This is a genomic window from Deinococcus fonticola (assembly GCF_004634215.1).
Lineage (GTDB): Bacteria > Deinococcota > Deinococci > Deinococcales > Deinococcaceae > Deinococcus > Deinococcus fonticola.
Genome location: NZ_SMMH01000024.1, coordinates 1 through 55354, shown reverse-complemented (window position 1 = coordinate 55354; position 55354 = coordinate 1). Strand labels below are relative to the sequence as shown.

General features: G+C 65.3%; 58 protein-coding genes (1 of these 58 cut by a window edge). 26 read left to right on the top strand and 32 right to left on the bottom strand.

The window, feature by feature from the left end; genetic code table 11:
- Positions 1 to 122, top strand: partial view of a phosphopyruvate hydratase gene (gene eno, locus E5Z01_RS13810; RefSeq protein WP_135229886.1) — the final stretch only. 1150 nt of this gene lie to the left of the window's left edge; the window shows 122 of its 1272 coding nt (coding positions 1151-1272); its start codon lies off the left edge, out of view; it ends in the stop codon at positions 120 to 122.
- Positions 123 to 229: 107 nt separating this feature from the next.
- Entirely contained in the window at positions 230 to 1678 is a 1449-nt protein-coding gene (pyk, locus tag E5Z01_RS13805) for a pyruvate kinase (RefSeq protein WP_119764251.1), read from the top strand.
- A gap of 402 nt (positions 1679 to 2080) precedes the next feature.
- Here pyk and tyrS read toward each other — a convergent pair whose 3' ends face one another.
- Positions 2081 to 3319 (bottom strand): tyrosine--tRNA ligase, encoded by a 1239-nt coding sequence (gene tyrS / locus E5Z01_RS13800; RefSeq protein WP_135229885.1) that lies wholly within the window; start codon positions 3317 to 3319, stop codon positions 2081 to 2083.
- Between the two features lie 260 nt (positions 3320 to 3579).
- Here tyrS and E5Z01_RS13795 point away from each other — a divergent pair, with 260 nt between their 5' ends.
- From E5Z01_RS13795 to E5Z01_RS13785, 3 genes are all read left to right on the top strand, one after another.
- Positions 3580 to 4143, top strand: a complete 564-nt coding sequence (locus tag E5Z01_RS13795; protein ID WP_205750492.1) for an MOSC domain-containing protein — start codon at positions 3580 to 3582, stop codon at positions 4141 to 4143.
- The gene (locus E5Z01_RS13790) at positions 4140 to 4811 is read left to right on the top strand and encodes a tRNA (adenine(22)-N(1))-methyltransferase TrmK (protein ID WP_135229895.1); all 672 of its coding nucleotides are present in this window, start codon (positions 4140 to 4142) and stop codon (positions 4809 to 4811) included. The genes E5Z01_RS13795 and E5Z01_RS13790 overlap by 4 nt, the downstream gene beginning before the upstream one ends.
- Positions 4812 to 5203: 392 nt before the next feature.
- Positions 5204 to 6142 carry a magnesium transporter CorA family protein gene (locus E5Z01_RS13785; RefSeq protein WP_135229884.1) on the top strand — a complete coding sequence of 313 codons (939 nt, stop codon included), beginning with the start codon at positions 5204 to 5206 and terminating at the stop codon, positions 6140 to 6142.
- Positions 6143 to 6154: 12 nt separating this feature from the next.
- Here E5Z01_RS13785 and E5Z01_RS13780 read toward each other — a convergent pair whose 3' ends face one another.
- The 3 genes from E5Z01_RS13780 to E5Z01_RS13770 form a co-directional block, all read right to left on the bottom strand.
- A complete protein-coding gene (locus tag E5Z01_RS13780) occupies positions 6155 to 6619 on the bottom strand; it encodes a DUF3105 domain-containing protein (protein ID WP_240738435.1) in 465 nt (154 codons plus the stop codon).
- Positions 6620 to 6855: 236 nt separating this feature from the next.
- Positions 6856 to 7566 (bottom strand): bacillithiol biosynthesis deacetylase BshB1, encoded by a 711-nt coding sequence (bshB1, locus tag E5Z01_RS13775; RefSeq protein WP_135229883.1) that lies wholly within the window; start codon positions 7564 to 7566, stop codon positions 6856 to 6858.
- Between the two features lie 123 nt (positions 7567 to 7689).
- A complete protein-coding gene (locus tag E5Z01_RS13770; RefSeq protein WP_119766486.1) occupies positions 7690 to 8145 on the bottom strand; it encodes a universal stress protein in 456 nt (151 codons plus the stop codon).
- Between the two features lie 106 nt (positions 8146 to 8251).
- On the opposite strand from E5Z01_RS13770, the gene E5Z01_RS13765 reads away from it, so the two are divergent.
- Positions 8252 to 9739 carry an MBL fold metallo-hydrolase gene (locus tag E5Z01_RS13765; protein ID WP_135229882.1) on the top strand — a complete coding sequence of 496 codons (1488 nt, stop codon included), beginning with the start codon at positions 8252 to 8254 and terminating at the stop codon, positions 9737 to 9739.
- A 212-nt stretch (positions 9740 to 9951) separates the two neighbouring features.
- Here the strand turns inward: E5Z01_RS13765 and E5Z01_RS13760 are convergent, their stop codons facing one another.
- From E5Z01_RS13760 to E5Z01_RS13750, 3 genes are all read right to left on the bottom strand, one after another.
- Positions 9952 to 10836, bottom strand: a complete 885-nt coding sequence (locus E5Z01_RS13760; RefSeq protein ID WP_420810850.1) for a TAXI family TRAP transporter solute-binding subunit — start codon at positions 10834 to 10836, stop codon at positions 9952 to 9954.
- A gap of 115 nt (positions 10837 to 10951) precedes the next feature.
- Positions 10952 to 11401 (bottom strand): hypothetical protein, encoded by a 450-nt coding sequence (locus E5Z01_RS13755; protein ID WP_135229881.1) that lies wholly within the window; start codon positions 11399 to 11401, stop codon positions 10952 to 10954.
- Positions 11402 to 11651: 250 nt separating this feature from the next.
- Positions 11652 to 13487, bottom strand: a complete 1836-nt coding sequence (locus E5Z01_RS13750; protein ID WP_135229880.1) for an acyl-CoA dehydrogenase C-terminal domain-containing protein — start codon at positions 13485 to 13487, stop codon at positions 11652 to 11654.
- Between the two features lie 181 nt (positions 13488 to 13668).
- On the opposite strand from E5Z01_RS13750, the gene E5Z01_RS13745 reads away from it, so the two are divergent.
- The 4 genes from E5Z01_RS13745 (at position 13669) to E5Z01_RS13735 (ending at position 15321) form a co-directional block, all read left to right on the top strand.
- Positions 13669 to 14364, top strand: a complete 696-nt coding sequence (locus E5Z01_RS13745) for a Crp/Fnr family transcriptional regulator (protein WP_119764239.1) — start codon at positions 13669 to 13671, stop codon at positions 14362 to 14364.
- 81 nt (positions 14365 to 14445) lie between these two features.
- Positions 14446 to 14673, top strand: coding sequence for a GNAT family N-acetyltransferase (locus tag E5Z01_RS20030; RefSeq protein ID WP_240738433.1), 228 nt, complete (start codon positions 14446 to 14448; stop codon positions 14671 to 14673).
- An 11-nt stretch (positions 14674 to 14684) separates the two neighbouring features.
- The gene (locus E5Z01_RS20025) at positions 14685 to 14984 is read left to right on the top strand and encodes a GNAT family N-acetyltransferase (RefSeq protein WP_240738432.1); all 300 of its coding nucleotides are present in this window, start codon (positions 14685 to 14687) and stop codon (positions 14982 to 14984) included.
- 7 nt (positions 14985 to 14991) lie between these two features.
- Entirely contained in the window at positions 14992 to 15321 is a 330-nt protein-coding gene (locus tag E5Z01_RS13735; RefSeq protein WP_135229879.1) for a DMT family transporter, read from the top strand.
- 10 nt (positions 15322 to 15331) lie between these two features.
- Here E5Z01_RS13735 and E5Z01_RS13730 read toward each other — a convergent pair whose 3' ends face one another.
- The 5 genes from E5Z01_RS13730 to E5Z01_RS13710 form a co-directional block, all read right to left on the bottom strand.
- Positions 15332 to 15685 (bottom strand): DUF2089 domain-containing protein, encoded by a 354-nt coding sequence (locus E5Z01_RS13730; RefSeq protein WP_135229878.1) that lies wholly within the window; start codon positions 15683 to 15685, stop codon positions 15332 to 15334.
- 60 nt (positions 15686 to 15745) lie between these two features.
- On the bottom strand, positions 15746 to 16783 hold the full coding sequence (locus tag E5Z01_RS13725) for a dipeptidase (protein WP_135229877.1): 1038 nt from the start codon (positions 16781 to 16783) through the stop codon (positions 15746 to 15748).
- Between the two features lie 110 nt (positions 16784 to 16893).
- Positions 16894 to 17619, bottom strand: a complete 726-nt coding sequence (locus E5Z01_RS13720; RefSeq protein WP_135229876.1) for an SHOCT-like domain-containing protein — start codon at positions 17617 to 17619, stop codon at positions 16894 to 16896.
- 32 nt (positions 17620 to 17651) lie between these two features.
- Positions 17652 to 18011 carry a hypothetical protein gene (locus tag E5Z01_RS13715; RefSeq protein WP_135229875.1) on the bottom strand — a complete coding sequence of 120 codons (360 nt, stop codon included), beginning with the start codon at positions 18009 to 18011 and terminating at the stop codon, positions 17652 to 17654.
- 34 nt (positions 18012 to 18045) lie between these two features.
- Positions 18046 to 18930: a DUF4097 family beta strand repeat-containing protein gene (locus E5Z01_RS13710; protein WP_135229874.1), complete on the bottom strand. Its 885-nt coding sequence runs from the start codon at positions 18928 to 18930 to the stop codon at positions 18046 to 18048.
- Between the two features lie 74 nt (positions 18931 to 19004).
- Here E5Z01_RS13710 and E5Z01_RS13705 point away from each other — a divergent pair, with 74 nt between their 5' ends.
- From E5Z01_RS13705 to E5Z01_RS13675, 7 genes are all read left to right on the top strand, one after another.
- Positions 19005 to 19277, top strand: coding sequence for a hypothetical protein (locus tag E5Z01_RS13705; protein ID WP_135229873.1), 273 nt, complete (start codon positions 19005 to 19007; stop codon positions 19275 to 19277).
- On the top strand, positions 19258 to 20664 hold the full coding sequence (locus E5Z01_RS13700; RefSeq protein ID WP_167757924.1) for an RNB domain-containing ribonuclease: 1407 nt from the start codon (positions 19258 to 19260) through the stop codon (positions 20662 to 20664). The genes E5Z01_RS13705 and E5Z01_RS13700 overlap by 20 nt, the downstream gene beginning before the upstream one ends.
- Before the next feature lie 122 nt (positions 20665 to 20786).
- Complete coding sequence (locus E5Z01_RS13695; RefSeq protein ID WP_119764225.1) at positions 20787 to 21065, top strand: hypothetical protein; 279 nt, start codon at positions 20787 to 20789, stop codon at positions 21063 to 21065.
- Positions 21066 to 21190: 125 nt separating this feature from the next.
- The gene (locus E5Z01_RS13690) at positions 21191 to 21538 is read left to right on the top strand and encodes a hypothetical protein (protein ID WP_233554585.1); all 348 of its coding nucleotides are present in this window, start codon (positions 21191 to 21193) and stop codon (positions 21536 to 21538) included.
- On the top strand, positions 21535 to 21882 hold the full coding sequence (locus E5Z01_RS13685) for a hypothetical protein (protein WP_119764223.1): 348 nt from the start codon (positions 21535 to 21537) through the stop codon (positions 21880 to 21882). Before E5Z01_RS13690 ends, E5Z01_RS13685 begins: the two co-directional genes overlap by 4 nt.
- Before the next feature lie 59 nt (positions 21883 to 21941).
- Positions 21942 to 22943: a YpdA family putative bacillithiol disulfide reductase gene (locus E5Z01_RS13680; RefSeq protein ID WP_135229872.1), complete on the top strand. Its 1002-nt coding sequence runs from the start codon at positions 21942 to 21944 to the stop codon at positions 22941 to 22943.
- 56 nt (positions 22944 to 22999) lie between these two features.
- Positions 23000 to 24286 carry a VanW family protein gene (locus tag E5Z01_RS13675; protein ID WP_135229871.1) on the top strand — a complete coding sequence of 429 codons (1287 nt, stop codon included), beginning with the start codon at positions 23000 to 23002 and terminating at the stop codon, positions 24284 to 24286.
- 58 nt (positions 24287 to 24344) lie between these two features.
- On the opposite strand, the gene ubiE is transcribed toward E5Z01_RS13675, so the two are convergent.
- Positions 24345 to 25073, bottom strand: coding sequence for a bifunctional demethylmenaquinone methyltransferase/2-methoxy-6-polyprenyl-1,4-benzoquinol methylase UbiE (gene ubiE / locus E5Z01_RS13670; RefSeq protein WP_276321254.1), 729 nt, complete (start codon positions 25071 to 25073; stop codon positions 24345 to 24347).
- A gap of 81 nt (positions 25074 to 25154) precedes the next feature.
- Here ubiE and E5Z01_RS13665 point away from each other — a divergent pair, with 81 nt between their 5' ends.
- Complete coding sequence (locus E5Z01_RS13665; RefSeq protein WP_135229869.1) at positions 25155 to 25616, top strand: hypothetical protein; 462 nt, start codon at positions 25155 to 25157, stop codon at positions 25614 to 25616.
- 82 nt (positions 25617 to 25698) lie between these two features.
- Here E5Z01_RS13665 and E5Z01_RS13660 read toward each other — a convergent pair whose 3' ends face one another.
- The 7 genes from E5Z01_RS13660 to E5Z01_RS13630 all read right to left on the bottom strand — a co-directional run bounded on the left by E5Z01_RS13660 (position 25699) and on the right by E5Z01_RS13630 (position 35041).
- The gene (locus E5Z01_RS13660) at positions 25699 to 26493 is read right to left on the bottom strand and encodes an SDR family NAD(P)-dependent oxidoreductase (protein WP_119764214.1); all 795 of its coding nucleotides are present in this window, start codon (positions 26491 to 26493) and stop codon (positions 25699 to 25701) included.
- Positions 26494 to 26524: 31 nt separating this feature from the next.
- A complete protein-coding gene (gene pta / locus E5Z01_RS13655) occupies positions 26525 to 28660 on the bottom strand; it encodes a phosphate acetyltransferase (protein WP_135229868.1) in 2136 nt (711 codons plus the stop codon).
- A gap of 83 nt (positions 28661 to 28743) precedes the next feature.
- A complete protein-coding gene (locus E5Z01_RS13650; RefSeq protein WP_135229867.1) occupies positions 28744 to 29931 on the bottom strand; it encodes an acetate kinase in 1188 nt (395 codons plus the stop codon).
- Between the two features lie 25 nt (positions 29932 to 29956).
- Positions 29957 to 30409 (bottom strand): tRNA (adenosine(37)-N6)-threonylcarbamoyltransferase complex ATPase subunit type 1 TsaE, encoded by a 453-nt coding sequence (gene tsaE, locus E5Z01_RS13645; RefSeq protein ID WP_135229866.1) that lies wholly within the window; start codon positions 30407 to 30409, stop codon positions 29957 to 29959.
- A gap of 168 nt (positions 30410 to 30577) precedes the next feature.
- Positions 30578 to 32566: a coiled-coil domain-containing protein gene (locus E5Z01_RS19570; RefSeq protein WP_167757923.1), complete on the bottom strand. Its 1989-nt coding sequence runs from the start codon at positions 32564 to 32566 to the stop codon at positions 30578 to 30580.
- A 49-nt stretch (positions 32567 to 32615) separates the two neighbouring features.
- A complete protein-coding gene (locus E5Z01_RS13635) occupies positions 32616 to 34277 on the bottom strand; it encodes a hypothetical protein (protein WP_240738431.1) in 1662 nt (553 codons plus the stop codon).
- Positions 34278 to 34312: 35 nt separating this feature from the next.
- Complete coding sequence (locus E5Z01_RS13630; protein WP_135229865.1) at positions 34313 to 35041, bottom strand: roadblock/LC7 domain-containing protein; 729 nt, start codon at positions 35039 to 35041, stop codon at positions 34313 to 34315.
- 203 nt (positions 35042 to 35244) lie between these two features.
- On the opposite strand from E5Z01_RS13630, the gene E5Z01_RS13625 reads away from it, so the two are divergent.
- A complete protein-coding gene (locus tag E5Z01_RS13625) occupies positions 35245 to 36429 on the top strand; it encodes a glycine C-acetyltransferase (RefSeq protein ID WP_135229864.1) in 1185 nt (394 codons plus the stop codon).
- Positions 36430 to 36436: 7 nt separating this feature from the next.
- Here E5Z01_RS13625 and E5Z01_RS13620 read toward each other — a convergent pair whose 3' ends face one another.
- Complete coding sequence (locus E5Z01_RS13620) at positions 36437 to 37150, bottom strand: GNAT family N-acetyltransferase (protein ID WP_135229863.1); 714 nt, start codon at positions 37148 to 37150, stop codon at positions 36437 to 36439.
- Positions 37151 to 37211: 61 nt separating this feature from the next.
- Positions 37212 to 38495 (bottom strand): 2-oxoglutarate dehydrogenase complex dihydrolipoyllysine-residue succinyltransferase, encoded by a 1284-nt coding sequence (gene odhB, locus E5Z01_RS13615; RefSeq protein WP_135229862.1) that lies wholly within the window; start codon positions 38493 to 38495, stop codon positions 37212 to 37214.
- Between the two features lie 202 nt (positions 38496 to 38697).
- Between odhB and E5Z01_RS13610 the strand changes: the two genes are divergently transcribed.
- Positions 38698 to 39999, top strand: a complete 1302-nt coding sequence (locus tag E5Z01_RS13610) for a hemolysin family protein (RefSeq protein WP_135229861.1) — start codon at positions 38698 to 38700, stop codon at positions 39997 to 39999.
- Positions 40000 to 40011: 12 nt separating this feature from the next.
- Here the strand turns inward: E5Z01_RS13610 and E5Z01_RS13605 are convergent, their stop codons facing one another.
- Together E5Z01_RS13605 and truA are read right to left on the bottom strand one after the other, a co-directional pair.
- The gene (locus E5Z01_RS13605) at positions 40012 to 41379 is read right to left on the bottom strand and encodes a 3' terminal RNA ribose 2'-O-methyltransferase Hen1 (RefSeq protein ID WP_135229860.1); all 1368 of its coding nucleotides are present in this window, start codon (positions 41377 to 41379) and stop codon (positions 40012 to 40014) included.
- A 147-nt stretch (positions 41380 to 41526) separates the two neighbouring features.
- Positions 41527 to 42360, bottom strand: coding sequence for a tRNA pseudouridine(38-40) synthase TruA (gene truA, locus E5Z01_RS13600; RefSeq protein WP_420810851.1), 834 nt, complete (start codon positions 42358 to 42360; stop codon positions 41527 to 41529).
- Positions 42361 to 42463: 103 nt separating this feature from the next.
- Between truA and E5Z01_RS13595 the strand changes: the two genes are divergently transcribed.
- From E5Z01_RS13595 to E5Z01_RS13585, 3 genes are read left to right on the top strand one after another with little or no spacing between them, the layout of a single operon-like run.
- Positions 42464 to 43324, top strand: a complete 861-nt coding sequence (locus tag E5Z01_RS13595; RefSeq protein ID WP_135229858.1) for a M23 family metallopeptidase — start codon at positions 42464 to 42466, stop codon at positions 43322 to 43324.
- A gap of 4 nt (positions 43325 to 43328) precedes the next feature.
- On the top strand, positions 43329 to 43586 hold the full coding sequence (locus E5Z01_RS13590) for a hypothetical protein (protein WP_240738430.1): 258 nt from the start codon (positions 43329 to 43331) through the stop codon (positions 43584 to 43586).
- A gap of 28 nt (positions 43587 to 43614) precedes the next feature.
- Entirely contained in the window at positions 43615 to 44481 is an 867-nt protein-coding gene (locus tag E5Z01_RS13585) for a sulfurtransferase (RefSeq protein WP_135229857.1), read from the top strand.
- Here E5Z01_RS13585 and E5Z01_RS13580 read toward each other — a convergent pair.
- From E5Z01_RS13580 to E5Z01_RS13545, 8 genes are all read right to left on the bottom strand, one after another.
- Entirely contained in the window at positions 44470 to 44988 is a 519-nt protein-coding gene (locus tag E5Z01_RS13580; RefSeq protein WP_135229856.1) for a macro domain-containing protein, read from the bottom strand. The two genes, E5Z01_RS13585 and E5Z01_RS13580, sit on opposite strands and share 12 nt — an antisense overlap.
- Before the next feature lie 2 nt (positions 44989 to 44990).
- Positions 44991 to 45701, bottom strand: coding sequence for a guanylate kinase (gene gmk, locus E5Z01_RS13575; protein WP_420810849.1), 711 nt, complete (start codon positions 45699 to 45701; stop codon positions 44991 to 44993).
- A 220-nt stretch (positions 45702 to 45921) separates the two neighbouring features.
- A complete protein-coding gene (locus E5Z01_RS13570) occupies positions 45922 to 46341 on the bottom strand; it encodes a hypothetical protein (RefSeq protein ID WP_135229854.1) in 420 nt (139 codons plus the stop codon).
- A gap of 419 nt (positions 46342 to 46760) precedes the next feature.
- Positions 46761 to 47057 carry an Lrp/AsnC family transcriptional regulator gene (locus E5Z01_RS13565; protein WP_119764174.1) on the bottom strand — a complete coding sequence of 99 codons (297 nt, stop codon included), beginning with the start codon at positions 47055 to 47057 and terminating at the stop codon, positions 46761 to 46763.
- 180 nt (positions 47058 to 47237) lie between these two features.
- On the bottom strand, positions 47238 to 49238 hold the full coding sequence (tkt, locus tag E5Z01_RS13560) for a transketolase (protein WP_135229853.1): 2001 nt from the start codon (positions 49236 to 49238) through the stop codon (positions 47238 to 47240).
- Between the two features lie 224 nt (positions 49239 to 49462).
- On the bottom strand, positions 49463 to 50584 hold the full coding sequence (locus E5Z01_RS13555) for a radical SAM protein (RefSeq protein ID WP_240738427.1): 1122 nt from the start codon (positions 50582 to 50584) through the stop codon (positions 49463 to 49465).
- A gap of 20 nt (positions 50585 to 50604) precedes the next feature.
- Complete coding sequence (locus tag E5Z01_RS13550; protein ID WP_240738426.1) at positions 50605 to 51666, bottom strand: CaiB/BaiF CoA transferase family protein; 1062 nt, start codon at positions 51664 to 51666, stop codon at positions 50605 to 50607.
- Positions 51663 to 52427, bottom strand: coding sequence for a TatD family hydrolase (locus E5Z01_RS13545; RefSeq protein ID WP_135229852.1), 765 nt, complete (start codon positions 52425 to 52427; stop codon positions 51663 to 51665). Before E5Z01_RS13545 ends, E5Z01_RS13550 begins: the two co-directional genes overlap by 4 nt.
- 92 nt (positions 52428 to 52519) lie before the next feature.
- On the opposite strand from E5Z01_RS13545, the gene E5Z01_RS13540 reads away from it, so the two are divergent.
- Genes E5Z01_RS13540 through E5Z01_RS13530 form a run of 3 tightly spaced genes read left to right on the top strand, consistent with a single transcriptional unit; the run spans position 52520 to position 55170 of the window.
- Entirely contained in the window at positions 52520 to 53122 is a 603-nt protein-coding gene (locus E5Z01_RS13540; RefSeq protein ID WP_135229851.1) for a hypothetical protein, read from the top strand.
- 16 nt (positions 53123 to 53138) lie between these two features.
- A complete protein-coding gene (locus tag E5Z01_RS13535; RefSeq protein WP_135229850.1) occupies positions 53139 to 54032 on the top strand; it encodes an LptA/OstA family protein in 894 nt (297 codons plus the stop codon).
- Positions 54033 to 54039: 7 nt separating this feature from the next.
- A complete protein-coding gene (locus E5Z01_RS13530) occupies positions 54040 to 55170 on the top strand; it encodes an LptA/OstA family protein (RefSeq protein ID WP_135229849.1) in 1131 nt (376 codons plus the stop codon).
- The last annotated feature ends 184 nt before the right edge of the window (positions 55171 to 55354 follow it).

Below are 55354 nucleotides of genomic sequence, written 5' to 3'. Positions count from 1 at the left end.
GGCAGATCAAGACGGGCAGCGCCAGCCGCAGTGACCGCATCGCCAAATACAACCAGCTGCTGCGCATCGAAGACCAGCTGGGTGACCGGGCGGTGTACCCAGGGCGCAAAGCACTGCGCTGAAAAGCGTTTAAGCTATGGGCCAGGGCGGGTGAGCCGCAGTAGCCCATAGCTCCCTTTTTGGGGGGATTTGGAAGTGTTTCCAAGTGGGGATTCCACACGGAGTTTGAATGAAGCATTTTGACCGTTCTACAAAGATTGTCGCCACGATTGGCCCGGCCAGCCGCGACCCGGAAACGCTTCGCCGCATGATCGACGCGGGCATGAACGTGGTTCGTATGAACTTCAGCCACGGCGACAAGGAAGACCACCGCCAGACCCTGCAGATGGTGCGCGAAATTGCCGCGCAAAAAGGCGTGACCATCGGTATTTTGCAGGACTTGCAAGGGCCGAAGATCCGCGTGGGCCGCTTCCCGGAAGGCAGCGTGACCCTCGCGCCCGGCGATAAGTTCACCATCACCATGGACGACGTGGAAGGCGACGCCACCCGCGTGTCCAGCACATACAAGGGCCTCGCGCAGGACGTGACGCCCGGCATGACCCTGCTGCTCGACGACGGGAACATGTCCCTGAAAGTCGACGGCGTGCGCGGCAACGACGTCATGACCACCGTCGTGATCGGCGGCTTGCTGAAGAACAACAAGGGCATCAACGTGCCCCAGGCCGATCTGAGCGTCCCTGCCCTGTCGGAAAAAGATGTTTCTGACATGGAATTCGGTGCAGAGATCGGTGTGGACTGGGTGGCCCTGTCGTTCGTGCGTTCCCGCGACGACCTGCTGCTCGCCCGGCATTACCTGGCGCGCTTCGGCAGCAAGGCGAAACTCATGGCCAAAATCGAGAAGCCGCAGGCGGTGGAACGCTTCGAGAACATCCTCAAGGAAGTCGACGGCATCATGGTCGCGCGGGGTGACCTGGGCGTGGAAATGCGCCCCGAACAGGTGCCGACCATCCAGAAAAGGATCATTGCCATGTGCCGGGACGCTGGCAAACCCGTCATTACCGCCACGCAGATGCTGGAGAGCATGATCAGCCTCCCGCGCCCCACGCGCGCCGAAGCCTCTGACGTGGCCAATGCCATCTACGACGGCACCGACGCGGTGATGCTCTCGGCCGAGTCGGCCAGTGGCCTGTACCCCGTGGAGTCCGTCGCCATGATGGACCGCATTGCCCGCGAAGCCGAGAGCAGCGAACTGTACCGGCAGATGCAGCAGAAACTGAAGATCGATACCGAACTGGCGCAGGACTCCATCGCCTTCGCCGCGCAGGAAATCGCCGCGAAACTCGGGACTCCGGCCATCGTGGCCTTCACTAGCACCGGCGGGGCCGCCACCCGCATCGCCAAGTACCGCCCGCCCGTCGCCATCCTGGCCCTGACCCCCAACGAGGTCACCCGCAACCAGCTGGCCCTGTCATGGGGCGTGGTGCCCATGCTCAGCGAAGACCCGCAGGACACCGACGACATGGTGCGCATTGCCAACGACGACCTGAAACGCAGCGGCCTGGCCGATACCGGCGACCGCTACGTCATCACCGCCGGTGTTCCCTTTGGCGTGCGCGGCACGACCAACATGCTCCGCGTCGAACGCCTGCGCGACGAAGGCATGAGCGACCGCTGGTAAAGGGCGAAGAGATCGGAGAAGGTGGAAAAGCACCTGAGCGGGATGGTGTTTTTCCACCTTCTGATTAGTTCATTTGCTCGACCTCTTGGGCCAGCTGCTCTGCGCTCTCAGTCATCCGCTTGCCTACATGTTTTCTGGTCAAGGCGGCGTCAGTCATGAACCTGCCCAGCGCGGAACTGTGATGGGCAGGTCATCTTTTTTATCCACAGGCTGGGGATAACTTTAGGCCGTGCCTGTGGATAAGTCGTCAGGACGAAATGAGGTTCTTGTTGTGTGATAGCTGGTTTCTAACCACTTTTGGCATCCCTGGCAGCCTGTGTATAACTTCCCGCTCCAGTCAGGGACGGCCCTGACATCCAGCGGCCCATGAAGACCCTATTAAATCTTGAACCGGGTCAAGAGTCAAGCCTCCAGCTTCAGGCGAACAAACTTGTCCTTGCCCTTCTGAATAACTACACCGGCCTGAAGTTCAGTGCGGCTCAGCTGCCCGTGAGGCTCCGTGTAGGTTTCCCCATTCAGTTTCAGGCCCCGGTTCTGAATGAGTTTGCGTGCCGCGCCGTTGCTGGGTTCCAGGCCCGAGAGCACCACCAGTTTCACCAGGCTGATCTGTTCGGTGTCGGCACTGTCGTCCAGTTCAGCCTTCGGGACGGTCACGCTGGGGATATTCTCCGGAATGCCGCCCTTCGCTACGCTCCTGAAGCGTTCCTCGGCGGCGTCCAGATCGGCGTCCGGGTGGAACCAGCGCACCACCTCGCGGGCCAGCTCACGGTGCGCGGCCACCGGATGCCCGGCCAGCAACTCGCTGATCTTTTCCTGCGGCAGATCCGTCAGGAGCGTGAGGTAGTTGTTCAGCAGCGGATCCGGCACTTTCATCAGCTTGGCGAACATGATGTGCGGCTCGTCGGTCAGACCGATGTAGTTGTCCAGACTCTTGGACATCTTCTCGGTGCCGTCCAGACCCACCAGCAAGGGCAGGGTCATGACCACCTGCGGTTCCTGGTCGTAATCCTTTTGCAAAGCGCGCCCGACCAGGTTGTTGAACAGCTGATCGGTGCCGCCCAGTTCCACGTCGGCCTTCAGCGCTACCGAGTCGTACCCCTGGGTGATCGGGTACAGCAGTTCGTGCAGGGAAATGGGCGTGCCATTGTTCAGACGCTTCGTGAAATCATCGCGTTCCAGAATGCGGGCCACGGTGTACTTGCTCGCCAGACGGATCACGTCCGCATACCCCATGGGTTCCAGCCACTCGCCGTTGAACCGCAACTCCAGCACTTCCGGCTCGTCGCGCAGGATCAACTTGCACTGCTCCAGGTAACTCTGGGCATTCGCGCGGGTTTCTTCCAGCGTCAACGGCGGTCGCGTTTTGCTTTTGCCGCTCGGGTCACCGATCATGGCCGTGAAATCCCCGATCAGCATGATCACCTGGTGACCCAGATCCTGAAACTGCCGCATTTTGCGCAGGATCACCGCGTGCCCCAGGTGCAGGTCCGGGCGGGTAGGGTCGGCCCCCAGTTTCACGCGCAGCGGCTGGCCATTGGCAATTTTGCGGCGCAAGTCCTCCTCGGACACCAGATCCACCACGCCACGCTTCAGGATCTGCAATTGCTCGTCGACCGGGACATTTCTACGAATTTCATTCATACGTCCTCCATAACAGAAGAAACGGCACACTCACGCTGGAATGTGCCGCTTCAGGGTTGGATTTCAGGCTGAATAGACCGTCTCCCACCTAGCGGCAGGACAGATATGCACGTCGGGTCAAACGCCTCATGCCATCAGTCTAGCAAGTCCCTGCGCTGGCAGGAAATGCGTCACCTGACCTATCCAGACGAATAGAGCGCCTTTTGCCCTTCCAGTCTCCCTGCGTGGCCGGTTCGTGCTGGAATCATTAGGATGTCCGGGTGAAAACCATGCATGACCTCCGCGCCCATCTGCCGCGCCCTGGCCAGGTCGAGTGGATCGGTGTTCGTTCCGGCCGGCGCGAACCCGTCCACAGCCGGGCCGAAGTCGAGATTCACCCGCTGGTGGGCGTGGTGGGCGATCACGGGAAAACCGCGCCGACCCGTCTCACGGCCCTAACCGGCGGGGAGGTTCACCCGGTGACGCCTTCTCCCGCTCAACCGAACGGGCGCGGCAAGAGGCAGGTGACGCTTCTTCAGGCCGAGCATCTGCCGGTGATCGCTGCCCTGGCGGGCCTGGACGAAGTCCCACCGGAACTGCTGCGCCGCAACATCCTGGTGAGTGGTCTTTCGTTGCTGGCCCTCAAAGACCGGCGTTTTCAGCTGGGCGAGGTCGTTCTGGAAGGCACCGGCGAGTGCCACCCCTGCTCACGCATGGAAGAGAACCTGGGAGACGGCGGGTACAACGCCGTGCGCGGCCACGGGGGCATTACCGCCCGCGTCATTCAGGGCGGGACGGTGCGTGTGGGCGACCGCGTGCAGGCACTGCCGAAGGACACGCCCTGATTCCCGTTCTGGACGCCCGTCTGGCCGCGGTGCTGAAGCTCATTCGCGCCGCGACCCATGCGGACATCGGTTCGGATCACGCACATCTGCCGATTCGGCTGGTTCAGACCGGACGCGTGGAGCGCTGCGTGGTGGTGGAGTTGAACCCCGGCCCGCTCGGGCACGCCCGGACAAATGTGGCGCTGGCTGGCCTGTCTGACCGCCTGGAGGTGCGCCAGGGCAACGGCCTGTCTCCCCTGCGGCCCGGCGAGGTAGAAAGCGCCAGCATGACGGGCATGGGCGCCAACACCATCCAGAGCATTCTGAAAGCGGGTGGCGAACGCCTGCCCCCGGCGCTGGTGGTGCAGCCGAACGATTCCCCACGAATCCTGCGCGAGTGGGCTGCCCGCAGCGGGTTTCACCTGGTGGCCGAGGCGCTCGCGGCCGGGTTCTGGAGTTATCCCGTGCTGCGTTTCGAGGCGCGTTCCGGGGCCGACCCCGTTTACGACGGGGTGCCACTCGACGCGGCTTTGCGGTACGGCCCGCATCTGCTGCGTTCCGGTGACCCGCTTATCCGGCGGCAGGTGCTGGACGACCTGGCTCGCCTCACGCCACTGGCCGCACCGGGCCGCGCCGCACAGGACGAGCTGAACACCGCAAAAACAGCCCTTGAATTTCTGGAGAAATAAAAAATCCGCCTTTCTCGGCGGTGATAATAAAAATATAGCGTGGTATTCACCCAATGTCAAATTTATGCTCGGCATTAAAAAACGTGTCTGGAACAGGGAAAACCTATCTATATCTTCGGCTCGTGCGAACATATACAGGACGGGCGGCAGCGTGTCTCACCGTCTTTTGGTAATCACTCTTGAACTCAGTCGCTTTCGCCCGGTAGCATGACGCGCTGCGCCTGCGTGCGCCCGGCAAGGAGGTGATGACGTGAACACAGAACAACTGGATGCTCAAGACCCGCCCAGTCTGCCTTTCACGCCATTCCTGACTCCGGAGGACGCCCCATGCGCCACGCCACAGACAAACCCGGCGGCCTGAACGAAGGCAGCTTGAAGAAAGGCGGCCCATCATGCTGACCTACTACCGCAGCATTGGTGGGAAACTCACCATTCTGGACGAATACATAGACGGTTGCTGGATCAACGCCGCTGCGCCCACGCCCGAGGAACTGGCCCGCGTCAGCGCCGAGACGGGCCTTGATCTGGATTACCTGTCTTACCCACTTGACCCGGACGAACGCTCCCGTTTCGAGCGAGACGAAGACCAGCTGCTGATCATCATGCAGACCAGTTACCGCCTGCCCGACACCAGCGATATTCCCTATGACACCGTGCCACTGGGCATTCTTCACAATGACCACTGCATCGTGACGGTGTGCGCCCTGCAGGAAAACCCCGTCATCAAGGACGTTTTGAGTGGCCTGGTGCGGCGCGTCAGCACCGTGAAGAAAAACCGCCTGACGCTGCAACTGTTCCTGCGCAACTCGCAGCGGTTTCTGATCGACGTGCGGCAGATCAACAAGCGCGTGGACACCATCGAGGACAAACTGGAGCACAGCCAGCAGAACAAGGAAATCCTCGACCTGCTGAAGCTGGAGAAAAGTCTCGTTTACTTCCTGACCGGCCTGAAAGCCAACGAATCCATGATGGAACGCGTCAAACGTGACCGCATCTTCGAGATGTATGAGGAAGACAGCGACCTGCTCGACGATGTGCTGATCGAGAACCTGCAGGCCATCGAAATGGCGACCATTGCCAGCAACATCCTGACCAGCATGGCCGGCGCGTTCGCCAGCGTCATTTCTAACAACGTCAACCAGGTGGTGAAGGTGCTGACCGTGACGACCATTCTGGTGGCCATTCCCACGCTGGTGAGCGGATTTTTCGGTATGAATGTCGAGGGCCTGCCCTTCCACGACAGCCCCCTGGGGTTCTGGCTGGTCGTGGGCGTCGCCATTGCCATTGCCAGCATCATCGGCTGGCTCTTCTACCGCTTGAAAATCTTCTGAACGGTGGGCCGCTCAGCGCGTGCCGGTAAAGCCGCCCGCGCAACCGGCCCCGGCCTCGGGAACCCTGTCACCTGCGCCGAAGCGCTCCACGAATAACTTCAGACGCTCGTCGTCCGCCGTTTGCGCGGTGATCTGGGCGTTCCACGCAGTCATGACGATGGGTGCGGGCAGGTTTTCACGCGGAGACACGAGGGTTTTCGCTTTGATCTCGCGCTCCTGCTCGCCCTGTTTCACCTTGATGGGGGTGACCAACACGGCCCTGAGCTTCTCGCGTTCCGTCGCCGCCAGCCCGGGCCGGTACGTGACCCAGATGGCCCCGCGAGCCAGCGAGTGAACCGCGTACTCGTCGTAAATAGGCGCGGTGTACGTTCCGCAGGTCTGCCACAGGGCGTTGTAAGGCCCGCCCGACGGGGGACTCTCCTGGTAGCCAATGGAACCACTGCGGACGTCGCCACCCAGGTAGGCAAAGACACGCAAATCATCAATTTCCCTCGGCTTCTGCGGCCCGCAGGCACACAACAGCACAAGGAGGGGCAAGACGCACAACTTCACAACGGTCAGGGTAGAGGGTAAAGCGCAGGGGGTAAAGGTGCCGGTGGCCCGACGCGGCGAGCCGTCGTTGGCTTCAGAAGTCGGGAAAAGCCTGGCCTGCCCATCTTTTTCTATGGTTTTCTACAGGCGAACAGCTTTTTCCTACCACCCACCGCTTTCCCTTACAAGCTGGCCGGGTCGATCAGCATGGGGTCTTCGGTTTCGAAGGCTTCGGCATACTTGACGCGCAGCAGGGTGCCCCAGTAGGTGAGGCGGCCTTTGCGGCGTTCGATGATCTCGGGGGTAACGGTTTCGGACACGTACCCGCCGGAGAACTGGCTGGTGTGGGCGCGGATGGCGGCTTCCCAGGTGGCCATGACTTCGCCGACATCGACGAGGATGCTGGCGCGAATGTCGGCGTTGCCCTGGTACAGCAGGACGCGCTCGACGCGGTGCGGGTCGCCCGGCACCCCGGCTTTTTTCAGCGCGGCGAGGTGAATGGCGCGTTTGGCAAGCTGATACGTGCCGAAGTGATCCGGGTGGCGGTCGAGGTGGTGCGGCACAACCAGCACGCGCGGTCTGACCGCTCTGAGCGCGCTGGCGAGGGCCTGCGCTTCGCCGGGCAGGTCAGCCAGCCCGCCGTCCGGCAGGCCCAGTTGTCCGCGCCAGCTCAGGCCCATGATTCTCGCGGCCTCGATGCATTCTGCCTGGCGTGCCTGTGGGGTGCCCTGCGTGCCCATTTCCCCGCGTGACAGTTCCAGGATGCCCACGCCCTTTCCGGCCCGGGCCAGGCGAATCAGCGTCCCGCCCGCGCCAATTTCGGCGTCGTCCGGGTGCGGGGCAAGGCACAGCCAGTCGAGGGGCTGCACGGTGCCGTAAACAGTGTCGAACATACTGGGAGTTTACGGACAGGGGAACGGGCCAGCGCGCTGCTCCTTCTTGAGCTCCTCGTTTTTGTGCTAGCTGGCGCACGGACTGCGCTTTGGCCTGCGCCCCTCTCCGACTGCGCGGGTGGGTTACCGCTGGCCAACGGGCGTGCGGATGGTGAGGACCGGAATGGGGCTGCGCTCCACGACCTTGGCGGCGGTGCTGCCCAGGAAAAAGCGTTCCAGGGCGCCGCGCGAGTGCGTGCCCACCACGATCAGCTCGGCGTTCCAGTTGCGCGCGGCGTCCAGAATGCCGGTCACCGGGTCGCCCACCAGCAACTCGGTTTCCTCGCCTTCCAGGGCCAGGGTGTTCAGGCGTTGTCCGTCGGCGGTTTCCAGCGTGTGCAGCAGTTCGGCGTCCGGGATGGCCGGGGTCACGCCACCCAGCAGGTCAGGTGTGGCGGTCACGCGGGCATCGGTGACGTGCGCCAGGCGCAGGGTCGCGCCGGGAAAACGCTGGCGCACCACGTCCAGCACCTGCTGGTTGCCGCCGGAGAAGTCCACGCCGACGAGGATGCGGTTGAAAGCGGTACGGGGGATCGTCATGCCTTCAAAGTACACCGCGCCCCGCTCAGCATGTCTCAAAGGATCATCAAGATTGGAGAACAGTGTGGGACAGGTCACGTTAGGGTGTGGGCGCTAGACTTCCCTCATGCAAATGCAGAGTTTCGGCGCGGCCCTGACCGTCACGGGCAGCATGCACCTCCTGACCCTGGGAAACAAGCGAATTCTGGTGGACTGCGGCATGTTCCAGGGCGGCGACGAAATGGAGAAACGCAACCACGAGCCGTTCCCCTTCGACCCGGCGGAACTGGACGCCGTGATCCTCACGCACGCGCACCTCGATCACGTGGGCCGCCTGCCGCTGCTGGTCAAGCGCGGCTACCGGGGGGCCATTCATTGCACCGCCCCCACCGCCGCCCTGGCCGAGACAGTCCTGATCGATTCGGCGCGGCTTCAGGTGGACGGCTACCGCCAGGATCTGCGCCACGCCCGCCGGCAAGGCCGCCCGGACGAGGAAACCCTGCCGCCCCTGTACGAGGAAGCGGACGTTCACCGCACCCTGGCCCTGCTGCGCCCCCACCTGGAATTTGGCCAGACCGAGAATATAGCCGGCATCAAGGTCACGCCTCAGCGGGCCGGGCACATCCTGGGAAGCGCCTACCTGGTGATCGAGTCGCCGGAGGGCCGCCTGCTGATGTCCGGCGACCTGGGCAACCGTGAGAGCGGCCTGCAAATGGATTTCACGCCGCCACCCGAAGTGGACGCTGTGGTCATCGAAACGACCTACGCCAACCGCACCCACCGCCGCTGGGACGAGACCCTGACCGAGTTCCGCGACGCTCTGCGCGAAAGTGTGCGGAACAATGGAAAAATCCTGATTCCCAGTTTTGCCATCGAACGCGCCCAGGTGATCTTGCACACCCTCAAGCAACTGATGGACGTCGGCGAGGTGCCGCGCATTCCGGTGTTTCTGGATTCGCCGATGGCGACCCGCGCCACCAACGAGTACTTCGAGTTCGGCGACGAACTGATTCCACCCGTGCGCGAGGCATTGCAAAACGGCGAAGACCCTTTCCGGCCCAGCACCCTGCACGTGGTGCCCACCAGCGCCGAGTCGCAGCGCCTGAACAGGTACGACGGCCCGGCCATCATCATGGCGGGGAACGGCATGATGACTGGCGGGCGCATTCAGCATCACCTCAAGCACCACCTCTGGAAACCCAGCACCAGCCTGATCATCGTGAGCTACCAGTCCCCCAGCAGCCTGGGCGGCAAGATCGTGACAGGGGCTGACACCGTGCGCATCATGGGTGAGGACATCGCCGTGCGTGCCCAGGTGCACACCATCGGTGGGTTCTCGGCACACGCCGACCAGGACGACCTGCTGGCCTTCCTGAGCACCGCCGGGGCCGGCAAGAGCCCGCACGTGTGGCTGGTTCACGGTGAAGTCGGCGTGATGGACGCCTTCATTCCGGTGCTGGCCCAGCAGGGCCTGAAAGGCGACATCGTGCCGGATCGCCAGCCCATCGATCTGCTCGGCCCCGGTTTCCCGGGTGGCCGCCCGCCCGGTCTGGTCATCAGCGAGACGCCGGCAACGGGCACCAGCGACGCTGCCCGGGCCGAAGGCGGCGAGTAAAGTCGGACGATAAAAGCAAAGAGAGGCGGGGGCCGTAAAGCCTCCGCCTTCCCGTCAACGTCCTATTTACGGGTCATATGCACTGCGTCCGATTCCATAGAACTCTCGGAAAAACACCCCAATCCTATTTCATCTCCCGCAGCGCGTATTTTTTGACTCTCACTCCATTCGGGTTATATCGCTCAACACCAGCGATATAACCGCAATAGGTATCACTTGTACTGCGGCCAGGGCCACGTGCTGAAACTGACCTCCTGCCATTTGGGGTGCATGCCCTCGTTTTCCTGCAGGTTCACGAGTTTGCTCAGGGCGCACTTCTGGTAATCCAGCAGGAGTTTCTTGCGTTCGGGGGTTTTGAAGTCGCGGGTCGCCAGAACACTCTGCACGGCCACGGTGGACACACTGCCCGCGCTCAGGTTGGCGTACATCAGTTTGGCGGGGGCATACACGCCCTGTACGTCCGGCGTGAAGGGAATGGGCACCAGGTTGATGTTCGCGCCGCTCAGATCCTTGACCCACGCGGCGGGCTGGCCCACCACCGCCAGCACCGCGTCCACCTGGCCGGCTTGCAGGGCCGCGAAGGCCGCGTCACGGTCTTTGACGCTGACCACCGTGAAGGGCACTTTCATCTTGGCGCTCAGCACCCTGGCGGTGATCAGGCTGCCGCCCCAAGCGGCCACGCGCTTTTTGTTCAGGTCCTTGAACTGGGCTACGCCGATGGTCGTGACTTTGCCCAGAATGCTTTTTTTCTGGATGGGCGGCCTGGCGAACAGGTGAACTTCCTCGTTGTGCAGCGGCAACAGGGCCTTGATGTTCTTCACGCGGGCGTCCTGATCGATCTGCTCCTTGGCTTTCAGGACGTCACTCTGTACGAAGGCCAGCGACACTTCGTTGCTCAGCAGCAGGTCGATGTTCTCCAGGCTGCCGCTGGTGCCGCGTTCCTTGAGATAGGCGCTCTGCGTGCAGACCTTACCGATGTTCTTGAACATGGCGCTGTACGTGCCGGTGGGGCTGCCGGTGGCGACATTCATGAACACCGGGTCGGCCGCCTGCGCCGTCGTGATCGAGAGGAAAAGCAGGGCGAGAATCTTTTTCAAGAGGAGCACTCCTTTCGAGTGGGAGAACCGGATGGGCGCAGGGGATGCGGGTGGTGGGGGTGCGGGTAGTGTACGCGGCCGGCCTGGGGCTGCGCTGAGGGTCAGGGTCTGAAGGTCACTTCAGATCCTGGTAACCGGACTGGTCGCTGCTGCTGGACTGATCGCTACTGGAGGTGTCCGGCGTGGTGGGGAGGATTTCGGGCGTGTCCGGTGTTGAGTTGTCCGTGGCGGGACTGTCTGGCGCGGTGTTGTCCGGGCTGGACGTGTCGGAGGCGGACGGGTCTGGTGCTTCCGGGAAGATCGGTTCGGCTGGCGGGGAGCCGTCCGATGGTGTGGAAGGGGCCGGTTTGGACGTGTCGGGCGGCGCGGGAATCTCCGGCGTGGCGGGCGGCAGATTGTAGGGATCGCCGCTGGACGGGTCTGCGGGGCCGCCGGCACTGTCGGTGCTGCTGCCCGTACTGGGGAAAGGTTCGTTGCCGAAGGCCCCCTGCTGATCCATCACGATGACCGCCGAGCAGGCCAGCAGGATCAGGCCCAGCAGCGTCCTGATGAGCTTCGGGCGCATTACGGGCGGCCCTCACTGGCCGGAAGTGGGGGCAGCGTGACCTTCATACCCTCACTTATACGCCGAAACCCTGGCGTTCGTTGCAAAAAGACCACACCGAGACTTCAGAAAAAGAAACTGGCCCTGCCTGTGGCCAAGTCGGACACGGCTGGGAAAAGTCAGGTCAGTTCCGGCCCACGCTTTCCCCGGTCGGGAAGCATGAAAAACGCCCCCACCCACAGGGGGCAGAGGCGTTTCAGATGACCTTCGTTCAGGCGTGCGCGGGTTCGTGTTCCCAGCCGAACACGGCCCGGTCGTCCACGGCCAGGCTCTCGTTGCCGGCCTTGATGGTGGCGGCCAGCGCCTTGGTTTCGGGGAACAGTTTGGCGAAGTAGAATTTCGCGGTCTGCACTTTGCCGAGGTAAAAGCCGTCCTTGTCGAACCCACCGTCGATCTTGTCCTGGGCCAGTTTGGCCATGCGGGCCCACAGGTAGCCGTACACGACGTGCCCGAAGAAGCGCAGGAAGTCCACGGCGGCGGCGTTCACTTCGTCCGCGCCCTCGGGGCCACTCATGGCCTTCTGGCCGATCACCATGGTCAGGCTGCCGAGTTGCTGCGCGGCCTTGCCGAGCTGGTTCACGTAGTCGCCAATCGCTTCGTCCCCCTCGTGTTCTTCCACGAAGGCCTGCAGGGTGCCGGCGAGGCTCTGCAGTTTCTTGCCGCCGTCCATCAGCACCTTGCGGCCCAGCAGATCGAGGGCCTGAATCCCGTTGGTGCCCTCGTAGATCTGGCCGATGCGGGCGTCGCGCACGAACTGTTCCATGCCCCACTCGGCGATGTAGCCGTGGCCGCCGAACACCTGCTGGCTAAGAACAGCCACATTGAAGCCGTTGTCAGTCATGAACGCCTTGGCGATGGGGGTCAGCAGGGCCACCAGGTCGCCCGCCTCCTGGCGCCCCGCCTCGTCGGGGTGGTGGTGCTCGGTGTCCAGGCTGAGGGCCAGCCACAGCGCCAGGGCGCGGCCCGCTTCGGTGTAGGCCTTGCCGGTCAGCAGCATGCGCCGCACGTCCGGATGCACGATGATGGGATCGGCCGCTTCACGGCTCACGCGCGGTTCGTGGCGCATCTGCAGGCGGTCTTTGGCATAGGCCAGGGCGTTCTGGTAGGCCACCTCGCCCAGGCCCAGGCCCTGAAGGCCGGTGCCGAGGCGGGCGGCGTTCATCATGATGAACATGTGGTTCATGCCCTTGTTGACCTCGCCGACCAACCAGCCCCTGGCCCCGTCGAAGTTCAGAACGGCGGTGGCGTTGCCGTGAATGCCCATCTTGTGTTCCAGGCTGCCGCACACCACACCGTTGCGCTCACCCAGCGAGCCGTCGGAGGCAGGGATGAACTTGGGCACCAGGAACAGGGAAATGCCTTTGGTCCCGGCGGGGCTGCCCTCCAGGCGGGCCAGCACCAGGTGGACGATGTTGTCGGTCAGGTCATGTTCGCCGGCACTGATAAAGATCTTGGTGCCGGTGATGCTGTAGCTGCCGTCGCCGTTATCGGACGCTTTCGTGCGGATTATGCCGAGATCCGTGCCAGCGTGCGGTTCGGTGAGGCACATGGTGCCGCTCCACTCGCCGCTCACGATTTTCGGCAGGTACAGCTGCTTCAGCTCGTCGGTGCCGACGGCGGCCAGGGCACTGTAGGCGCCGTGGCTGAGGCCGGGGTACATGCCCCAGGCAACGTTCGCGCCGGTAATCATCTCGTTCATGGCGATGCTGACCAGGTGCGGCATGCCCTGACCGCCCCACTGCGGGTCGGCGTCCAGGCCGGGCCAGCCGGCGTCACAGAACTTCCGGTAGGCGGCCTTGAACCCGCTGGGCGTGGTCACGTTGCCGTGCTCGTCGCGCACGCAGCCTTCGCGGTCGCCCACCTGGTTCAGGGGTTGCACTTCGGTTTCCACGAAGCGGGCGGCCTCGTCCAGCACCTGCCCCAGCAGGTCGGCGTCGGCGGTGTCGTTGTCTTTGTAGTAGGGCATGGCCGCCAGATGCTGGTCGGCTTCCAGCAGCTCGTTCATGATGAACTTCATGTCGCGCAGCGGTGCTTTGTAGGTGGGCATGATTTTCTCCTTGTACAAAGAGACTCCGCCGTTCTGGTGGAGTCCGCACAAAATTAATTAGACTCAGTATAAAACTTTAAGGGGCGAATGTCACGCCTGTCTGCCTGGTTCTTCCTTCATTAAGGGCCTGGTCTGCTCCGGCTGTTGCTACACGGCGGAACCGAGTATTCTTCTTAAGATCATGAACTACCCAAGCCTGGTCTGGCACCTGAAAAGAACGGAGCTGTTCGCCGACCTTGAGCTTGCCGAACTCGAACGTGTGGCCGCCGCCACCCCCTACCGCACGTATCAGCCCGGCGAGGTCATCTACCGCATGGATGACCCCGCCGACGCCCTGTACTTCGTGCGCAGCGGTCTCGTCAAAATCAGCAAACTGTTTCCCAACGGCAAGGAAGCCATCCTGGGCGTCATCGGGCAGCACGACACCTTTGGCGAACTGCTGCTGCAACCCGAGGAGCGCCGCCCCACCCAGGCCGAAGCACTGGAGCGCACCACCTTGATCGTGCTGCCGCGCCACGAACTCCAGAAACTGCTGAACACCAAGCACGACCTGGCCATGAAACTCATTCGCCTGATGGCCGCCCGCCTCTTCGAGGCCCAGAACTGGATGGCCACCGTCAGCGCCTACAGCGCCCCCGAGCGCGTCGCCAGCCTGCTGTACCGCCTGGCCCGCGAGTTCGGGCGGCCTCACCCCCAGGGCGTCGAACTGAACCTCAAACTGAATCAGGAAGATATCGCCCGCATGGTCGGCGCCACCCGCGAAACGGTCAGTCACTCGCTGGGCAAACTCAAGAAGGATGGGGCCATCGTCCGCGCCCGCACCCCGATCATCGTGCAGCTGGACGCGCTGAAAAGGTATATCGACGAGGGCGAGTAAGCCCTGAACATCAGCACAAGCGAATAAAGCAATGGGTCAAAAGGCGTGTGCAACCGCAGCCGTTCTTTTTTATGCTGACCTATGGACGCCAGCATCCGCCCCGCAAGCCCCGACGACGCCCCCGGCATTGCTCAGGTTTACACGCAAAGCTGGCGCGAAACGTCTCCGGGCCTGATGCCCGGCGACTTTCTGAGCAGGATGACCAGTGACGCGGCCCGGCAACGGAGTGAGGAAAGTTGGCTTACCCAGCGCCTCACCCCCGACCCGGGGCGGCCCGTGCTGGCCGCGGAACTGAACGCGCGGAACTGAACGGTTGGATCGTGGCTTTCGCCTCTGGCGGCCCCGCGCGACAATACCCCGGGTATGAAGCCGAACTGTACACGCTCTACAGCCTGAAGGAAGTGCAAGGGCACGGGATCGGGAAGGCCCTCCTACACGCCCTTGCCCGTGAACTTCAGACAGGCGGCGCGAAGAATATGGCGCTCTGGGTTCTGGACGTGAACCCCACCCGCCACTGGTACGCCCGGCAGGGCGCCAGCGCAGCAGGTGAAAAACAGGAAGGTGCACTCAGGGAACTCCGGATGGTGTGGGATGACCTGAGCAGACTCCTGGTACGATAACCACCGGATGAACCCCTGGATTTACCTGCTGATCGCCATTGTGGCCGAAGTCATTGGGACTTCTGCGCTGAAACTCTCGAAAGGTTTTACGGTGCTGGGGCCGTCACTGGTGGTGGTCGCCGGGTACGCCAGCGCGTTCTACTCGCTGAGTCTGGCCCTGGGCCGCGGTATGGCGCTGGGCACCGCCTACGCCGTGTGGTCAGGTGTGGGCACCGCCCTGATCGCGGTGATCGGCTGGCTGATCTTCAACGAGGGTTTGAACGCTAAAGCCGTGCTGGGCATTGCCTTGATCATTGCCGGGGTGATCCTGCTCAACCTGAACAGTTCGGCCCATTGACCAGCAGTCCTTAACGCCGCAGCTTGCGGGCGGCCTCGTCGGCGGTGATCTCGCCCTTTTCCAGCTTCTCCAACACCTCGTCCTGCGGGTCGGCCAGTTCCGGTTCGTACCCGATGGCGCGCAGCAGCGTGTCGAAGCGGGCGCGGACGGTGGGGTAACTGAGGCCCAGCACGCGCTCGACCTCCTTGAGGTTGCCGCGCACCTTGATGTACAGGCGCAGGAACTCCAGGTTCTCGGGCGTCAGCGTGGCGAATTCGTTCAACTCGAAGACGCCGCTGACTTTGGTGCCACTGGACGGGAACACCAGTTCCGTGACCAGCGGCGCTTCGGTTTCATCAGGGAAGGGAATGGGAAGTGGGCGCATAAACCTACTGTAGGGGGTGGTGAGCCGTGAAAAGATGATGGGTGAAGGGCGCAGCTTTCGTCAGAACTTCTCTCTCAGCCAGCGTTCCCAGTTGCCGTGGGCGACGTCTTCACGGTGCTCGGCGGGAATAGTCTCCAGGAAGCGCGGCACATCGCGGTAGGTTTCGATGGGGTCTGGCGAACCTTCCGCGCCGAAGCCGCCGTCCATGTCGGTGCCCAGGCCCAGGCGCTGCCAGCCGATGAGGCCAGCGTAATGCTGCGTGTGCGCGGCCAGGTCGCTCAGGGTCGGGCGCGGTTCGCCGCGCTTCCAGCCGCGCTTAATGAAGGAGTTGCAGAACACCAGGCCGATCATGCCGCCATGCTCGGCAATCGCCCTGACCATCTCGTCGGTCAGGTGGCGGTTGCCGTCGACCAGCGTGCGGGTGTTCGAGTGCGAGGCGATCATCTGCACGCCGATTTCGGCGGCGTCCCAGAAGGCGGCGTCGTCGAGGTGCGAGGCGTCCATGGTCAGCTGCAAGTCGTGCATGGCGCGAATCAGCTCCTGGCCCAGGTCGCTGAGAGGGCCGGGTGTTGCGGTGCCACCGGCAAAACGGGTTTTCTGCCAGGCCGGCCCGATCAGGCGCACGCCGCACTCCACCCAGAACGGCAGGTCGTCTGCGTCACGGATGGGGTCGGCGCCTTCCATCAGCAGCACGACGCCCAGTGGGGCCTGGGGCGTCCAGGTATCCAGGTGTTGCGCCACCGCCTGGCGCGTTTTCAGGATGCGGATCAAGCCCTGGTCTTCCCAGCGCTGGTACACCTCCAGATTCTGCAGGCCCTGCAGCCGCGCCCCGGCGTGGTCGGTGTAGCCGGGGAGGGTCGCGCCGGACATGCTGTTTTTGGCCTGCGGCATGCTAAAAATCGTGCCGAAGACCAGGCGTGCGCCGGCGGCCTGAAGTTCCCCGAAGGTCACGGTGGCCCGCTGTCCGGCCCCCTCAGCCACCTGGGCCAGCGGGTCGGCGGCCCGCAACTCGCTTAAGGTTAAACGCAGGTCACGGCCCTCCAGGGCGTTGTAAGCCAGGTCGAGGTGACCGTCTATCAGCCAGGGGCGCTGTTGCATGGGTTCATTCTCCACCTTTTGCGGCCCCCTTCTGCGGCGCGGGACTCGGAAAACTCAAAAAGTGGCCTCACGGGGACAGCTTCCCGTGGGGCCAGGGCGGGGGGCGCGGTTCACCGGATGCTGATGCTGACGCTGTTGCCGTCCTCGTCCTGCGCGTCGATGATTTTGCCGGTGGGCGGCTCAGCCTCGATGATCAGTTGCAGGGCCTCGATGGTCATGCCGGCTTTTTCCAGCGCCGCGCGCCCGTGTTCGGGAATGAGTTTGTGCAGGTGCGGCGCCAGGCTCATGGGCAGGTTGGCGTCGTAACTGTGGCCGTCTTCCGACTGCGCTTCGATGCGCAGAATGCGGTTGCTGGCGGCCTGTTTGTCGTAAGCGTACGAGTACGAGGGGGTTCCGATCACGGTGCGTTCCACTCCTTCCATGGCGCTGCCCACGGCGCGTTCTACGGTATCGGTAATGCGTTCCACCATGCCCTCGATGCCGCCCGCGCGGCGCCCACGCTGGGCGTGCCGTTCGGCGCGCGCAGCCTCGCGTTCGGCGTGGGCGGCGGCGCGTTCGGCCCAGGAAGCCTCGAAGGGAAAACCGGGTGGGCGGGGCGGACGCGGGGGTTGCGGCGGGGTGGGGGGCGTGTCTTTCAGGCCGCGCAGCAGCATCAGGTGCTCGGCGATCTGCGCGGTGTCGATGTCCTCGCGGTTCAGCAGCGAGTCCAGCAGTTCGCGGTCCGTGGTTTGCAGGGCCAGGCGGGTGTTCAGGGCGGCCAGCAGGGGCGCGGCGTCGTCCAGGGACAGTTTGCCGCTGCGGATCAGGTCGAGGATTCTCTTGATTTTCTCTTTCATGGTCGGGTGTCCTTGCGGGGTCAGAGGCGGGGTCAGGGAAGGTAGAGAGGCGTGGAGTACGGGCGGCCATAGGCGCCGGGCAGCGCGTACCTGCCGTACTCGGCGGCCAGGGCCTGTCTGGCCTGCCTGCGGGTGTACACCTGCTCGGCATCCGGAAACAGCAGCCACGTCTGGAGGCCCGTCCACCACCCAGGGTGCGGCCCGGTGAGTGCCTGCACCTGCTGCCCCCCAGATTGAACGGATGCCTGGACGGGTACCTGAACAGCTGTCAGGGCGCTGCGGACTCTGAGGCGGTACAGGTGGGCGCGGCGAATGATCCGGTAGCGTCCGGCAGGAACGGTGAGGCTCACGCTGATGCCGCGTTGCGTGGTGACGGCGCTGGTGACGTTCATCTCTTTCTCCTCAGGCTCAGGTCTCAGTGTTCAGTCAGGAGCTTGGTTCGGTCAGGAGCTTGATCTGACCGGCGGACACTTCGCAGCGCAGCAGGGCCTCGCCGCCGCCGAGTTGTCCGGTGTAGTGCGCTTCCATGAACCCGCCGCTTTTCTGCGTGGGAAACTCGGCCTTGAAGTTGCCCAGAGTCACTTCGGCGTCCACCCGCACGCTGCTGCCCGGCAGCAGGGTCAGGGTGGCGTTCCCGGCGTTGACCTCGGTGCGGTGGGTGCCGCCGCTCAGCAGGCCCGCCCAGCGCAGGTTGCCGCCGTTCACTTCGGCATCCAGCGTGGTGGCGTGCATCACCGTGATGTTGCCGCCGTTCACTTCCATTTTGGTGGGGCCGGCAATGTTCCCGGCGGTGAAGTTGCCGCCGTTCACTTCGGCGTTCAGGGTGCTGGCGGCACTCATGGTGACGTTGCCCCCGTTCACTTCCGCCCGCATTTCCCCGGCGATGTCGCCGAGGCTGAGGCTGCCGCCGTTGATCTCGACCTGCACGTGCTGCGGCTTGAAGGGCAGGGTCAGCACCGCCTTCAGGGAACTCCAGTCGCTGTGCCGAACGCGTTTCAGGCGCAGGCCGCTCGGCGTGGCCGTCAGGGCCAGTTCACCTTCGCGGTTGGCGCTCAGCGTGGGGGCATTCACGCTGCTGTCCTGCACCACGCTCAGGACATAGCCCTCGATTTCCAGATTCAGGTTCAGGCCAGGTGCCTCGCCGTCCTCTATGGCCTGCACGTACTGGGCAATGGTGTTGCTGGGCGGCGCAGGCGGGGTGTCGGTGCCTTCCAGCAGGTGGGCGGCCTCCTCGGCAGTGAGTTTGCCCTCGGTCACGAGACGCTGGACGTGTTCACGGAAGCTGCCTTGCGGGTGGGTGTCGTCAGTCATATCTTCCTCCTGAAAGAATTGAAACACGAGCTTGATAAATTGTCAAACACAGTTTTATATATGCTAAAGACGATTTGAAAAAGAGCGTGTGGGGCGTGTTTTTTGAAGGGCGGGTATCGAGTCTGAAATCAGATGTAAAGCTAGGCTTTCAAATCGTTGAAGTCTGGCTTGCAAAGGCTCCTCTTTTAGAAACCTGTGGCTCATCACTGCGGCAACAGGGTGAATCCGCTGGACAGGAGAGGACGCTGCTTTCCAGAACAGTCGCCTTTCCTGCTCTTCGGGACGCGCAGCGCTGCGCCGCAGGAAGCGAGGGGTATCCTCTTTGCCGTGACTTCTCCCTTGCCTGAACTGACGCCCGCACAGCGCACCGAAGTGGAGCTGCTGGCGCGTGGCAAACAGGAAAAAAGCCGCACTCTGCGCGAACTGAATCTGCCGGAAACGCCGCAGGCCGCCCACGCGCTGCTGCTGCAACTGGGGGTCTGGTCGGAGGCCCGCACGCCTTACGCCGACCGCCTGCACGCGGCCCTGCACCCACTCGACCTCCCGGTGCCCGACTTCGCGCCCGAGGAACGCCTTGACCTGACGCACCTGCCCGTCTTTGCCATAGACGATGAGGGCAACAAAGACCCGGACGACGCGGTGGGCATCGAGGAGATCGGCGGGGGCCTGACGCGGCTGTGGGTGCACGTGGCGGACGTGGCCGCGCTGGTACCGCCGGACAGTGCGCTGGACGTGGAAGCCCGGGCCAGGGGCGCGACGCTGTACCTGCCGGACCAGACCATCGGCATGCTGCCGGACGCGCTGGTGCACAAGGCCGGGCTGGGGCTCCACGAGACCACGCCGGCGCTGTCCATTTCGCTTGACCTCGATGCCGACGGCAACGCCGACGCGGTGGATGTCGTGCTGAGCACGGTTCGCGTCCAGCGGCTGACTTACAGCGAGGCCCAGGCCAACCTCGAGGCGGGCGAGGAACCCTTCGTGACCCTGGCCCGACTGGCCCGCGCCAGCCGCACGCTGCGCGAATCGGAGGGGGCGCTGAGCATCGATCTGCCGGAGGTGCGCGTCAAGGCCGACGAGGCGAGTGCGGCGGTGTGGCCGTTGCCGAAACCGGAGATGCGCCAGGTGGTGCAGGAGTGCATGACCCTGGCCGGCTGGGGAGCCGCGATTTTTGCCGACGACAATGAAATCCCCTTGCCCTTTGCCACGCAGGACTACCCCACGCGCGAGGTGAGCGGCGACACCCTGAGCGCCCACTGGGCGCGGCGCAAGACGCTGGCCCGCACGCGTTTTCAACCGTCGCCGGGGCCGCACCACGGCATGGGCCTCGACCTGTACGCGCAGGTGACCAGCCCCATGCGCCGTTACCTGGACCTGGTGGTGCACCAGCAGCTCCGGGCGTTCCTGGCGGGAACCGAACCGATGAGCAGCAAGGTGATGGCGTCTCACATTGCCCAGGCCCAGCTGAACGCCGACGGCACGCGGCAGGCAGAACGCCTCAGCCGCCGCCACCACACCCTGCGCTTTATCGCGGCGCAGCCCGGGCGGGTGTGGGACGCCGTGATCGTGGACAGGCGCGGCCCACAGGCCACCGTGCTGATTCCTGATCTGGCCTTCGACGTGCCCATGAGCACCCCGGAACCCGCTGGAACGGCGCTGAAAGTGCAGTTCGCGGACGTGAACCTGCCCAACATGACCGTGCGGGCCCGCCGGGCTGTTGAGAACCCGTCCCAGTAAGTTCCGTCCAGCCGGAATGACACGCCCCTATTTCGCCCACTCCAAAAAAACAACGTCCGGCACGTCTGAAACCTGCTTCAGCTTGCATTCAATTTCTCCTCATTCTGCTTAAACTGCCAGGTATGAGCGCCCCCAGCAGCGTCACCTGTGACATCGTGACCCTCCGCATGACACACTGCCGGGCCGAACAGGCTGCCCGCCTGGCGCAGTACCACCTGGCCGTGATGCACTACCGCACCTGCCTGGAAGTCGCGGAGTTGCGGCAGGACGCGCAGGCCACGCAGTTCTTTGCGCTGAAACTGGCCGACTGCTACGAACGCATGGGCCTGCGCCACAAGGCCCAGGGGTTTCAGACGCTTGCCAGCAGCAACGACGATTTCCTGACGCTGCTGTGCGACTGAGCCGTTCTCTGTGAATCTGCCCGGGCTGCTGGCAGCATCTCGCCGGCCACGCTACAGCCCACAATGTGAGGGCGTGAATCAGGTGGCGTCAGCCCCTTTTCAGGCAGGGCGGGCACGCTGAGGGCATGAAAGCCCTCGCCTTCACCTTGCTGTTGACCAGTTCCTTTGCCTCTGCCGCCACCGTGACCCTGCAGCGCGGGCAGACGGGCATGCTGGGAAGGCAGCAGGTCACGGTCATCAGCGTGCAGGACAACCGCTGTCCCATGAACGCCCGCTGTATTCGCGCCGGGGAGCTGATTGCCAAAGTCCTGGTGAAGCAGGAGGGCCGGTGGCGGTTTTTAACCCTTCAGACCCCGGAAAATGCCGGAACGGTCTGGGCCGGCCTGAGAATTGCCGACGCGGCCGGCAAGCTCACGACCGACCGCACCCCTGTGCAAATTACCTTCACGGATGAAAAACTGAGCACCAGATGAAAAAACGATCCACGCTGCTGCTCCCGCTTCTCGCTTCGGGCCTGCTGGCCTCCTGCACCATGATTCGCCCGGCTCAGTTGACCCTGAGTGCCGGCCAGACCGGCAAACTGGGTTTCCAGACGGTCACGCTGCTGAAGGTGCTCGACAGCCGCTGCCCGCCCGGCAGCCAGTGCGCTTGGTCCGGCGACGTGGCCGCCGAGGTGCGGGTGCTCAAGGGCCGTGAAACGAAAACCCTGACCCTGCGCCTGCCGAATGACCCGCAGGCCGAGTGGGCGGGCCTGCGCATCCTGAATGCCACGCAGGGTGAGCCGGTGCAAGTCACGTTCACGGACCGCAAGCCCTGAGGAGTCCCTTGCTGCTCCAGTGAACAGTGCCGGAGGGGTGGGCCTGCCAGAATAGGCGCATGAGTTTATTTGACGGTTTAGTTGATGTGGCCATTGTGGGGGCCGGCCCGGTGGGGCTGGCGGCGGCCATCGCCTGTAAACGCGCCGGCCTCAGTTACGTGGTGCTGGAAAAGGGATGCGTGGTGAACGCCATCTTCGAGTACCCCACGTACATGTCGTTCTTCACGACTGCGCCGGAACTGGAGATCGGGAATCACCCGATGGTGACCGGGCACGACAAACCGGATCGCCGCGACGCGCTGATGTACTACCGCCTGGTGACGCAGCGCGAGAACCTGAACGTGCGCCAGTACACCGAGGTGAAGAGGGTTCACGCGGCCCCGGCCGGCTTCACGCTGGAAATCGAGGCCCAGGACGGCGAGAGCGGCGTGATCGAGGCGCGGCGCGTGGTGGTCGCCACCGGGTACTACGACAATCCGCTGTTCATGGGCATTCCCGGTGAAGACAGCGAGAACGTCTCGCACTACTACACCGAGGCGCACCCCTTCATGGGCCTGAACGTGACCGTGATCGGCGCGGGCAACAGTGCCGCCGACGCCGCCCTGGACCTGTGGCGCAGCGGCGTGAACGTTACCCTGGTCGTGCGCGATTCCGAACTGAAGAAGACCATCAAGTACTGGGTGCGGCCCGACCTGGAAAACCGCATCAAGGAGGGCAGCATCGCCGCCCACTTCAATTCGAGGGTCGTGGACATCCAGCCGGAGCACGTGGTGGTGCAAAAAGAGGACGGCAGCACCTGGAATCTCCCCACGCACTTTACCTTCGCGCTGACCGGCTACCGCCCGGACCTGTCGTTCCTGAATGGGCTGAACCTGGCGCAACACCCCGACGAGTGCCTGGTACTGAGCGAGCATTACGAGAGCACGGTGCCGGGCCTGTTCGTGGTGGGGTCGGCGGGCTTCGCCGGCAAGACCAACCAGGTGTTCATCGAGAACGGGCGTTTTCACGCCGACCTGGCGGTCGCGGAAATCGAGCGGCAACTTCAGCAGCAACTTGCCTAACGGAGCGTCAGGCGGTCTTCACGGAAGCGCCTTGCGGGCGTGAAATACTGCGCGGCATGATGTTTAACCGCCGCGCCGCCCTGCTCCTGAGCGGGGTACTGCTGGTCACCAGCACGCCCGTGTCCGCCCAGACGCCCCCCCCTGCCGTTCCGGCGGCTCCGGCTCCAGCTACTCCAGCCCCGGCCACTCCAACCACGCCGCCCCCCGCCGCCCCTGCCCCGGCCGCGCCAACCGCCGCGCCCACCATGGCCAGCGGCCCCCTGCTGGTCACCGTGCAGGCGCAGATTCCGGCCCTGATCGACGGCAAGAAGACCACCACCGCGTTTGTCCGCACCCTGAGCATTCCGGTGGAACGCGCCGCGCAGATTCGCAAGGCCGGAAAGATCACCGCCAGCCTGGACGCCGAACTGAACCGCTTCATGGACATGCTGGAAAAAGTCGGTGAGGACGCCCGCTTCATGCAGGTGGACGATGGAACGCAGTGGGCCGTGGTGCAGCGCAACAACCTGAAGATCGACCGGGAAGCCACGCGCGCCAACGTGCTGGCTGTGCTGAAAGACCGCTTTGCCGTGCAGGCCGCGGTGGTCGTGACCGGGCAGACGCCGCCCAAACGCACGCTGGATTTCTTCGTGCAAAAAGGCATCACGAATTTCCTGGCGACCGGACAGACCAGCTACGACGGCAGCAGCCCCGAACGCATCACCAACATTCACGTGGGCGCCAGAAACTTCAAGGATCGCCTGTTCGAGGGCAAGACCTTCTCGTTCAACCAGATGATCGGGCCGATCAGCACCCGCAGCGGGTACGTGGCCGGCCTGGTCATCGCGGGCGACCAGACCGCCAGCGGCGTGGGCGGCGGCATCTGCCAGGTCAGCACCACGGTGTTCCGCACGCTGTACGGCGCGGGCCTGCCCATCGTGCAGCGCCAGAACCACTCCTACCAGGTGTACTACTACGCCCCGCAGGGCCTGGACGCCACCATCTACCAGCCCAGCCTGGACCTGAAGTTCAGCAACGACACCGGCGGGGCGTTGTGGTTTCAGACCGACTGGGACGACCAGGAGAAAGTCCTGAGCATCAGCGTGTTCGGCAAAGCCCCGAAATATGACGTGGTCGTGGACGCACCCAAGACCCTGAGCACCACCCCCAGCCCCAAAGACCGCTTCATCAATGACCCCAGCATGAAACTCGGCGAGCGCAAACAGGTGGACTGGGCCGCGCCCGGCGCCGTCATCGAGGTGACCCGCCGCTTCCTGAAAGGCGGCCAGGAAGTCAAGAAAGACACCCTGAAAAGCACCTACCGCCCCTGGCCCAACATCTTCCGGGTGGGCACCCGGAAATAAGAGGCTGTGGGCAAAAGCGCCAGCCGCAGCAAAGGCTGGCGTTTCGTTTATTCCACTCCTACCGCTTGTCGCCCACGTGAATGGCCGCGATTCCGAAGGTGAGCAGCTTGTAGCGCGTCCTGAAGCCGGTGGCCCGCATCAGCCCGGCCAGGCGCTCGGGTTCCGGAAAGGCCAGGGTGCTTTCGGGCAGGTAGCTGTACGCTTCCTTGTTTCCGCTGACCAGCCCGCCGATGCGCGGCAGCACCTGCTGGAAGTAGAAGCGGAACAGCTGGCCGAACAGGTCTTTCTTTGGTGGCGGGAATTCCAGGATGACCACCCGCCCGCCCGGTTTCAGCACCCGCCACATTTCCGCGAAACCCCGCGCGTAATCCGCGAAGTTCCGGAACCCGAACGAGCACGTCACCGCATCAAAATGGTTGTCCGGGTAAGGCAGGTTCAGGGCGTCCCCCTGCTCCAGCTGAATCTCCAGGCCTTTCGCCCGAACCTTCTCCCGCCCGATCTCCAGCATGGCCGGCACGAAATCGCTGCCGATCACCTCGGCGTGCGGGGCGGCCCGTTTCAACTCGATGGCGAAATCGGCCGTGCCGGTCGCCACGTCCAGAAGGCGCTGCGGGTCATGCGCCAGGGCCAGCGCCACCGCTTCGCGGCGCCACAGCCGGTCGACCCCCAGGCTGAGGGTACGGTTCAGCAGGTCGTACGTCGGGGCGATGCTGGCGAACATGGCCTGCACGTCCTCACCTTTGTCTTGCCTGTCCCCCACCGGGGGTTTTTTTGGAAGCGGCGTCACAGCACGCATGATAGGCCGCGCCCGCGCCGCTGGTGTCCTGCGGTGAGTAAACCGTAAGGCCCCGGCCCTTACCCTGACCCCATGGGTTTGCAGGGGCGTTACGGCAACATCACGCACGGCCTGGACTTACAGGGCACCTTCGACGGCCAGGAGTTCACGGGCCGCATCGGCTCATTCACTGGTGGCATAGACGTGAAATTCACCAGCGGCGGCGCGGGCCTGGTCGGGCGTGTGGGCGGGGTCACGCGTGGTTTCGACCTCAGCGCCAGCGTGCAGGGCCGCCGCCTGGTCATTCACCTGGGCGGCCTGACCGACGGCACCGACGCCTGGCTGGACTTCACCGACGACGGCGCCAATGGGCACTACGGCACCTTCACCGCCGGGCAGGACATCAGCCTGCGCCACTACGCTGGGGAAGTGCGCGGACGTGTGGGGGGGTACACCAGCGGCCGCGACTTCCGCCTGGACCTGAATGACGTGCCGCTGCCGCTGGGCGTGCTGCTGGTGGTGTGCGCCGTACGGATAGAGGACGCGAGAGCCTGAGAACTCAGCGGCACCCGTTTAGTTCGTTCCTGTGCCTGCTCTGGTCGGCTTTCACCGTTATTCCATCACGGCCCAACCGGAATCAGTCTTCCAGCTGCGGGGCCCAGGCCACGCCGTTGATGTGCCCGCCGCCGTCCACGAACAGGCTGTTGCCGGTCAGGTAACGGCTGCCCTCACTGGCCAGGAACACCGCGACCGGGGCAATGTCCTGCAGGGGATCACCCAGGCGGCCCATGGGGTTCATGGCGTTGGCCATGACTTCCAGTTGCGGGTTGGCCGCGAACACGGCGCGGCTGGCGGCGGTCTTGGCGCCGGGCAGAATGGCGTTGGCGGTGATGCCATAGGGCGCCCACTCGCGCGCGGCGCTGCGTGTGGCGGCCCGCAGTGCCTCCTTGGCGGTGTTGTACTCGAAGGTGCCCATGTGGGCGTTCACGCCGTTCAGCGAGCACATGTTGATGATGCGGCCGTACCCGCGTTCCCGCATCTGGCGGTACGCGGCCCGCATGGCCCACCACGGCCCGGTGAAGCCCAGCGCGACCGCGTGCGCCAGTTGCTCGGGCGCCTTGTGCTCGGCGCGGCTCAGCGTTCCGCCGCCCCAGGCGTTGTTGACCAGAATGTCCAGCTGGCCCCAGCGGTTCACGGCCTCCTGCACCATGCGTTCGTTGTCCGCCTGGCTGGCCGCGTCACTGTGCAGGAAAAAGGTCTGGTCGCCCAGGTCGCGCTGCGCCTGCTGGCCCAGTTCCTCGTTCAGTTCGGCCAGCAGCACGCGCGCTCCCTCGGCCACGAAGGCCTCGGCGACAGCCCGCCCGATTCCGTCCCCGGCACCCGTGATAATGGCGACCCGCCCGGCCAGCTGCCCCGCTGCTAAATTGGTCATGCCGCTACTCTATATGCCCCTGAGGGGCTGGTCAGGCAGAATTGCCCGGCGTGGCGGGGGCCTGCATGTTCGCTTCCACCTGCGTGGCCTGAATGGCCGTCAGGGCGATGGTGTACACGATGTCGTCCACCAGGGCGCCGCGCGAGAGGTCGTTCACGGGCTTGCGCAGGCCCTGGAGCATCGGGCCGACCGCGACCACGCCCGCGCTGCGCTGCACGGCCTTGTAGGTGGTGTTGCCGGTGTTCAGGTCCGGGAAGATGAACACGGTGGCGCGTCCGGCCACCGGGCTGTCCGGGGCCTTCTGCCTGCCGACGCTCAGGACGCTGGCGGCGTCGTATTGCAGGGGGCCATCCACGGTGATGTCGGGGCGGCGTTCCTTGACCAGGCGGGTGGCTTCCTTGACCTTGTCCACGTCCTGGCCGCTGCCGCTTTCGCCGGTGCTGTAACTGATCATGGCAACGCGCACCGGCAGGCCGAACGCCTGGGCGCTGTCGGCACTCTGAATGGCGATGTCCGCGAGTTCCTCGGCATTGGGGTTGGGATTGATGGCGGCGTCCCCGTACACCAGCACCTGTTCGGGCATCAGCATGAAAAAGATGCTGCTGACCAGCGACGCGCCGGGCGCCGTCTTGATGAGTTGCAGCGCGGGCCGCACGGTGTTCGCGGTGGTGTGCACCGCGCCGGACACCAGCCCGTCCACCTCACCCAGGGCCAGCATCATGGTGCCCAGCACCACGCTGTCCTCCAGTTGCGCGAGCGCCTGCGGTTCGGTCAGGCCCTTGCTGCGGCGCAGCTCCACCATGGGGGCCACGTAGCGCTGGCGCACACTGTCCGGGTCGAGGATTTCCAGGCCCGCCGGGATGTCCAGGCCCTGCCCCTGCGCGACCTGTTTGACCCGCTCGGGTTTGGCCAGCAGCACGCAGCGGGCAATGCCCTTCTCGGCGCAGCGGATGGCGGCCTTCACGGTGCGCGGCTCGTCGCCTTCGGGCAGCACGATGCGTTTGCCCGCCGCCCTGGCCTTCTGAATCAGTTCGTAGCGGAAGGCGCTGGGGGGCAATCGGCGTTCCCCGTCCGGGCGCGGCGTGCGAATGCGGGCGCCCAGCGGCACGGTGTCGAGCCGGTCGGCAATGAAATCCAGCATCCGGTCCATGCGGCCCGGGTCGTCGTGCGGCACGCGCGCGTCCATGCTGGCCAGCAGCGAAGCCGTCTGAAACGAATTGGTCGGCACGCGCATCACCGGCAGGGTGCTGGTCAGCGCCGCGTTGCAGAGCTGCTGAATGCTGTCCTCGGGGGTGCTGCCCGAGGTATACACCAGCCCCGCCAGCGGCACGCCGCTGAGGTGGCACAGCGCGGCGGCCATGATCACGTCCTCGCGGTCGGCGGGCGTGACGATCAATGCCCCCGGCCCGAACAGGTGCGCCATTTTCGGCACGGTGCGGGCGGTGACCACCGGACTCGCCACGCGCCGCAGCTCCATTTCCCCGGCGTTCACCACCTCGGCCTTCAGGTGGCGGGCGATGTCCAGGGTGCGCCCCTGGCGCAGCGTTTCCGACAGGCTCACCACGCCCAGCAGCGGCAGTTCCCCGCTGGCCAGCACCTGACTGCGGGCGCGCAGCTCGGCCATCAGCGTGCCGAAATCCAGTTCCCTGGGCGCGAAGTTCAGCACGAAGCCCGCCAGGCCCGTACCGTCACTGCGGCGGTAGTTCTGCGCGGCGATCTCCAGTTCGTCGGCCAGTTCCGCCGCCGACACGTTCGCCAGGCTGCTGACCAGCACCGTGTCGGCCTCCAGGTTGCGGGCCAGCGCGGCGTTCAGCGGCCCGGCGTACACGTTGCGCTCGGTCAGGGCAATGCCCTCGGCGATCAGGACGTCCACGCCCTCCCCCACCGCGCCGCGCGACAGGGCGATGACCTGCTCCATCAATTCCTCGTCCGCGCCGTGGCTCAGCATCTCCTCGGCCCGCGTCAGGTCGATGGGGTCCGGCGGGTTCAGGTGAGAGACGCTGCGCGCAAACTGCACGCTGTCGTCGGCGCTGCGCTCATGCGTCTGGGCAATCGGCTTGAGAAACGCCACCCGCAACCCCTGACGCTCCAGCGCGCGCGTCAGCCCCAGCGCCGTACTCGACAGCCCCACCCCATTGCGGGTCGGCGCGATAAAAAGTGTTTTCATGGACTTCTCCTTCGCAGAGCCTGTCGCTCGTGACTTGTGGCCTGTAGAGGCTCAGGCGCCCGCTTCAGCTTTTTCTGCACGGGTTACGGGTTCAGGGCCACCAGCCGCATCGTTTCCCGCGCGATCATCAGTTCCTCGTTGGTGTTCACGACCAGGGCGGGCGTGCTGCCGGGGGTGGTGATAAGGCCGCCCTGGCCGCGCACGGCCTGCTGGTTGGCGTGTTCGTCGAGTTTGAAGCCCAGCAGGCCGAGGTGACCCAGGGTGCGGGCGCGCACCAGCTCGCTGTTCTCCCCGATTCCGCCGGTAAACACCAGGGCGTCGAGTCGGCCCAGCGGCACGCTGAGGGCGGCCACCGTCTTGGCGAGGCGGTAGATGAACAGGTCGAGGGCCAGCGCGGCGCGTTCGTGGCCCCGCGCGGCGGCGGCCTCCAGTTCGCGCATGTCGTTGGTGAGGCCAGAGACCCCCAGTAGCCCGCTTTCCTTGTTAAGGGCGGTCATGATCTGCGTCAGCGTCAAGCCGGCCTGGCGGGCCATGAAGTCGTGCAGGCCCGGGTCGACGTCGCCGCTGCGGGTGCCCATGACCAGCCCTTCGAGCGGCGTGAAGCCCATGCTGCTGTCCACGCTCTGGCCGCCCCGGACGGCGGTGGCGCTGCACCCGTTGCCCAGGTGCGCGGTGACCAGGTTCAGGTCTTCCAGCGGCTTGCCCAGCATCTTGGCGGCTTCCTGCGCCACGTACTGGTGGCTGGTGCCGTGAAAGCCGTAGCGGCGCACGCCGTGCTGGGTGTACCAGCTTTCCGGCACGGCGTAGCGGTAGGCCACAGGGGGCATGGTCTGGTGGAAGGCCGTGTCGAACACGCCCACCTGCGGCAGGTTCGGAAAGGCCAGCTGCGCCGCCTCGATTCCGGCGATGTTGGGCGGGTTGTGCAGCGGCGCCAGGGGAATGCACTCGCGCAGGGCCGCCATCACTTCCGGCGTCAGCAGCACCGAGCCGCTGAATTTCTCACCGCCGTGCACCACGCGGTGACCGACAGCTTGCACCTCCTGGCGAACATTCAGGGCGTCGAGTTCTCCGGCGATCAGCCCAAAAGCCGAGGCGTAGGTGCCGTCTTTGAGCGTCACCTGCTTCTTCTCGCCGCCTGTTTTCAGGGTGGCGGACGCGGCGTCCGACCCCAGGCGCTCGGTCAGGCCGGAGAGGCGCACTTCGCTGGAGCGCGGGTCGAGCAGGGCAAATTTCACACTGCTCGACCCGCTGTTTAAAACCAGAGTCAACATGACGCCTTATTGTCGCTCAAAAAGGTCAGCGGATTCGCGTGACCTCGCGCACTTCCGGCTGGCCGTCCACGTGCGCGAAACGTAGGATGGGGGCGGGCTGGTAATCGGCGTACAGTCCCTCGCCCCACTCGACGACACTCAGGCGACTGCCCGAGATCAGGTCGTCCAGATCCATGTCGTACAGTTCGCCCACGTCGCGCACGCGGTAGGCGTCCACGTGCAGCACCTGTCCCTGCGCGGTGGGGTACACGTGCATCAGCGCGTAGGTGGGACTGGTCACACTGTCACGGAAGCCCAGGGCGCCGACCAGCCCCTGCGTAAACGACGTTTTGCCCGCGCCCAGCTCGCCTTCCAGAAACAGCAGGGCGCCGGTCGGCAGGGCCAGCGCAAAGGCCGCGCCCAGCGCCTGCTGCTCTTCCAGGCCGCGCAGCAGGCGCGTTTCACCCGTGTTCAGCGGCAGGTTCAGGGGCAAGCTCACGCGGCCGACTCATACCAACTGCGGTGATATCGCTGCTTCCCGGCGATATCACCCGACTGGAAGGAGAAGCAAAAAATACGCGCTGCGGGACTGGCACAGCGGCGAAGCAGAGATGGAAAAGGATTGGAATGCTTTTCTGCAATCCTCTGGAATTGGACGCCGTGCGTATCAGGCCTCCCCGGTGTCGAGCCAGCGGCCCGCTCCGGCGTCCAGGTCATCCCAGGTCAGGGCGCGCGCCACCCGCCAGCCGCGTGGCCCGGCGGCCCGCGCCGACCACACGTGCGTCTGATCCCCCATGTCCAGGCGGTGCAGGCCCAGCGTGTCGGCCTGCGCGAGCAGGCTCAGCAGCCCCGTGATGGTCGCCGTTTCCGGCCCATGGGCCAGGTGGCCGTCCTCGATCAGCCAGGTCTCCGCGCGTGGTTCGGACGCTGCTGCCCCGGACACTGCTACCCCTGCCCCGGACATTGCGGGCACGTCCCCCAGGAAGCTGCTGCCTGCGCCCGCGCCTGTGCTGGTGCCTCCCGCGTCCCCGCCGATCTCGCTGCCCAGGTTGAACACGTCCAGCAGGTCACTCAGGGCGTCTTGCCCGAAAGTCGCGGTGACTTCCTGCGCGGCCTGGTACTCGGCGCGGGCCTCAGCCAGCAGCGCCTCGGCGTCGGTGAGGCTCAGGGCGTAGCGTTCACGGGCCTGGGCGCTCATCGGCCCCAGGCGGCGCTGCGCACGCAGGGCTTCGGCCAGGCGGCCCAGGCGCTGAATGGTTTCGCCGGCCAGCGAGCGCACACTGTCGTACTCGCGGATCACGTGGTCGGCCCGCGCGTCGAAGTTCTCGCGTTGCTGCGCGGCCTCGCCCATGAAGCGTTCCAGCACTGCCCACAGCGGCCCCAGTTCGGCGTCCTGCCCACGGGCCAGCACCTCGCGGGCCTCGGTAATGGAGCGGCGCAGTTCCTCCTCCGCGCCCGGCACCTCGCGGGCGGTGCGTTCCAGCTCGGCCAGTTCGCGCTGGTGCTCCATGATGCGGGCCGCCAGTTCCGGCGAGTGCTCCAGCACGTTCAGGGTGCCGCGCAGTTCAAGCAGTTCATCGGTGGCCAGGCTGCCTTCCTGCAAGGTCAGCCTCGCCACGTCCAGCGTGACGCGCACCTCGTGCCCGGCAGTACTGTCGGGCAGGGCGTCCAGTTGCGCTTCCAGCGCCGTGAGTTCCTGGCGTTGCTGCGCCAGGGTGTCCTGGTGCGCCGCGTCCAGGGCGGCGCGCCAGTCCTGCACGGCTTCCACCGCCACGCTGCCCAGGCTCACGCGGGCCCGCAGTTCCTCGTTCTGGGCGTTCAGGTCGGGGCGGGCGCGCAGCAGCGCCGCGTGATCACGCTGAATGTCGGCCAACTGGCGCGTGACGTGCTCCAGTTCCAGCGCCTGCACGCGCGCCTGCACCTCGGCCTGAATGACCGCGTCCGGAACCCCCTGCGCGCTGGTGACACTCTCCACCACGCTGCTTTCCAGGCTCTTGCGCAGCTTGAAGGTGATGTTGCGGGCGCGTTCCACCTCACCGGGCAGCAGCGTGCCCTGCTCCTGCGCCTCGTCGATCTGCCCGATCAGGTTCTCCAACCGCTTGACGTCGCGCCCGCCCATGCCCTGCACGCGCCCGAAGGTGGCTTTCAGCTCGGCCAGGTCCTGCGCCTGCTCGACCAGGCCCTCCTGCAGGCGGCGTTCCATCTGCTCCAGCAGGCCGCTGCCTTCCTGCACCAGCGACTCCACGCTGCGCCCGGCGGCGCCTTCAGTCTTGGCGATCCCCAGGATGCTGCGCAGGCGCTGGGTTTCCGGCCAGTCGAAGTACAGGTTGAACTTCTTGGCTTTCTCTTCCAGCAGCGCCACCGGGTCGTTCACCAGCCGAACCTCGGTGGTGCGCAGCGGCGCGGGTTCGGGAACGCTGTGAAGTTCCTTCAGCACCTCCATGACGCGTTTTTTCGCCAGGACGGCGGGCACGGTGTGTTGCAGGCGGCGGTACACGTCCTTTTTCAGGATGTCTTCCAGCGTGTCGGCGTCCAGCGACTCCAGCGCCAGGCCGCGTGAACTGGCGGCGTCTTGCAGCACCTTTTCCAGCGCGCGTGAGGACGCCAGGTCTCCCAGCAACTTCACGGGAATCTTGTAGAGCGGTTGCGGAATCATGTGGGCCTCCCTTCAGGGCGGTGAGGCGCGGCAAAGAGGGATATGGGCATCAGAGTTCCTCGTCCCAGTCGAAACTGGTCTGGTCAGGCTGCTTGGGTTTCGGCGCCGGGCGTGGGCCGGCGGGCCGGCGGCCCCCCAGCAGCCCGAACTGCACGCACAGGCCCCGGAAACCGTAGGTGGCCAGGCCCAGCGCCAGCGCGGTGACCAGCATACGCAGCGGTACCCCGAAGGCACTCTGGCCCGGCGTCAGGGCCAGCAGGCCGCGCAGGAAGGGCACGTTCAGAGTATCGCCCAGCCAGCCCAGGAAACCCAGCAGACCCTCGGCCAGGGTGGGCAGCAGCAGCAGCAGCAGCGCCGCGCTGATGGCCCGCCAGAAAGGGTTCTTGCCCCCGAAAGCCAGGTTCAGCAGATACAGTGGTGCGGCGCACGCCAGCGCCAGCAGCAGCGCCAGCATGGCCCGTACCCCACCGCCCAGCGCCAGGGCCGTGCCGCTGGCCAGGGCCGTCATGACCGACCCTGATTTGCCAGCCTGCCTCGCCTCCAGGGTGCTCAGGTCACCGATCAGCGCCTGCACGTCGGCGGGCCGCAGGGCCGCGCGCCCGGCCATGAACTTAACGCGCTGCACCAGGGCGCCGTAGCCCGGCGCGCCCCTCAGGGCGGCGGGGGCTTTGGTCAGGGCAGTCAGGGCGTCCTGCAGGGCGCGGCGGGTGGCGGGCAGATCGGCACGCGTGGTGGCCGAGAGCGCCCGGCCCAGGCTGGCATAGGCGGCGTCGGCTCCCGCCGTTCTGGGCAGACTTGCCGCGGTGGCCGCCCCTGTATTCGCCCCTGGGGTGGCCGCAGGAGGGGTGGCCGGGGAAGGCTTGGCTGGGGGCGTGACCGGGGGCACGCTGACGGGCGGCTTGCTGCTGTTGACGACCCCCTTCACCGGGCTGTCCGTCTGTGCAGCGGGGGTCTTCAGTGAAGTGCTCAGGGCCGCCACACCGCCCCGTAGGCTGCGCAGGCTGCCCTGAAGCTCCCCGAGTTGCCCGCCCGAGAGCTGGGTCAGCGCCAGGCTGAACTGCTCGGGTTTCAGAGGCGGGTCGACGCTGCGGGCTGCGTCCTGCACCACCGTGAACCAGCCGGCCGCGCGCGCCAGGTTCAGGTAGGCCGCGCCCGATTGCTGGACCTGCACGCTTCCCAGCGCCGCCTGAAGTTTCGCGGTCGCGGACTGCTGCAATTTCCACGCCGCGCGGTTCAGGTGCCCGGCCTGCACATCCGTCTGCACGCTGGCAGGCTCGACGTCCAGTTCACGGGCCAGCAGCTTCAGGTGATCGCTTCCGTTGGCCGGCGTGGTCGCCAGCAGGTTCATGGTCTGGTCGTACAGCGCCTTGCGCATCAGGCCGCGCGCCAGTTGCACCTGCGCCTGCAACTCTGCCGGCGTGCGGGCCTGCGCGGCACGAACGGCATTCAGGGTGTCCTGCAAGGCCGCGCTCAACTTGGTACTGCTGAGGGTGGGTTGCAACTCGCTCAGGGCCGCCTGCGCGGCGTCCAGTTGCTTCAGGGTGGCCAGCGAATCCTGGCCGGCCCCCGCCGCCGCCGCGTCGAGTTGCTGCGCCAGGCGGCTATAGGCCGTGAGGTTCTGGGCCGAGGCCGTTCCTGCTGCACTCAGGGCCAGCATCAGGGCCAGCACGCCTGCCCGGGCTGCACCCACCTGCACCGTACTCAGCTGCACTGCACCTCCCCGCGCCGCACCCATCCGCCCTGGGCTCACGCGCTCGCCTCGACCTGCTGCAACTCCGCCAGCAGGCGGCCCACGTTCACCTGCGCGCCGGCCACCACCGCCACGCTATACGGCCCCAGCGGGCGCATACACACTGTCTGGGCCCCCAGATCCACCGACATCAGCTTCAGCTGCCGTTTCTGAAACAGCAGGGCCGTAGCGGTCATGACGCTGCCTAGCCCCTTGGGGTCACGCATGGCCTTGAACTTCAGCACCTGCCCGGCGCGGCTGGAAATCATGACGCTCTGCACGCCCTGCATGCGTCCCAGGTGCTGAATCAACTCCTCCTGGCCCTTCTCGCTGTTCAGGTCGAAGGCCCGCTGCTCCAGCGTTCCGCCGAAATCCGGATCGTCGAACTCGAAATCGTCCTCCGAAAGTTCGAAGCCGTCGTGCACCGGGTTGATGGGCGAGATGATGGTGTCGTCCCAGGCGGCCAGCGACCCCACGTCCGTGAACAGCGTGGGGGCCTTGGGGTACTTGCGCTCCAGTTGCCGGGAAATCAGCGTGACTTCCTCGCGGGCACGCTGGGGCGGCAGCGCGGCACTCAGGCGCGTCAGCAGCGGCCCGTTCAGGAGGTCTTGCATGTCGGCGGGCGTCACCGAATCGGCGGACAGCCCCGCTTCCTTCATGGCGGCCTGAAGCATGGTCTCGGCGGCCCTGGAGGACACGCTGCCTGTCAGGGCCTGAGCGATCAAGTTGTAAACCGGATTAGTCATGGGAGTCCTTGCGGGAGGGGGCGCAATCGGGCACTGCGCGTTTGGGTGCTACGCCGTCCGGTCGAGACGGCAGGAACCTGACGGGATTATAAAAGTCCCGACTTACATTTTTGTTGCAGGTCGGCCCGCCAGGCGTTTTCCCGGCCTGAGCGCGCTGTGCCCGCCAGACGGTTGCCCCTCCACCTTGACCGTAGACTGGAAACATGACCACTTCTCTGTCCCAGCGGCTTCAGGCGGAACTGACCGGCCTGAAAGATTCCGGGCTGCTTATTCACCCGCGCGTGCTCGATCAGGCCAACCGCGCCCGCACCAGCGTGGACGGCCAGCAGGTCGTGAACCTCGCCAGCAACAATTATCTGGGGTTCGCCGACCACCCCGCCCTGAAGGAGAAAGCCGAAGCGTACCTGCGCCAGTGGGGCGCGGGGGCCGGGGCGGTGCGTACCATCGCCGGCACCCTGCGCATCCACGAGGACTTCGAGGAGCAACTGGCCCAGTTCAAGCACACCGGCAGCGCCCTGGTGCTGCAAAGCGGCTTCACCACCAACCAGGGCGTACTGGGCACCCTGCTGAAAGACGGCGATCTGGTCGTCAGCGACGAACTGAACCACGCCAGCATCATTGACGGGTTGCGCCTGGCGAAAGCCACCAAGAAGGTGTTCAAGCACGCCGACATGCAGGATCTGGAGCGCGTGCTGCAGGAAAACGACACCGACGGCCTGAAACTGGTCGTCACGGACGGCGTGTTCAGCATGGACGGCGACATCGCCAGACTGGACGAGATCGTCACCATTGCTCGCAAGTACGGTGCAGTGACCTACGTGGACGACGCGCACGGGTCTGGCGTACTGGGCGAGGCCGGGCGCGGCACCGTGCACCACTTCGGTTTCGACCACGCCGACGACGTGATTCAGGTCGGCACGCTCAGCAAAGCCTGGGGAGTGGTCGGCGGGTACGCGGCGGGCCACCACGATCTGCGGCAACTCCTGATCAACCGCGCCCGCCCTTACCTGTTTTCCACCGCGCAGCCGCCCGCCGTGGTCGGTGCCCTGTCTGCCGCGCTGCAACTGGTGCAGAGCGACCCCAGTTTCATGGAGCGGCTGTGGGACAACACCCGCTTTTTCAAGGCCGAACTGCAAACCCTGGGCTTCGACATCATGGGCAGCCAGACGCCCATTACGCCCGTGCTGTTCGGAGAAACCGAAACCGCCTTCGAGGCCAGCCGGCAACTGTTCCGCGAAGGCATTTTCGCCGTGGGCCTGGGCTTCCCCACCGTGCCCCGGGGCCAGGCCCGCATCCGCAACATCGTCACCGCCGAACACACCAGAGAAGACCTGGAAAAGGCGCTGGCAGCCTATGGGAAAGTCGGGAAGGCGCTGGGCACTATTTAGCTGGGCACTATTTAATCGACCAGTCCTCCCCGAACCACTGCCCGTTCAGTCTGTGCGCCATGGCCTGCGATGCGGTGTTCTCCCAGCTGGTGCTGTAGAGCGGCAGCCGGCCCTGTGCCCGCACCAGATTCGCCCACAGGGCGGTCACCTGCGCGGCGTACCCCTGGCCCCGCCACCCTTCCAGGGTGAACACGCCCGCCTCGGCTGCGGCACCGCTCTGGCGCACGCTGGAACACACCGCCACCGCCTGCCCGTGCTCGATCACCGCCGTAAAAGGGCCGTTGTGGCCTTTGCGGGCGCGTTCTGCCGTTCCGGGAAAGTTCGGCAGAAGCAGGTGCGCGGTCTCCAGAGTTATCTCTAAGGCCTGCCCTGTTCCAGTTTGCCCTATGCCGGCTTGTGCGGGCAGCAGATATGCCGGGCCGCGCCACTCCTCTCCCCCACCCAGCAGCGCCCGAACCTGCGCGGCCAGGCCGGGTTCCGAACCGGCTTGCAGCGGGGTTTCGGTGCGGCCCAGCGCGTCCAGCTTATTCATGAGGTCACTGGGCAGGTCATGTCGGACATGCCAGATGTTTCCGGCTGGCGTGCGGCCCAGAAAGAAACGTGGGGCCTGCTCCCATTCGGTCTGGGGAGCGGTCAGGTCGGGAACGCGGCGTAGGCGCTGCTGTTCATCCACTTCGTACAGCGTTCGGGCCTGCATCCGCATCAGTTCCAGGACATTCACGTGCCCAGCGTAAAAGAAAACGGCCAGCCGCTGAAGGCTGACCGCTCCCTGTGGATTCGGCTTACAGGTCAAGCAGCAAACGGGCCGGGTCTTCGAGCAGGTTCTTCACCATGACCAGGAACTGCACCGCTTCCTTGCCGTCGATGATGCGGTGGTCGTAGGACAGGGCGATGTACATCATCGGGGCAATCACGACCTGGCCGTTTTGCGCGATGGGCCGCTCGATGATGTTGTGCATGCCCAGAATGGCGCTTTGCGGCGCGTTGATGATGGGCGTGCTCATCATGCTGCCGAACGTCCCGCCGTTGGTGATGCTGAAGGTGCCGCCCGCCATGTCCTCCATGGTCAGCTTGCCGCTGCGGGCCTTCTCGGCGTAGGCAGCAATGGCCTTCTCGATGTCGGCCAGGCCCATCCCGTCGGTGTCACGCAGGATCGGCACCACCAGGCCACGGTCCGAAGCGACGGCAATGCCCACGTCGTAGTACCCGTGGTAAATGACTTCCTTGCCGTCCACGCTGGCGTTCACGACTGGGAAGGCCTTCAGGGCCTCGGTGGCGGCGCGCACGAACAGGCTCATGAAGCCCAGTTTCACGCCGTGCTTCTTCACGAACTGATCCTGGTATTTCTTGCGCAAGTCCATGCTGGGCTGCATGTTCACTTCGTTGAAGGTGGTCAGCAGCGCGGCGGTGTTCTGCACTTCCTTCAGGCGTTCGGCGATGCGGGCGCGAATACGCGTCATGGGTACGCGTTGCTCTGGGCGGGCCCCAGCGGGCACGGTGGCGGCGGGCTGAATGCTGGAGGCCGCGGGAGTCGCCTGGGCAGCCGCCGCAGGTGCGGTGGCGCCCATCGCGTCCGCTTTCGTGATGTTGCCCCTGGGGCCGGTGGCAGGCACTTCGCCGGGGTTCAGGCCCTTCTCGGTGATGATCTTACGCACGGCGGGCGACAGGTCTTCACGGCGCTCGGTGGCGGGCGCGCGCGTCAGGTCGTCGGGGTGGGTGGCCGTGCCCCCGGCGCTCTGCTCGGTCGGGACAGGGCCGGCCGTCAGGTCGGTGGCCGGCGTGCCGGCTGGGGCTGTGGTGGCGGCTGCGGCGGCGGTCGGGGCGGCGCCCGTTCCCTCGCCCACGACGCCCAGCACTTCCTCGCTGAGCACCGTGTCGCCTTCCTGCTTGGCAATGCTCTGCAGCACGCCGTCTTGCAGCGCCGTGACTTCCAGCACCACCTTGTCGGTCTCGATCTCGGCCAGCACCTCGCCGCGCTTGACGGCTTCGCCGGGCTTCTTGTGCCACGTCAGCAGCGTCCCTTCGCTGACTGACTCACTGAATACAGGAACCTTGATTTCCGCCATAACCCCGTAATTCTACCCCGCCCAGGGCTGTGACTGCTGGGGGCACACCCACACCACCGGGCCACGCCAACAATTCCAGCAGGAAGCCGACAACGAGGCGGTGACCGGGGCGGTTCTTCTGTCACAGGAACGTTTCAGGAGGAGGTTAAGCGGTTCTATGGACTCCGCCCTGTCGTCAAGGCCAGCCTTTACACTGCTCTGTGTGGGTAATCCCTGGCTGGAATTCGGCATTCTCATCGTGCTGCTGATCATCAACGGTTTTTTCTCCGCGTCCGAGCTGGGGGTGGTGTCTTCCCGGCGTTCGCGGCTGGAGTCAGCGGCGGCGAACGGCAACCGGGGCGCGGCGTCCGCCGTGCGGCTCAGCGAGCGGCCCGGGGCGTTTCTGGCGACCGTGCAGATCGGCATTACCCTGATCGGTACCATCAGCGCGGTGTTCGCAGGTGAAAACCTGACCGGTTACGTGGAGCCGCTGTTCCGGCCGCTGGTGGGCGACGCCTCGCGCACCGTGGCGAACATCGCCGTCGTTTTGCTGGTCACGTTCCTGTCGCTGGTGCTGGGCGAACTGGCGCCCAAAAGCATTGCGCTGCGTGACCCCGAAGGGCTGGCGGCCCGGGTCGCGCCGTTCTTCTCAGGCCTGAGCGTGGTGGCCCGGCCCGTGGTGTGGCTGCTGGAGGTGACCACCCGCGGCCTGCTGGCGCTGCTGGGCATGCGCGGCGAAGCGCCCGAGGTGATTACCGAGGAGGACGTGAAAGCCATCGTCAAGCAGGCCGCCGAGAGTGGCAGTCTGGAGGACGCCGAGCAGGAACGCATCGCCTCGGTGCTGCGCTTCAATGACCGCCGCGTGCGCGACCTGATGACCCCGCGCACCGACGCCATCACCCTCAGTGTGAACACGCCCATGAGCGACATCGTGCCGCTGGTGCTGAGTACCGATCACAGCGTGTACGCTGTGCGCGGCGATCAGGACGACATCATCGGGCAGGTGTCGGTCAAGGAAATTCTGCGCGCCGTTCACGAGGGCCAACCCCTCAGTGAATACGTGAACCCCGCCCTGTACCTGCCCGAGTCGGCCTGGGCCGAGGACGCCCTGAAACGTATGGAAGAGGAAGGCCACCAGCGCCTGGCCGTGGTCGTGGACGAGTACGGCGACTTCAGCGGCGTCCTCAGCATCGCCGACCTGCTCTCGAACATGGCCGGCGTGGAAGTCACCGAACCCGGCATGGACGAGATCGTGCGCCGCGACGACGGCAGTTACCTGGTGGACGGCGGCCTGCCCATGCACGAACTGCGTGAGGTGCTGCCGCTGCCTGCCCTGGAGCGCGAGGACTTCAGCACGGTCGCCGGCTACGTTCTGCACGTGTTCGGGGACTTTCCGCAGGTGGGTTCCAGCCTGGAGGTCGGCGAGTGGCGCATTGAGGTCATGGACATGGACGGCCCGCGCGTGGACCGGCTGCTGATTCAGCCGCCTGCCGGGTTCATCGTGCAGGACGGCCGCGCGGGGTAGGCTGGGCCTCCTTCAGCGGGTAAACACTGCCATCTGCGTGATCGGGCCGTACTCCGGGTGAACGTCGCCCAGCGGCCCGAAACGCACGCCGTACCCGTACTTCCCGGCGGCAGCGGTGGCCCAGGCCTGAAACTCGGCGCGAGTCCACTCGAAGCGGTGGTCATGGTGGCGCAGGTCGCGCGGGTTCTCGAAAGTTTCGTTGTACTCGGCGTTCGGTGTGGTCAGCACGACCGTGGCGGGCCGGGCGAACCCGAACAGGTTGGCGCTCAGGGCGTCCAGCCGGTGCGGTTCCAGGTGCTCGATCACCTCGACCAGCGCGGCGGCGTCGAAGCCTTTCAGGCGCGAGTCCGGGTAAGCCAGGCTGCCGTGCAGAAGTTTTACACGCTCACTTAACTCCGGGCGTTCCTGCAATTTCAGGTTTTCGGCGGCGATTTCCAGGGTCCGGGCGCTGATGTCCAGGCCCACCAGTTCACGGAACTGCGGCGCGGGCAGCAGGCGGCGCAGCAGTTTGCCCTCGCCGCACCCCAGGTCGAGGACGCGCCTGGCCCCGCTGTCCCTGAGCAGCTGCGCCACCGCGTCCAGCCTTTCCTCGTGCAGGCGCAGCCCAGTTTCCGGTGGCCCGGCCGCCTGTTCCCCGTCCTGAACCGTCTCCTCCTGAACCGTGAAGTGGGGGGTGGCCTGGCGCACCAGTTCGCGGAAGCGCAGGTAACGGGCCGCGATGAGTCCGCGCTCCGGGTGGGTGTCCAGCCAACCTTCGCCGTGGCGCAGCAGCTTGTCCACCTCGGTGTCGTTCAGGTAGTAGTGCTTCCTTCCGTCCAGCACGGGCAGCAGCACATACAGGTGTTTCAGCAGGTGCGCGACTTTCACCGTACCGGACAGCCGCAACTTCAGGTAAGGCCGCTCGCCCCACTCCGGGTACAGCGGGTCGAGGGGAATGGCCTCGGTCTGCACCGCGTATCCCAGCGGCCCGAACAGGCGCCCGGGCAGGTCTGCCGGGCCACGCGCGGCGATGCACGGCACCTCCACGCTCAGCGCCAGGGGCGTGTCTGCCAGTTCCGGCCGCTCCCGGCTGGTCCCGGTCATGGCAGTGCCGAAAGCGTCGCGCAGCGCCACCGCCAGGAAACTGCCCGCCGCGTAGGGCCGGTCGTTCACGTACGGTTCCAGCGGCTTCCCCTCGGCCGCGCGCGTGGTGCGCGACAGGGCCACCGGGTCGACCTCCAGCAGCAGGGCCACCGTGCAGCGCCTCGCCGAGGCTTCCGGATAGAACACCGTGGCCTTCCCGAACGGCAGTTCGCGTTCCAGCACGCGCTCCGGATGTTTCATCAGCACGAAGCCCAGGTCGGTGGCCGGCTGGTGCGTGGTCGAGAGGGTCAGCAGCATCTTGCTGACAGGTTATATGGACTCCGATTGAATCACCTACGAAGTGATTCAGTCCGAGCGAAGCGAGTGGGAGCAGGGCGGGTTCCGGGCGTGGAGTCGACAAACCGGTGAGGTGCCGGTTTGTTGACGAAACAGACGGAAGCCGCTTCACCCAATGGTCTGGTTCGGGCCATCCGCTTTCTGGCGCAGGCCGTACTCGGCCCCGGCGAAATACAGGCCGTGCGGGGCCACGTTCGCGCCGGCCTGGGCCCGCTGGCGCGAGGCCAGGACGGCCTGCACGTCGGCCGGCTTCAGTTTGCCCTGCCCCACCAGCAGCAGTGTGCCGACCAGGCCGCGCACCATGTGGCGCAGGAAACTCTCGCCGTGAACGTGAATGTCCCACACCAGCAGGCCGGGGTGCACCTCCAGCCGGCGCAGTTCACGCATGGTCTGCCGGTCTTCCTGGGTGGCGAACGCCGCGAAATCGTGCGTGCCGACCAGCAGGCGAGCGGCGCTGTTCATGGCCGCGGCGTCCAGCGGCGTGACCACATGCAGGGCGCGGCCCTGGTGCAGCGGGTGGCGCTGCGGCGAGACCAGCAGGCGGTAAACGTAACGCCGCCCGGTGCACGAGAAGCGGGCGTGAAAGTCCGGCGGGGCGGGCTGCGCGTCCAGCACCGCCACGCTGGGCGGCAGGTGGGCATTCAGGGCGCGGGCCAGTTTCTCCACCGGCAATCGGAAAGCGGCGGGAACGTCCCAGTGCAGCGGCATGTCCTCGGCATGAACGCCGGCGTCGGTGCGCCCGGCCGCCACGGCACGGAAAGCCTGAACGCCGCCCAGCTGGCCCAGCGCCGCTTGCAGGGTGTCCTGCACGCTGGGGGCGTGGCGCTGCGCCTGCCACCCCGCGAAGTCCCGCCCGTCCCAGGCCACCCGCAGGTGCAGCCGACGAAACCCGGGCGGCGGAGTATAGATTTGACGTTCAACTAAGTCCGGCACGGAACCCAGCCTAGCGCATCTGCCCTGCACAGAAAAAGGCTGTTTCAAACCGTGAATTTCCCCACTTTGCCTCTTCCCTTTCCCTTCATGGAATGTTTATGCTGAGTCTCCCATGAGGGCTTCCATAACCCCCTTGCTCCTGGCCTTGACGCTGGGCAGCTCCAGCCTGGCCGCCACCCCCTACCGCGTCAAAACCGGCGACACCCTGATCGGCATTGCCGCGCGGGCCGGCGTCAGCGTCTCGCAGATTCGCGCCGTGAACCCCAGCCTGAAAAGCAGCAGCGTCGTGAAGATCGGCGGGATCATTCAACTGCCCAACCGGCACACGCCCGGCCAGAAGTACCACGTGAAAGCCGGGGAAAACCTGACCACCATCGCCCACAAGTTCAACCTGAAGCTCGCCCAGCTTCTGCACGCCAACCCCGTGTACAGGAGCGGCAAAAACGTCTGGGCTGGCGCGGTCATCACCATTCCGGGGCAGCAGGTCGCCGCCGGGGTGGGCCAGCCGGCGCGCGTGCGGGCGACCAGCAAGCCGGTTATTCGCACCGCGGGCGTGCGCGTCGACCCTGCCCGCGGTGCCAGCCAGGACTGGCTGTGGCCGGTGCCCGGCTATCACAGGGTCAGCAGCGGTTTCGGCGAACGTGAACTGGACGGCGACAGCGCCATGCATTACGGCGTGGACATCGTCGCGCCGCACGGCACGCCGGTGCTGGCGCCCCGCAGTGGTCGCGTGCTGGAATCCCGCGCCGACTTCGAGCGCGGCTGGGGTTGGACGGTCGTGCTGGAGCATCCGGACGGCTGGATTACCCGCTACGCCCACCTCAGCCAGAACCTCGTGAAAGCGGGCGAGCTGGTGCGGCAGGGCCAGCCCGTGGGCCGGGTGGGCAACACCGGGCACAGCACCGGCACTCATTTGCATTACGGCACCTACATGCGCTGGAACCCCAAAAATCCCATGAGCCTTTACGATTAAGCCCATGGCTGATCAGCACGTGGAGAGGGTGGCCTCCGTATGGTACGTGGAATTAAGCGGCCCGGACGCCGTCCAGGTGCTGCGAGGTGTGCTGGACGCCCTGCCCAGCCAGGCGGGTTTTCGAGGCGCGGAATTGCTGTCCAGTCCCGCGCAACCGCAGCTGGCCCTGATCGCCAGTCGCTGGGCGGGTGAACCCCCATCCCTGCCTGTGCCGGATGGGGCGAAGCACTGGGTGTTCACGGTGCTGGAGGCCCGTCCCTGACCGGCGCGCGTGTGGCGTACCCTGGAGCATGACCTCCCCGCTGAAAAGTGCCGAGTGGCTCACCGCGCACCTGAACGACCCCCAATTGCGCGTGCTGGACTGCCGCTACGCCCTGAGCGACCCTCTGCTGGGCCGCATCGCGTACCTGGAAGGCCACGTCCCCGGAGCCATTTACGCCGATCTGGAAACGGATTTAAGTGGCCCGGTACAGGAAAACGGCGTCGGCGGCAGACACCCGTTGCCCGACGCGCAGGACTTTGCGGCCTGGCTGGGCCAGGTGGGCATCGGAAATGACAGTGTGGTGGTGTGTTACGCGGATCACGCGGCGGGCGGGGATTTTTATGCCTCGCGCGCCTGGTGGCTGCTGCGCTGGCTAGGTCACCGCGAAGTGTACGTGCTGGACGGCGGCTGGCCCGCTTACCTGCGGGCGGGCGGATCAATCAGCACCGCAGAACCCGAGCACGCCCCCACGACCTTCACGCCTGACGTGCAACCGGACATGGTGGCCGAGGCTCACGACGTTCAACACCGCGCCGCGGACGTGCTGCTGATCGACTCCCGCGCCCCCAACCGCTACAGCGGCGAGACCGAACCCCTGGACCGCAAGGCCGGACACATTCCCGGCGCCGTGAACCGCCCCTTTGGCGGCGCCCTGAACCCCGACGGCACCTACCGGAAGGTGGAGGAGCTGCGTGCTCACCTGGACGCCGGGGCCGCGCCCACCATCGCCTACTGCGGCAGTGGTGTCAGCGCCACGCCCAACCTGCTGGCCCGCGAACTGGCCGGCGTGCCGCTGGGGCCGCACAACCGCCTCTACCCCGGCTCGTGGAGCGACTGGATCAGCGACGACTCCAGGGGTCTGGCGATGGGTGACCAGCCGTCATTACGACTTTAACTGCTTCAAGGCCCGCTGAAACACGCTCAGGGTGCCCGCGTCATACAGCACCAGGCGCACCCGCAGCGCGGGGTGTTCTTGCAGGAACTCCAGCACGGTGTTCAGGGCGACTGGCGCGGCCTGCTGCACCGGGTAACCGTACACGCCCGTGCTGATGGACGGAAACGCGATGGATTGGCAGCCGTTGTCCGCCGCGAGTTGCAGGCTGTGGCGATAGGCGCCTGCCAGCAGCGGCGCTTCCCCGTGTTGCCCACCGCGCCACACCGGGCCGACCGCGTGAATCACGAAGCGGTTGCCCCGTTCGCTCAGCTGAAAAGCGGGCGTGATGACCGCCGTCCCCGTGGGCGTGCCCCCCAGCTGCCGGATGGCCCGCAACAGTTCCGGCCCGGCGGCGCGGTGAATTACGCCGTCCACCCCACCCCCGCCCATCAGCTGCCTGTTCGCGGCAGTCACCACGGCGTCCACGGGTTGGTGCGCAATGTCGCCCTGAACCAGTTCCAGCGGCATCCTTAGCTGTTCACCACCTGTTCCAGATCGGCAGAACTCAGGTTGCGGCTGTGAACGCGCTGCGCCGCCCGCGAGGCCGCGTGATCCTCGGGCGTCCACTGATCCGGCGCTTTCCGGGCGGCCCGCTCGGCGTGCTGCACCGCCAGCATTTCCTGGGCGGCCCGCTCCAGGTCGTCGTTCACCACCACGTACCGGAACTTGTGCGCTTCGCGGATCTCGCCCACGGCGCGGGTCAGGCGTTTCTCGATGCGCTCGGGCGTTTCGGTGGCCCGCCCGGTCAGGCGGCGGCGGAGCTCGGTCAGGCTGGGCGGCATGATGAACACCAGAATCGCCTCGTCGCCCAGGCGTTCTTGCACCTGCATGGCTCCCTCCACCTCGATTTCCAGCACGACGTCCTGACCCCGGGCCAGGGCCTCTTCGATGGGTTCGATGGGCGTGCCGTAGTGGTTCCCCACAAACTGCGCGTGCTCCAGAAAACCGTCCTGGCGGGCCTTGTCCAGAAACTCCTGGGGCGTGACGAACACGTATTCGCGCCCATTCATTTCGCCCTCGCGCGGTTCCCGGGTCGTCCACGACGTGCTGTAGAACACGTCCTGCCCGGCCAGCCATTTCTCCCGCAGGGTGCCTTTGCCCACGCCGGACGCCCCGGTAATCACGATCAGCAGGCCACGCGGCACGTTTGAAGGAGGTGGGGAAGTGGGGTCAGACATCATTCCCAGCAGCATACCCGCCGGACTGCACCACGAAAAGGGTGAAGAAAAAAGGATAGCCCGTAGCGGAGCGCCCCCGTCAGACCAGATGGCAGCGAGCCGAAGGCCAGGGGCGAGCGAAGAGAAAAGCCCGCAGAACCGGACGTCAGAAAATGAAGAAACCTCCAGCGCTTTTCTGGAGGTTCAGCCGCCGGACAACTCCGGTTTCAAGTGGGCCGGAAGTTTATTTCTTGCGGGTCTTGGCGCGGCTTTTGCCCAGGGCCTGGCCTTTCTCGTAGCTGGCCTGCATTTTGCGGCGCGTCTCGGCGGCCAGTTCCTTGAAGTCCACTGCGCCGGATTCCACGGCTTCCAGGCTGGGCTTTACGCGGGCAGAGCGGCGCGAGGCGGCCAGTTCCTCGTTCACCGCGTCGAACCACTTGGTAAAGGCGGGCGTCACCTCGAACAGCATGTCCTTGGAGTCGCGCTGGTACTGTCCCTGCTCACCACGGCGGTTGTACTGCTTGGGCATGGTGAAACGCTCAGTCAGGTTTATGGCATCGAATGTGCCTTCACGCACGGCGTCACGGAAACGTTTCACGAAGGCGTCGCTGCGCTGCGGATTGCCGAGTTCCTGCACCTGTTCACTAAGTTTGCGGTATGTCATCAATGATCCTCCTTCAAAATGGAGCTTAGTTTACCCCAAATAATAAACGAAGGCGATCTCTTATAGAGATCTACTGTTTACCTGTCTCGCTTGCGGCAAAAGACTGCGGTCAACGCAAATTGATAATCCTGTGCCGCCCTGTGCCGAATGGGTCTCCCTATATCAAAAAGGTCTTCGGCTGTCAGCAAACGGGCCAGCAGCCTTGCAGACTGCCCATCACCCTCAAGGAGACGGTAATCTCGCCATTACCAGAGGGGCGACGGTCAGAAAAACAGCCTTTCGCCACTTCCTTTCATCGGAAGTTGCACAGAATGAACGGCTTCTTGCACCCGACTGTGCAAACCATCTGTACCAGGCATGAAAAAACCACGCCGAAGCACTCTGGCGTGGTTAAAAAAGAAAGACAGCCCCGGTCTTCTTCAGGGTTGCGTCTGACTTTCATCGAGGCCCACGCCAAAGCCTTGATCCAGCACTTCCTCGTTGTAAGTGCGGAAGGCCAGCATGGTCTGTGTTTTCAGAATTCCCTGAATGTGGCGCAGGTGACCCGTCACGATATCGTCCAGATCTTCGTACTGGGCAAATCGCAGCACAGCCACGATGTCCCACTCGCCCGTGACGCTGTACACCTCGCGCACACCGGGCACCGTGGCGAGCTCCATAGCCGTTTCCGGAATGGAATGCCGTTCTGCCTGAACCATGACGATTGCCGTGACCATACCCGCATTGTGACGCCCGGCGCCCCGCCCTGCACCGCCTCTGCCCCAAGTGCCCTAGCCATCGCCCCTCACCATGCGGCCACGTGATCTATGCCCGGCGTCTACCTTTCTGAGATTGGGCCCACAGAAACGCCCACCTGCCGTACTGGCTCAGGTGGGCGTTGCCTGGCGGCCTTCGCTTTACAGAATGCCTTTGACGGTCTTGACGACGTTCTCGACGCTGAAGCCGAATTTCTCGAACAGGACTTTGGCCGGCGCACTGGCCCCGAAGGTGTCCATGCCGATAATGGCGCCGCCCGACCCGACCCACTCGTACCAGGGCATCTTGGCCAGCGCCTCGATGGCGACGCGTTTGGTGCCCGGCGTCAGCACGCTGTCGCGGTACGCCTGATCCTGCGCCCTGAACACTTCCATGCACGGCATGGACACCACGCGGGCGTTCACGCCTTCCCGGGCCAGTGCGTCGGCGCTGTCCAGCGCCAGGGAAACCTCGGAGCCGCTGGCGATCAGGATGACCTGAGCCCCCTCTCCACTGGTGCTGTCGGTGTCCTTCACGACGTAAGCGCCTTTCTTCACGCCGGCGTGGTTGCGCGGCAGGATCGGCAAGTCCTGGCGGGACAGGATCAGCGCGGTGGGGCCTTTCTCGTACTCCAGGGCCATGGCCCAGGCGGCGGCGGTTTCGTTGGCGTCGGCGGGGCGGATCACGTGAGCGCCCGGTACGCTGCGCAGCATGGCGAGCTGATCGACGGGCTGGTGGGTGGGGCCGTCCTCGCCCAGACCGATGCTGTCGTGCGTGAGGACGTAAGTGACGGGTTGCATCTGAATGGCCGAGAGGCGGAAGGCGGGTTTCAGGTAATCCGCGAAGACCGCGAAGGTGCCGACCAGCGGGCGCACGCCGCCGTACAGGCTCAGGCCGTTCCCGGCCGCCGCCATGCCGAACTCGCGCACGCCGAAGTACACGTTGCGGCCCTGGTAACTGCCGGGCAGGAACTCGCCGCCGTCCTTGATGGTGGTCTTGGTGCTGCCGGACAGGTCGGCACTGCCGCCCATCAGCGTGGGAAGGACTTTGGCCAGCGCGTTGATGACTTCGCCGCTGGCGTTGCGGGTCGCCATGGCCTTGCCGCCCACCTCGTAACTCGGCAGGATTTCGGCCAGGTTGGCGGGCACTTCGCGGGCCAGCACGGCGTCCACTTCTTTCCCCAGTTCGGGGAAGCTGGCGCGGTACTCGTCCATCAGCTTGTTCCAGGCGTCCTCGAAGCCCTGGCCGCGCTGCGCGGCGTCCATGTGCTGGCGAACTTCGTCCGGCACGGTAAAGGGCGGGTACTCCCAGCCCAGGGCTTTCTTCGTTTCGGCCACGCCTTCCTCGCCCAGCGGTTCGCCATGCGCCTTGCTGGTGCCCGCGCGGGGACTGCCGAAGCCGATCACGGTTTTGACCTGAATCAGGGTGGGCTGATCCTTGTTCGCCTGCGCCTGCTGCACCGCCGCTTCGATTTCGGCGAGGTTGTTGCCGTCCTGCACGCGCAGCACTTCCCAGCCATAAGCGCGGAAGCGGGCGGCGGTGTCCTCGGACTCGGCCTTGAGGGTCGCGGTGTCCAGTTGCACGCTGTTGTCGTCGTGCAGCCAGATCAATTTGCCCAGCTTCAGGTGCCCGGCCAGCGCCGCCGACTCGTGGTTGATGCCTTCCTGAAGGTCACCGTCTCCCAGGATGGAGTACGTGTAATTGTCGAAAATTGGGAAGCCCTCGCGGTTGTACTTCGCGGCCAGGAACTGCTCGGCCATCGCCATGCCCACCGTCATGGCCGCCCCCTGACCCAGCGGCCCGGTCGTGGCGTCCAGCCCCTTGGTGTGGAAAAACTCCGGGTGACCGGGCGTGTGGTATCCCCACTGGCGGAAGTTCTTCAGGTCGTCCAGCGTCATCTCCGGGTAACCCGTCAGGTGCAGAAGGCTGTAAATCAGCATGCTGGCGTGCCCCGCCGACAGCACGAAACGGTCACGGGCCGGCCACTCGGGATGCTGGGGGTTGAAGCGCAGGAACTTCTGCCACACCACGTAGGCCATGGGGGCCGCGCCCAGCGGTGCGCCGGGGTGGCCCGAATTCGCGGCCTGCACAGCATCGATGGCCAGCGTGCGAATGGTGTTGACGCTCAGTTGCTCAACATTCTGGGGCGTGTTTTCGCTCATACCTGCCTAGTGTACCGGGCCGGACATGAGGCCAGAACAGGTTGCCCGCAGAGGCGTTTGGAATTCAGGGCCGGGTTCGGTCAGAGCACGTTCGGTCAAGCTGTGACGGTTCCCCCAGATTGACCTGGGTTTGCCTGCACGAGCCGCTCACCGCGAAGAGCCTGCCTGACCTTCGAGCCCTCTTGGCTGACGCGCATGACTTACGACTCATCTGTACTTTGGGTCTAGTACAGGAATTCCTGGATGTCGTAGCGCGCTGCCTTCACGCCTGGGTGTGTGGCCTTCAGGTGCCCCCGGAACAGGTCTTCCTGCTGGCCCACGTCCTCTGGAGAGATTGGCAAAACGCCGTCCTGTCGCGCTAGTTCCGCGTAGGGGCCGTGCTCCACGAAGGGCGAGAGGTAAACGATATCGCCTGCACTGAGGGGGAGGCGTTGCAACAGGGTCAGGGTGTCCTGAACGTGCTTTTCGGCGTACTTCTGCCCGCCCACGCCTGTCATGAAGATGGGGCCGACATTCAGGCCCGCCGCCTTGAGATCCGTGATGAGTTCTGCCGCCTGATCGGCGCTGCCGGGTTTGTTCAGCCAGGCCAGCAGCGGGTCATGCCCGGTTTCCAGACCGAGGTATACCCGCCGCACGCCTGCCTCGCGGAGTTCCTGCCAGTCCGGCACGCTCTTGCGACTGCCCGTGTTCACGTCAAGGAAGCCGTGCAGGTCGCGGCCAGGAAAGGTGGCCTTTGCCATATCCAGCAGCGGCAACAGCTTATGGTTCGCCAGCATCAGCGCGTTTCCGTCCGCGACAAAAATGGATTTGCGCAGGGAAGCGGCCTCGCCCAGCAGGGTTTTCACGGCATTCAGGTGGGCGGCGAAGGCCGCGGGCGGCTGCACGGTAAACGCCCGGTCACGGTAGAAGGTGCAGAACGTGCATTTGTTCCAGCTGCACCCGCGGGTGGCCTGCACCACCACCGCGAAATACTGATCGGGTGGCAGGATACTCACCGGCGCGTAAGCGGTGGCGAAACGCTCCCGCTCGGCCAGGAGCTTTTCCGGCGTCCAGTCAAGAACTTTCCCTGGCAGTGGCGATTTGATGGCCTGCGCGGCGTGCCTCACCTCGCCTAGCATCCGGCCAAACACCAGCAGCACTTCGTCCTCTGGCACTTCCCAGCGCAGGCGCACCTCTCCCTCACGCCGCCTGGCCAGCAGGCGCGAATTCAGGGCGCGTTTGTAGGTGACGCCCCGGACAAACCAGGTGAGCAGGCGGCCTTCCCGGTCGAAACTCAGCACCTGCTCGCTGCCCCCCTCGCTGAGCGTGAACGAGTCCGCCTGCTGTTGTAAACGCCATGTGCCCACCGGCCGATGCTAGCTCGCTTTCAGCTTCCTTGCCGGAACCCCAGTTCCGCCAGCACCTCCGCCGTGTGTTGCCCGGCGGTGGGTGGGGCGCGGCGAACCGGTGGGGCCTCGCCGTTCAGGCGCCAGGGCGGGCAGGTCACGGTCGTTTCCCCCAGGCTGGCGTGCGGAACGGTCACGGCAACCTTACGGGCCTGCACATGCGGGTCGGCGAAGACTTCCTGAAGGTCGTACAGCGGGTTTGCGGCCAGGTCAGTCAGCGTCAGCGCCTCGCAGAATTTACGCCACAGGTGGTCGTTGCCCACGGCCAGGTTGATCAGACCGTCGGCGCACTCGAACGTGCCGTAGGGGACGATACTGACGTGCTCGTTGCCCTGCGGCGCCGGCACCTGCCCGCCCGTCAGGTAACGGCTGACCTGGTTGGTGCCCAGCGAGATGACGCCTTCCAGCAGGTTCACGTCCACCCGGCACCCCACCCCGGTTTTTTCGCGTCCATACAGCGCCGCCAGAATCGCCTGGGTGGTCAGTGCCCCAGCAAACACGTCCGCCACCGCCACCCCGGCCCGCAGGGGCTGGCCGCCCTGCTCACCGTTGTAACTCATGAAGCCGCCCAGCCCCTGCGCAATCACGTCGTACCCGGCCCGGTCGCGGTACGGCCCGCTCAGCCCAAACCCACTGATGCTGGCGTAGATCAGGCGCGGGTGGCGGGCGTGTAACGCCTCCCAGCCCAGGCCCAGCTTCTCGAACGTGCCGGGCCTGAAGTTCTCGACCAGGATATCCGCCGTGCCGATCAGGGCGTGGGCCGCCTCCATGTCCCCGCTGCTCTTCAGATCCAGGATGACGCTGCGCTTGTTGCGGTTGACGCTCAGGAAGTATGAACTTTCGCGCGCCTCGCCGCGCTGCTGGTACGGTGGCCCCCAGGCCCGCGTGTCGTCGCCCTGCGGCGGCTCCACCTTGATGATGTCCGCGCCCAGGTCGCCCAGCAGCATGGTGCAGTAAGGCCCGGTCAGCACCCGCGTGAAGTCCGCGACCCGCACGCCTTCCAGCGGTAAGCCTGCCGCCAGCCCAGTTACCAGCCCGGTCACCCTGCGTCCAGCCGGTACACCTGCCGGGCGTTCGCGTCGGTCACCCGCTCCAGTTCGGCCGCGTCCATCCCGCGCAGCGCCGCGATGAATTCCAGCGTGTAGCGCACGTAACCGGGGCGGTTGGGTTTGCCGCGCCGGGGAACCGGGGCCAGGAAGGGCGCGTCCGTTTCCAGCAGCAGTTGATTCAGAGGCACGGCTCTGGCCGCGTCCTGAATTTCTTTGGCGTTTTTATAGGTGGTGTTCCCCGCGAACCCGAAGTAAGCACCGCGCTCCAGGCCAAAGCGCAGCATCTCCGGGTGGCCGCTGAAGCAGTGCAGGATTACCGTCACGTCGGGCCAGTGGCGCAGCACGTCCATGACGCCCCGGTGCGCCGAGTCCTGCCCGGCCTTGTCGCGTGTGTGAATCACCAGCGGTTTGCCCGACTGCCGCGCCAGGCCCAGTTGCCACTCGAACGCGCGGAGCTGCGCGGTTCGCCTGGTGTCGTCCCAGTAATCGTCCAGGCCGCTCTCCCCCACCCCCACCACACGCGGGTGGCCCAGCAGCGCCTCGATGCCGGCGCGCACATCGTCACTGTCCTCGTCGGTGTCGGTCGGGTGCAGGCCCACCGTGGCCCACACGTCCCCGTACTGCTCGGCCAGGGCCACGGCGTTTCGCGCGTGCAGCAGGCTCGCGCCGATGCAGACCATGCCCGTCAACCCCAGTTCGGCGCGGGTGGAGGCCGGGTCGTCGATGTAATCCAGATGAGTGTGCGTATCGAACATCAGCCACTCCAGGGTACGCCGTCAGGCGCTCCTCACCCCCGGTCAGCCTGCCCCCATCACTCTCATGAGAGCATGACGGTAAAGTACACGGCGTGCAGAAAGTCGGTTTAACGTTCCTGCTGGCCCTCCTGGCGTTCGCCTTGATCTTCGCGGTGCTGCCCACGCAAGACCAGACCAACGCCGAAACCGGAGCGCACCTTCAGGACGTGCAACTGACGCTGTACCCCATGCGCGACCCGGACGCCGTGTGGCGTTTCAGCGCGGCCAGGGTCAACAACGATCCTATTGCCGGCGTCACCACCCTCACCGATCTCGGCGGAGGGCAACGCCTGCTGCGCCACAAGACCCCGCAGGGTCAGTACAGTGGGCAGGAGGAGCTGGACGCCACCCTCAGCACCCAGACCCTCAGAATCGACAATCAGGACGATATTCTGACTGAGCAGGCCCGCATGACCCTGGTAAAAAGCTGCGCCGACATCGACATGATCGGAGACGCTGGCAACCCCGTCAAAATTCAGCAGGGCGTGGGGTTCAGTGCGCCCCGAACCGTGCTCGATGCGCCCGGCATGAACGTCAAATTCGAGAACCTACAGATGGATTTTGAAACCACCATTCTCAACCAGCCTCGCATGACTATCCTGGGCGACCTGGACAGCAAGGAACGCTGCGTGAATGGCCGGAGAGTCAAGTCCTGACCCCCAAGGAGACACCATGAACATCAAGAAATCTGTCCTGCTGCTGGCGGCCCTGGCCTCCGTTCCGGTGCTGGCCCAGACCGCCGGGAAACGCGTCATCAAGATCGAATCCAGCCCCGCCCCCGGCTCCAACCTGCGCGACGGCCCCTGGAATTTCACGGGTGGAGTGGCTGCCACGGTCAGCAGTCTGAAGATCAAATCTGACAAGGGCGTCATGACGGCGCCTGCCGGGACACCCATCCTGCAAGCCGAAGGCAAGCGCCTGGCCGACTTTACTGGCAATGTCACCGTCAGCCGTGGCCGCCTGAGCGCCAAGGGCGAAAAGCTGGCCTACAGCGAGGTGACGGGTCAGGGCGTGCTGACCGGCAATGCCAGCGCCACCTTCGTGCCCGAAAAGAAGGACGACGGCGATCCGGTGAACATCCGGGCGCAGCAGATGAGCCTGGACGTGGACACCAACGTGTCGACCAGCACCGGCGGCGTGCAACTGGTACAGGGCAACCAGACCGGCAAGGCCGACAAACTGATCTTCGACGAGGATAAGGAACTGGCGCAGATGACCGGCAAACCCACCCTGACCCGCGCGGCGAAAGGGAACCGCAAGGAACTGGTCATCAGTGGCGACGAGGTTCGCGCCATCACCAAGACCAAAGTTCTTTATGTGAAAGGCAAGGTCAAACTGGTGCAGGGTACCCAGACCACCACCGGCAACGCCGTTTACTACGATGACAAGAAGGACGTGGCCTATGTGGTGGGGGACGCCGTCAGCGTGGACAGCAAGAGCAAGGTGACGCTGCGGGCGCCGGCCAGCGGTTACCTGGAGCAGCGTACGGATCTGGGACGCGTTTCCGTGAAGAACAGCAAATACACCATTCCTGTCGAGCAGTTCAAGTTAAGCCAGGAAAAGTAAGGCCAGGATGATTCGCCCCACGCGCTCCCTTTTGCTGGCCCTGCTGCTGCTGGGCGGGGCTGGCCTGTACCGGGGAGCGGCCCAAGCGCCCGCCCCTGCTCCTGCGGCGCCCCTGCCGGCTGCCCCGCCCGCCCCGGCACCGGCGACGGAAACGCCGACGCCCGGGTTGCTTGCTCCCGCCCCCACACCCAGCGCGGAACCTGCGAATACTGCGCCCTCCAGTGTTGGCCTACCCAGTACCGAGGCGGCGGGCGAACCCACGCTGCACGAGCAGGCCGGGAACTGCGTGGAAGGCTCGGAACAGGCCTGTATGGCCCTGACCCGCAGCGGCAAGGACGGCAAGGAGCGCCGCATTCTGGTGATCCGTACCGGAACGCAGGATGACACGGGGGTCTACACCATCTGCGGCCCGCGTGACGACGACCCCGAAGGAACGCCCAACATAGGGGTGTTTAGCGAGCAGGGCGCCGGCGGTATTCGTATCACGATCGACAAGAACGTGATTCGCGTCCCGCTGGCTCAGGTAATCCAGCGACCGGCCAAGGACGGCGAAGAGGGCAGTGACGGACAGATTGAAGCCAGTGCTGGGACAGCCCGGCTGCTGGACGCTGCTCCCGAGGGCGCCAAGGATCAATTGAGTCTGTGTGGGGTGGAGGTCGCTCCTACCCCTGCGCCGGACACCGTGTTCGTGACGCAGGGGAAGACGCAGCTCAAGGGACAGAAGCTCACTTACGACGAGACCGACGGGGTGGCCCGCATTGACGGCCCGATCACCTTCAAGCGCGACAACGAGAAAGACCCCCTGTCGGGCAGCAGTGAGCGAATCGACGTGAACGTGGACGAGGAAACCACCACCCTGATCGGGAACGTGGTGCTGACCAGCAAAGGGGGACGCGTCAGCAAGGCCCCCCGGGTGCAGTACGACGACGCGACCAACACCGCCCGCCTCTACGGCACGCTGGAGCAGCCCGCCACAAGTGTCAAAGGCAATGACAGCCTGACGCTCACTCAGGGGTATCTCCTCTATGACCTGGACACCAACAATGTGGTGGCCAGGGCCGACGAAGGCGGAAACGTCACTGGAGAATTTGAGGATACAGGTGAAGCGACCACCGATCCTGTAGAAGAGAAAAAATAGAAACCAAAAAAGTCTGGCGGCCCGCACAACTGCGGGCCGCCAGCGCTATGGGTAAAGCCTTTATACGGGACTAAAGTGATAATCAACTATGCGAGCTGCCCAGTTGACCACACACCGCACGACCGATGAGCTGGAACAGGCGTACCGAGCTGCCACGCGACCCGTCGAACGCTCACGCTGGCAA

Bases quoted from the DNA above. Each gene is read 5' to 3' on its own strand.
- pyk (WP_119764251.1), top strand. From the start codon at position 230: ATGAAGCATTTTGACCGTTCTACAAAGATTGTCGCCACGATTGGCCCG.
- tyrS (WP_135229885.1), bottom strand. From the start codon at position 3,319: ATGAATGAAATTCGTAGAAATGTCCCGGTCGACGAGCAATTGCAGATC.
- E5Z01_RS13785 (WP_135229884.1), top strand. From the start codon at position 5,204: ATGCTGACCTACTACCGCAGCATTGGTGGGAAACTCACCATTCTGGAC.
- bshB1 (WP_135229883.1), bottom strand. From the start codon at position 7,566: ATGTTCGACACTGTTTACGGCACCGTGCAGCCCCTCGACTGGCTGTGC.
- E5Z01_RS13770 (WP_119766486.1), bottom strand. From the start codon at position 8,145: ATGACGATCCCCCGTACCGCTTTCAACCGCATCCTCGTCGGCGTGGAC.
- E5Z01_RS13765 (WP_135229882.1), top strand. From the start codon at position 8,252: ATGCAAATGCAGAGTTTCGGCGCGGCCCTGACCGTCACGGGCAGCATG.
- E5Z01_RS13755 (WP_135229881.1), bottom strand. From the start codon at position 11,401: ATGCGCCCGAAGCTCATCAGGACGCTGCTGGGCCTGATCCTGCTGGCC.
- E5Z01_RS13750 (WP_135229880.1), bottom strand. From the start codon at position 13,487: ATGCCCACCTACAAAGCACCGCTGCGCGACATGAAGTTCATCATGAAC.
- E5Z01_RS13745 (WP_119764239.1), top strand. From the start codon at position 13,669: ATGAACTACCCAAGCCTGGTCTGGCACCTGAAAAGAACGGAGCTGTTC.
- E5Z01_RS20030 (WP_240738433.1), top strand. From the start codon at position 14,446: ATGGACGCCAGCATCCGCCCCGCAAGCCCCGACGACGCCCCCGGCATT.
- E5Z01_RS13735 (WP_135229879.1), top strand. From the start codon at position 14,992: ATGAACCCCTGGATTTACCTGCTGATCGCCATTGTGGCCGAAGTCATT.
- E5Z01_RS13730 (WP_135229878.1), bottom strand. From the start codon at position 15,685: ATGCGCCCACTTCCCATTCCCTTCCCTGATGAAACCGAAGCGCCGCTG.
- E5Z01_RS13725 (WP_135229877.1), bottom strand. From the start codon at position 16,783: ATGCAACAGCGCCCCTGGCTGATAGACGGTCACCTCGACCTGGCTTAC.
- E5Z01_RS13720 (WP_135229876.1), bottom strand. From the start codon at position 17,619: ATGAAAGAGAAAATCAAGAGAATCCTCGACCTGATCCGCAGCGGCAAA.
- E5Z01_RS13715 (WP_135229875.1), bottom strand. From the start codon at position 18,011: ATGAACGTCACCAGCGCCGTCACCACGCAACGCGGCATCAGCGTGAGC.
- E5Z01_RS13710 (WP_135229874.1), bottom strand. From the start codon at position 18,930: ATGACTGACGACACCCACCCGCAAGGCAGCTTCCGTGAACACGTCCAG.
- E5Z01_RS13695 (WP_119764225.1), top strand. From the start codon at position 20,787: ATGAGCGCCCCCAGCAGCGTCACCTGTGACATCGTGACCCTCCGCATG.
- E5Z01_RS13690 (WP_233554585.1), top strand. From the start codon at position 21,191: ATGAAAGCCCTCGCCTTCACCTTGCTGTTGACCAGTTCCTTTGCCTCT.
- E5Z01_RS13685 (WP_119764223.1), top strand. From the start codon at position 21,535: ATGAAAAAACGATCCACGCTGCTGCTCCCGCTTCTCGCTTCGGGCCTG.
- E5Z01_RS13680 (WP_135229872.1), top strand. From the start codon at position 21,942: ATGAGTTTATTTGACGGTTTAGTTGATGTGGCCATTGTGGGGGCCGGC.
- E5Z01_RS13675 (WP_135229871.1), top strand. From the start codon at position 23,000: ATGATGTTTAACCGCCGCGCCGCCCTGCTCCTGAGCGGGGTACTGCTG.
- E5Z01_RS13665 (WP_135229869.1), top strand. From the start codon at position 25,155: ATGGGTTTGCAGGGGCGTTACGGCAACATCACGCACGGCCTGGACTTA.
- E5Z01_RS13660 (WP_119764214.1), bottom strand. From the start codon at position 26,493: ATGACCAATTTAGCAGCGGGGCAGCTGGCCGGGCGGGTCGCCATTATC.
- pta (WP_135229868.1), bottom strand. From the start codon at position 28,660: ATGAAAACACTTTTTATCGCGCCGACCCGCAATGGGGTGGGGCTGTCG.
- E5Z01_RS13650 (WP_135229867.1), bottom strand. From the start codon at position 29,931: ATGTTGACTCTGGTTTTAAACAGCGGGTCGAGCAGTGTGAAATTTGCC.
- E5Z01_RS19570 (WP_167757923.1), bottom strand. From the start codon at position 32,566: ATGATTCCGCAACCGCTCTACAAGATTCCCGTGAAGTTGCTGGGAGAC.
- E5Z01_RS13630 (WP_135229865.1), bottom strand. From the start codon at position 35,041: ATGACTAATCCGGTTTACAACTTGATCGCTCAGGCCCTGACAGGCAGC.
- E5Z01_RS13625 (WP_135229864.1), top strand. From the start codon at position 35,245: ATGACCACTTCTCTGTCCCAGCGGCTTCAGGCGGAACTGACCGGCCTG.
- odhB (WP_135229862.1), bottom strand. From the start codon at position 38,495: ATGGCGGAAATCAAGGTTCCTGTATTCAGTGAGTCAGTCAGCGAAGGG.
- E5Z01_RS13605 (WP_135229860.1), bottom strand. From the start codon at position 41,379: ATGCTGCTGACCCTCTCGACCACGCACCAGCCGGCCACCGACCTGGGC.
- E5Z01_RS13595 (WP_135229858.1), top strand. From the start codon at position 42,464: ATGAGGGCTTCCATAACCCCCTTGCTCCTGGCCTTGACGCTGGGCAGC.
- E5Z01_RS13590 (WP_240738430.1), top strand. From the start codon at position 43,329: ATGGCTGATCAGCACGTGGAGAGGGTGGCCTCCGTATGGTACGTGGAA.
- E5Z01_RS13585 (WP_135229857.1), top strand. From the start codon at position 43,615: ATGACCTCCCCGCTGAAAAGTGCCGAGTGGCTCACCGCGCACCTGAAC.
- E5Z01_RS13580 (WP_135229856.1), bottom strand. From the start codon at position 44,988: ATGCCGCTGGAACTGGTTCAGGGCGACATTGCGCACCAACCCGTGGAC.
- gmk (WP_420810849.1), bottom strand. From the start codon at position 45,701: ATGATGTCTGACCCCACTTCCCCACCTCCTTCAAACGTGCCGCGTGGC.
- E5Z01_RS13570 (WP_135229854.1), bottom strand. From the start codon at position 46,341: ATGACATACCGCAAACTTAGTGAACAGGTGCAGGAACTCGGCAATCCG.
- E5Z01_RS13565 (WP_119764174.1), bottom strand. From the start codon at position 47,057: ATGGTCACGGCAATCGTCATGGTTCAGGCAGAACGGCATTCCATTCCG.
- tkt (WP_135229853.1), bottom strand. From the start codon at position 49,238: ATGAGCGAAAACACGCCCCAGAATGTTGAGCAACTGAGCGTCAACACC.
- E5Z01_RS13545 (WP_135229852.1), bottom strand. From the start codon at position 52,427: ATGTTCGATACGCACACTCATCTGGATTACATCGACGACCCGGCCTCC.
- E5Z01_RS13535 (WP_135229850.1), top strand. From the start codon at position 53,139: ATGAACATCAAGAAATCTGTCCTGCTGCTGGCGGCCCTGGCCTCCGTT.
- E5Z01_RS13530 (WP_135229849.1), top strand. From the start codon at position 54,040: ATGATTCGCCCCACGCGCTCCCTTTTGCTGGCCCTGCTGCTGCTGGGC.